We start from the raw sequence: 57,671 nt of genomic DNA, 5'->3' as shown, positions 1-57,671 counted from the left end.
GGATTGGGAGTTGAGAATGGCGCGTTTCTTTGGTGTTTATTCCAAAGAGAAACACCGTTTTGTTCTTTACCATTTAGGATTTCCAGAGATCAATTACGCGGCAACATTAGCAGCAGAAGATCCTTCCAAATATATCTTTGGTGGGACTAAATTCGCTTATTTTCAATTGAAACTGCGCTCCCTGCTGGACGACCTGAACTCAGGAGCGATAAAACCTGCTGCCAACGATCCGTTTACCTATCCCTTAAAAGATGAAAACGGCATAACTATCATTTTCCCATAACCTCATTAACTGAAAAAAATGAAACGATTATTTAACCTCATGTTATTCATTTCCCTGGCAGGTCTATTGTTTGCTTCCTGTTATAAAGATAAGGGGAACTATGACCTTAGGCCAGTAGATGCCGTTACGCTATCGGGACCGGCTTATAAAATTGATAATTATACCCTGGCTCAACTAGACAGCCTGAAAATTAAGCCGGAAGTCAAGTACACTGGTGACAGTAGCAAATTAACCTACAGCTGGAAGCTGATTCCGGCAAAAGCAAAAACAGGAGATACGAGTATCAAAACGGTTTCTACCGAAAGGGATTTAAAGTACGCAGTCAGGGTTCCGATTGGGGAGTATAATGTTCATTTGGAAGTAACAGATCCAGTTACTTCATTGGTGAGGAGTAAAACTTATGGACTAATCGTACGCGCTAAAGCTTCCCAGGGTTTTCTGGTTTTAAATGATAAAGCTGATGGTTTTCAGGACATAGATGTGATTCTGGACAATACAAAGCCGGAGATTTTCTATGGTGCTTTCTCTGCTAATAATACGATCCGCCTGAAAGACGGAACGGGCTTGTCTATGGTACAATCACTAGCCAATGGTAATGGTCTATTGTATGTGTTCCTGAAAAATGGTGGTTATACCTTATTGCCTAGTTTTGGTTTTTTACAAAATCCCCGGGCATGGTTTTTTGATTCACCAGATGCTTATGCGCCAACAGTAATTTATCAGGACCTTTTCGGGATGAATAACTACCTGATCAATAACGGAAGCTTTCATTCTACAACGGGTAGTGGTACCCCACTTATTTTTAGTTACCGGGCTTCCGGAAATTATAAAGCCACTAAGTCTTTGTTGATGAGTGCTTATGCCTTTGTTTATGATGACATCAACCACCGCTTCCTGAAATTCAATAAAGCGGCTGGGAAGATGATGCCTATCACCAAAAATGTGGAAGACAAATTTAATGTAGAAGATATTGGCAATAAAACCTGTTTGCTTTTTGACCATACCATGCAGCCAGGCACCAGTCCTTCAGCAACAAATTTTGCCAGCTTAAAACCAATTGCTTATGGTAAAGACAACGTGACCGGCCAGACCTTCGTTTATAAATTTGGCTTTTTTAAATCACTGGTTACTTACTGTGAAAGCGTAAAAGAAGTGACCGCGCCGGGTTTCTCTACGGCTACGGCATATGTGAATGCTTCCAACAATCCGCTGACTTACTATGCTGCGGATAATAAAATCTATGCCTATGATTTTAATAATGATATCGCCAGGGTAGTTTATACTTTCGGTGTATCGGATATCTCTATTGACCAACTGATGACCAATGGTTCACAGTTGCTGGCAGTAGTGAACAGCAAGAGCGGTAAAACCGGGTCTGTTTATTTTTTCAAAGTTGATCCTACGGGCTCTTTTATCGGCAGTACTTATTTTTCTAGTTATGAGTCCTTCGGTAAAATCAGAGACATTGAATACAAATATAATTCCCTTAACTCAACAGGCATTGCCTGGAAATAATTACGCTCTCTAATCAGCCTGGAGGAGTTCCCCCTTCTTCGGGTTGATTATTTTAAAACAATCGAGCATTATGAAATCATCAGCCATTGCTGATCAATAAAATATTATTCATGAAAAAACTACTAGTACTGATCATCAGCATGATCACAGGAACAGCCTATGGCCAGGGAATAAACTTTGAAAACCTTCCGGGTTGGAAGGAAGTCCTGCAAAAGGCTAAAAATGAAAAGAAAGCCATTTTTGTTGATGCATTTACCACCTGGTGTGGTCCATGTAAGCAAATGGATAAAGAGGTATTTCCTCAAAAGGAGGTAGGTGATTTTTTCAATGCTAATTTTATCAGTTTTAAACTGCAAATGGATCAAACAGCAAAGGATGACGCGGTTACCAAAGGCCGATATGACGATGCAAAACTTTTTGAGCAAACTCATAAAATCGCTTCCTACCCATGCTATTTATTCTTTGATACTGAAGGTAAGCTGATCCATAAAGCAGGTGGCGGTGGTTTAAAACCAGCGGATTTTATTGAGATCGGAAAAGAGGCGCTTGATCCAGGGAAGCAATTGCTTTCCTACAAAAGAAAATACCTGGAAGGCTATCGTGAACCGGAATTCTTGAAAACTTACGTTTATAAGCTGGCTGCAGCAGCTGATCCGCAATTGGCCACTGTGGCTGATGAATTTCTGTTGTTGCAAAAAGACCTGTTCTCTTTAGAAAGTGTGCAGATGCGCATGTTTATGACTACTGGTAGCAATAGTAAGTACTTTAGGGTGCTTCAAAAAAATGAAGGGAAACTGGCTGCCGTTTTAGGCGCAGAGAAAGCCAGCCGTTATTTGAAGAAAGTGATTGATGCGGAACTGATGTCGAGAGCTTTGAAAGTGGTGGTAGGTCCAGATCAAAAGAAAGGATATGAGGTGGATGAGGAGGGCTTGGTCACTTACCTCGGACAATTTTACACACCGGATACCGCTGCATTTCTTGCGGCATATCATGCGGTCACGGTATGGAAACTGGTAGATCAGAAACAGGCTTATGAACGTGCAAAGGAATTTGTAGCCAGTTATGGGAAACATTTAAACCCTGCTCAGGCTGCACAGATGGCCTTAATTATTGCTGGAAAGGGAACAAATAAAGCAGATAATGAACAAGCTTTAAAATTGTTAATTGTACATGGAAATACCAGAGAATACCTGGTACAGCAAACCTTATGCAAGCTTTATGCCTATGATGGGCAAGAGGAAAAAGCTTTGCATCATGCCGGAATTGCATTAACAGAAGTCCGTAAAACCAGACCTAATTACCCAGATATCAGTTCGGAAGAGTTCTTAAAGAGAACGTTAACCGCTAGTCCTACACCTCAAATTATCAGTAACTAATGGCCATTTCAACAAGTTCTTTATGGAAGTACTGCAGTGTTTTTATGCTCTGCTTTTGCGGAATGATTTCAAAATCTTTCGCGATTCATGATTATATCAATTCTTTTCGGAAGGCGCATCCTATGGAGTCAGGAGTACGTGCTACACAGGTTTTACCTGAAGAGATCCGGTCCCCATTTAAATTTATTGGCGGACTGATGTTCGTGACCGTCCAAATTAATGGCGTTACTGGTTTGTTATTGGTGGATACCGGTAGCAATGGTTTTATCCTATTGAATTCAGATCATTTTAAAACGGAAAAGACCAACCAACGGTTAAAGGGAATGACTTCGGAAGTAGCCATAGAGCGCGTTGAAGTAAATAGTTTAACCTGGCAAAATCTACAACTGGAAAAACAATACCTGCCAGCTGTAAAGCTCAGCCAATTGAATCAAGGAAGTTCAGAAAAGGTGCTGGGCCTTTTGGGAAGCGCATTTTTCAAATCATATCAACTGAACCTTAATTTTGCCAGTCGTGAAATGGTATTGAGTAAACAAGGGATCTTAGATCCTAAATTGAAAGGGATTCCTGCCACGATCAGTATGCCATTTACTCTATTGAATAATTTCCCGGTAGTGGAAGTCAAGATTGCGGATCAGCCCTACCGTTTTATTATGGATACCGGGGCTACAGATAATGTGATGGATCTAAGTCTGGAATCCAGAATAGGCAAAGAATGGCAACAAACCCAGGAAGTGAAAATGGTAGAAGGTTCGGGTATAGGCGCAACTGTGCGACGTGGTAAGCTCCAAAGTCTCTGGGTTGGTGGTTTAAATATGCAGGGAATAGGAATGGGTTTACATGCGATGCCGGATTTTGATCAAAAGATGGGCGTATCCGGGATTCTCGGCTTTCAGTTTCTGAAATACTTTTACGTCCAGATCAATTACCTTGAAAATACCATGAAATTCTATGACATGGCCACAGTGCTAAAGTAATTCCTTGTTATAGAATAGCTAACTTAAATGGGGCTGCAACTATGATTTTAGGTCGTTGCAGCTTCCAGATAAGGGATCTCTATTTCCTTAACCAGAGAATACTCTTTATCCTCATAATTCCACTCCATACTGAGTTTCCATTTTCCTTCCGAGATTCCATCTAAAGAAATCTCTAAAACGCCATCCGCATCGCTGCGCAGGTATTTGATGATGGACTCTTTTTTAATCTTGTCTTTATTCAGGAAGAATATTTTTACTGCCACCTGATGATCAAAACACATGTTTATCTTTGCCATGGTGTTCGCTATTTTACTTAAATGGGTTTTTATAGTAAAGCATAATTAAGAACGTTTTTTATTGAAAAATGTTTTGCGGTTTTTTAGTGAAGTGCAGTGATTGCCTTGATAATTAGTGTTTTATGTCATTTTTCTTACTTGCTTTCGAATGAAAAGGAAATCACAGGGAATATAGAGGCGATGCCTTTTTATCTGCTTTTAAATATTCTATAAAATTTTCCCGAAATCCTATAAAATTCTTCCTGTTTGATTGGGGTATCTTTGTAATGGAAAAAGAAGATCCTTAATGAAAGAAAATATAGAAACCCTTACCCTTCCAGTTTTAGGAATGACCTGTGCTTCCTGCGCAAGCAGTGTCGAATCTTTGGTTGTCGCACAGGAGGGAGTAGAACATGCAGAAGTGAACTATGCTACCCAATCGGTAAAAGTAACCTACCATCAAGATAAAATTCAGCCTGCAGACTTACAAAAAGCACTACAATCAGTTGGATACGATTTGATTCTGGAGCAGGAAGGTGCTAAAGAGCAACAGGAAGCAGCACAAAAAAACAACTATGAGCAATTAAAAAAGAGGATGATTGCCTCTTCGATCCTGGCTTTGCCTGTGGTGATCATCGGTATGTTTTTTATGCACATGCCCAATGGCAATTATTACATGATGGCTTTAACAGCACCAATTCTTTTCATATTTGGGAAGAGCTTTTTTGTGAACGCATGGAAACAAGCGCAACATGGCCGGGCTAATATGGATACACTGGTTGCTTTAAGCACAGGAATCGCTTTCATTTTTAGTGTTTTCAATACTTTCTGGCCAGAATTCTGGTATTCCAGAGGACTGGAACCGCATGTTTATTTTGAAGCAGCGGCAGTAGTGATTGTGTTCATAATGCTTGGGAAACTACTGGAAGAAAAAGCGAAATCAAATACCTCCTCAGCCATTAAGAAACTAATGGGCCTGCAACCGAAAACAGTTTTATTGGTAGATGAGCAGGGTGAAAGAGAAATTCCAATTGCAGAAGTACGTATTGGCGATCAGCTGATGGTGCGTTCAGGAGAGAAAATTCCGGTAGATGGTATCGTGTATCAGGGCAGTTCTTTTGTGGATGAAAGCATGATTACCGGAGAACCGGTAGCTGTAGCAAAGACTGAAGGTGATCAGGTGTTTGCCGGAACCATCAATCAAAAAGGAACTTTCCGTTTTAAAGCGGAAAAAGTAGGTGGTGCCACCATGCTTGCGCAAATCATCAAATTGGTGCAGGATGCGCAAGGTTCCAAAGCACCGGTGCAAAAACTGGTAGACAAGATTGCCGGAATTTTTGTACCAGTGGTGATGTTGATTGCCGTCTTGACGCTGGGAGCATGGTTGCTCTTTGGTGGAGAACATGCTTTTACACATGGCTTACTGGCAATGGTGACGGTATTGGTGATCGCTTGTCCTTGTGCCTTAGGTTTGGCTACACCAACCGCCATTATGGTAGGGATTGGGAAAGGTGCCGAAACAGGTGTCCTCATTAAGAATGCTGAAGCTTTAGAGCTTGGCTATAAAGTAAATGCAGTGATTTTAGATAAAACAGGTACAATTACCGAAGGAAAACCTGAGGTGACTACCCTGGAATGGGCAAAAGACCTCCCTCAGCCTAAAGAAGAGCTGGAAAAAGTATTGATGGCTTTGGAATATGCATCGGAGCATCCTTTGGCAGAAGCGATTGTTCGCCACCTGAAAGATTCTGGTGTAGGTACGTTGGAGCTGAGTCATTTTGAAAGTCTGACTGGAAAAGGGGTAGAAGGCGTAGTTGATGGCCGGAAATATTGGGCTGGAAGTCATAAGATCCTTAAAGACCAAAACATTCCCGTATCTGCTTCGATTGCGAGCAAAGTACTGAGCTTGCAGGAAAAGGCACAAACAGTGATTTATCTGGCAGATGCCACACAAGTATTGGCGATTGTAGCAATTGCCGATCAGGTGAAATCAGGTTCAGCAAAGGCGGTTGCTGCATTAAAAGCGCAAGGTATTGAGGTGTATATGCTGACCGGTGATAATAAACATACTGCTGCTTCTGTAGCATTACAAGCAGGTATTGACCATTTTAAAGCCGATGTATTGCCTTCTGATAAGGCCGATTTTGTGAAGGAATTACAAGCGCAAGGAAAGGTAGTGGCCATGGTAGGTGATGGGATCAACGACAGTCAGGCTTTAGCGCAGGCAGATGTATCTATTGCGATGGGTAAAGGTTCTGATATTGCCATCGATGTGGCGAGTATCACGCTGGTTTCCTCTGATTTACAACAGGTGCCGAAAGCGCTGAAACTGTCTAAACAAACGGTGCGTACCATTCGTCAGAACTTGTTCTGGGCCTTTATTTACAACTTGATTGGTATTCCAATTGCCGCTGGACTATTATACCCAATCAATGGTTTCTTATTGAATCCGATGATTGCAGGAGCAGCCATGGCATTGAGTTCTGTATCGGTAGTGAGCAATAGCTTAAGGCTAAAACTCTCCAAACTAAGCTAGTCAATAGTAATTTAATCAATTTTTATATCAATCATTTTTAACTATAACATCAAATGGAAACTCTAAAATTTAAAACGAATATCAAATGTGGCGGTTGTGTTGCAACAGTGACACCACACCTGAACGGACTTACAGAACTTTCTAAATGGGAAGTAGATACGAACAATCCGGATAAAATCCTGACGGTTGAAACGGCATCAGTTTCGGATGCCGGATTGATTAAAGAGACCTTGAAAAAGGCCGGCTTCCAGGCAGAGGAAGTTTAGTTTTTTCAATTCATAGCGTAAAACGTATATTTGCAGGCGGAAATCAACAAAAGGTTTCCGCCTTTGTATATCCTATGAAAAAAATTGGAGCTTTAAGTTTTGCCGCATTCTACCTGATGTTAACCACAGGCTTATTTGTGTGCCTGCTCCATTGCTCTCTGTCTTCCACTTTTACATGGGGGGATCAGGAGGTTCATGTGGATAGCAAGGCGAATGACTTTGCTGAAAACCTGATTTTAGATAAAGACTGTGATTGTTGTCAACATCACGGAGAATATACCGTTAAAGAGAACATTAAAACTTCTGCTACGGCAGGTCTGAAAGCCAGATATATGCTTTCCGCCAGCAGTCAAACTGTTTTTTCATACCTAACCAAGGTAGAAAGTGCAGAGGATATTGGGAAATGGAGGCACCATACCAGCACTCCGGCCTTTAAAAAAACACCCATTTACCTTTCTAACCGGGTACTCATCATTTGATCAAGCAGAGGATGTCCTATCCTCAATTTTTTTATTTATCGCGCAGCAGAAATATCCGTTGCGGTTTTAACTTCATTAAGCTTGAATACTCATGTTATTATACATCAAAAATATGGTTTGCGAACGATGCATTACCGCCGTTCGTCATCAAATGGAAAACCTGAATTTCCTGGTTGCTGATATTACCTTAGGCAGCGTACAAATACATCCTGAACCCGAAGACCGACAATTACAAAATATTGCTTCCTCCCTGAAAATCCTTGGATTTGAACTCATGGATAAGGAAAAAGATCAATTGGTAGAGAGAATTAAAACAGTGATCATTGAGATCGTTCATTATTCTGATCTGGCCAATTTAAACCAAAGTCTGATCAGCATCATCGCCATGCGCGTAAACCGTGATTATACTTTTTTAAGTCGCTTGTTTTCCGATTCGGAAGGCTTGACAATTGAAAAGTTTATCATTCATCAGAAAATTGAAAAGGTGAAAGAGCTGATTGAATATGGAGAGCTAAATCTGAATGAGATTTCGATGAAAATGGGCTACAGCAGTAATGCACACCTATCTTCACAATTTAAATCGATTACAGGAATTGCACCCAGTAAATATAAAGCAGTGGGTAGATCCTTAAGGAATCCAATAGATAAAATCAAGAATTAAACGGCTTTAAGCAAGTCTGAACAGTGTTTAAGGCCTCACCGGCTTAATTTTATAAAATAATTCCAGAATTATATAAAATTAAGCCGGATAATTTTATGAAATTTGAATCTGATGAAGAAAGTACTCTTAACCATAATTGCAATGTTCTACCTGGGGGTTTCCAGTGGATCAACGCTGCACTTCCATTATTGCATGGGAGAGTTGGTGAGTTGGGGTATGGAAAAACAGAGTACGGAACTTTGTGAGCTTTGTGGCATGCCGAAAGGTAGTGCTAAAGACAAATCTTGCTGCAAAGATCAGAAACAGGAAACCAAAGTAGACCAGAGCCAAACGGCCAGTCAGACGGTATACCAGTTTAATCCGCCATTCCAGGCCATTCTTCCTGTCGCATTATTTCTAGATTATGCGGTAGAAATCCCTGTTAAAGTTACCAGAGAAGCGCTAAGCAATGCACCACCTGATGGGCAGAAAGTTCCTGTCTTCCTGAAAAACTGTACCTACAGAATATAATACCCTTCTTTTATCATTTCTGACACGTCCGTGTCCTGGTTCTGGCTTTGCCTTAACCCATCTTTATTAAACCATTTTTTACAATTATAATTATTATGAAATCATTGAGATTATCTATGGTGGTCGGTTTGACCTTCCTTGGTTCTGCGGTATTCGCACAATCAAAAACGGAAAGTATCAAAGTATTGGGCAACTGTTCTATGTGCAAAAAAACGATTGAGACCTCTTTAAAGGTTCCAGGAGTGAGTTCTGCAAATTGGGATACAGAAACAAAAATGCTGAAAGTTAGCTACGACAGTAAAAAAATCAGCAATGATGAAGTACAGAAAAAAGTAGCAGCAGTAGGGTACGATACCCCTAAATACAAAGCTAAGGATGAAGTTTATGATGCATTACATGGCTGTTGCCAGTATGATCGTGAAGCAGGCGACAAATTGCCAAAAGCACCTAAGAAACACTAATTATTAATCAGGAAAATCTGTAAAAGCGAAGTCTGAGGGGGCAATTGCTTTTACAGATGCCCTTCCTGATGACAGTAATTTCAAGGTTCAACATCTTCATAATTTATAATATAAAATGGTACATAAAATTATAGAATGGTCCATGCGCAACCGGTTTATTGTGCTGGTACTCTCTTTGGGGCTATTCGTTTGGGGCATTTATGCCGTCAAGAAAAACCCGATAGATGCGATACCGGATCTATCCGAAAACCAGGTGATTGTTTTTACAGAATGGATGGGGCGCTCTCCGCAACTGATCGAAGATCAGGTTACCTATCCGCTGGTCACCAATTTGCAGGGAATCCCTAAGATTAAATACGTTCGTGGATCTTCCATGTTCGGGATGAGCTTTATCTATGTCATCTTTGAAGATGATGTGGATGTGTACTGGGCGAGAGAGCGTGTGCTGGAACGCATCAGTACGATTTCTAAAACTTTGCCCGAAGGCGTAGCGCCACAACTGGGTCCTGATGGAACAGGGGTAGGCCATGTGTTATGGTATACCCTGGATGCGCCTGATATGGACCTGGGCGAGCAGCGCGCCATTCAGGACTGGTATGTAAAGTTTGCCCTGCAAACCGTACCGGGCGTGAGTGAGATCGCTTCTTTTGGTGGTTTTCAGAAACAATATCAGATCTCCATTGATCCCAATAAATTACTTTATTACAAATTGACTGCCCCGGAGGTGATTGCGGCGGTGCGTAGCAACAATAACGAGTCCGGTGGCAGGAAGTTTGAAATGAGTGATATGGGTTATATCATTAAAACCTCAGGATACCTGAAATCTATTAAAGAGATCGCAGATATCCCGGTTAAAAATCAAAATGGGACACCTATCCGGGTTTCAGACCTGGCCACAGTACAGATGACCGGAGAAACCCGCCTGGGGATTTTTGACCAGGATGGGGAAGGTGAACGTGCCGGAGGAATCGTGGTGATGCGCTATGGTGAGAACGCTGCGGAGGTGATCGACAATGTAAAGGCCAAGATGAAAGAAGTTTCTAAAGGCTTGCCTAAAGGGGTGAAATTCGACATTGTGTACGATCGTGGGGAGTTGATTAAGGAGTCCGTAGATTCTATTACCCATACCTTAATCGAAGAGATGATTGTAGTTTCAATTATTGTCATCATTTTCCTTTTCCATTGGCGAAGTGCAGTGAGTATCATCATTCAGATTCCAATCACGATTGCCGCCAGTTTTATTCTATTGAATGCTTTTGATATTTCCTCCAACATCATGTCGCTAACCGGGATTGCCCTCGCCATCGGTGTGATTGTAGACAATGGAATTATCATGAGTGAGAATGCTTACAAACACCTTTCAGAACGCTATCTGATTTGGGAGGAAGAACAACAAAAAACAACGAATCATGATTAAGTGGTTAAAAAATAGATTCCGTAAATCCCCGGATTGGATTACGGAAGAGGAGCGCCTGGCGATCATCACTAAATCCAGTAAACAGGTTTCAAGGGGTGTTTTCTTCGCCACAGTGATCATTATCACTTCCTTCCTGCCAGTATTTATGCTGACAGGTCAGGAGGGTAAATTGTTCCACCCACTGGCTTTTACAAAGACGTTCATCATGATTGTCGATGCTTTGCTGGTAATCACATTGGCACCGGTGCTGATCTCTTTCTTTATGAAAGGAAAATTCAGACCTGATAGTGCCAACCCGGTAAATAGGGTTCTGGAGAAGTTCTATGAACCAGTGATCAGAACAGTGTTGAACTGGAGAAAAACAACTCTAGCAATCAATATCATTGCTTTATTGATCACCATTCCTTTGTTGAAAAATCTGGGAACGGAGTTTATTCCGCCATTGGATGAACAAAGCATTCTGTTTATGCCGGTAACGCTACCGGATGTGTCCAATGCAGAAGCGAAAAGGATTCTGCAAGTGCAGGATAAGATCATCAAATCTGTACCGGAAGTAGACAAGGTATTGGGGAAAGCAGGTAGAGCCAATACGGCAACGGATAATTCTCCGATCAGTATGATTGAAACCATCATCACCCTGAAACCTAAAAGTGAATGGAGGGAAGGGATCACCAAGAAAGACATCATCACCGAACTGGATGCAAAACTGCAGATTCCAGGGGTAGTGAACGGATGGACTCAGCCAATTATCAACAGGATCAATATGTTGGCTACGGGAATTCGTACCGATGTAGGGATTAAGGTTTTTGGACAAAATCTGGACACGATTGCTTCTGTTTCGGAACGCGTAAAAGCGGCACTGGAAGGTACGGATGGCGTAAGCGACCTTTTCGTTGAGCCGATCACAGGCGGTAAATATCTTTCTATTGATGTGAAAAGAGAAGAACTGGCGCGCTATGGTTTAAACGTAGATGATGTGAATCAGATAGTAGAGACGGCATTGGGTGGTGCAACCATCGGGAATACCATTGAAGGGCGTCAGCGCTTTTCAATCAGTGTGCGCCTGGCTCAGGAATATAGAAATAGTGTAGAGCAGATTAAGCGAATTCCGGTACAGTCCAAAGGATTTGGCGAGGTGCCTTTATCGGCAGTTGCCGACATTAAGTTTGAAGATGGTCCGCCGATGATCAGTTCCGACAACGCGATCCTTCGTGGCGCAGTAATGTTTAACGTGAGGGACAGAGATTTAGGGAGTACCGTTCAGGAGGCAATGGAGAAGTTGAATAAAGAGAAAGGGATGCTTCCTGAGGGCTATTTCCTGGAATGGAGTGGACAATATGAAAACCTGATCCGTGGTAAACAGACGCTGATGTGGATTGCCCCAGTAGTACTGTTGATCATTTTCTTCTCATTATATTTTGCTTTTAAATCGATCAGAGAAGCTTTCCTGAGTTTGATTACGGTGCCTTTCGCTTTAATCGGAGGAGCATATATGATCTATTTCTGGGATGTAAACCTCTCGGTAGGAGTAGCTGTAGGCTTTATAGCCTTGTTCGGGATTGCCGTGGAAACGGGGATTGTGATGGTGATTTACCTGAATGATGCAATGGCACAGCTGATCAAATTGAAAGGTAATTCGAGTGAAACGATCACAAAAGAAGATCTAAGAGAGTATGTGATTTTTGGTGCAGCGAGAAGATTGAGGCCAAAACTGATGACGGTTTGTGTATCGCTGTTTGGACTGGTGCCGGTATTATGGGCTACAGGAGTTGGAGTAGATGTAATGCAGCCAATTGTATTGCCAATGATTGGTGGTGTACTGACTTCTTCTACGCACATTTTATTGGTGACACCACTGATCTTTTTAATGTCAAAAGAATACGAATTGAGAAAATATGGAAAACTGGAGGTTCACGATGTACAGCATTAAAAGAATAGCAGCATTGGTATGCATGTTACCTTTTGCGGCCTTAGCACAAGAAAAACCAGCGGTTTCGAAGCCGAAATCAGTGGTTTCGCAAGAAAAAACAGGGACTTCAATGGAAAAGCCAGTGCTTTCCCTGGATACTATTTTGCAAAGAATTGATAGAAATAACCTGCTGTTGCAGTCTTATGGGCTGAGGGCAGAAAGCTTTAAACATACCGCCAATGCGGCTACGGCCTGGATGGCACCAATGATTGGAGTAGGAACATTTATGACCCCTTATCCTGGTCAGAAGATTATGGATGAGGGTGATAAAGGCTCGATTATGGTACAGCTGGAACAGGATATTCCTAATCCTGCAAAAATCAAAGCCAATAAAAAGTTCATTGAGTCTAAAGGAAAAGTCGAGAATGCAACCCGAGGGGTGACACTCAATGAATATAAAGCACAAGCAAAGCGACTGTATTTTGGCTGGCTGGTTTCGATGCAAAGAATTGCCGTATTGAAAGAAAATGAAAAGATCATGGAAACCATGAAAAAGGTCGAAGAGATCAGGTATCCTTTCAATCAATCGAAATTGAGCAGCGTGTATCGCGCTACCGCTAAAATCGAGGAAAATAGAAATATGATCCGCATGATGGAAGGGGATATGGCCAAATCTAAAGCCTGGTTAAACAGTTTAATGAACAACCCTGGCAATATGGATTTTGCGATAGATGAGACTTATCAGCCAGCTTATGTGCCTGCTTCGGCAATTGATACCGGAAGTTTAGCCCTGGTAAGGAAGGATATTGAAAAGATGGACTACAGCATTCAGTCTATGAAACTGAATATTGAAGCCATGCAGAAACAGGCAAAACCAGATTTTAAACTGCGTTTTGACCATATGTCGCCCTTAACGAAAATGATGCCTAAAGCTTATAGCATCATGGGAATGGTGAGTATCCCAATTGCCCCATGGTCTTCGAAAATGTATAAATCCGAAGCGAAAGGGATGGGGTATGAAGTGCTGGCGATGGAAAAAGAAAAAGCAGCTATGCTTCAGGAAACTCAAGGAATGTTGTACGGGATGCAATTCGAAATCCAGTCGATGCAAAAACGTATTGATGCAATGGAAAAGACGATTATCCCCACTTTAAAAAAGACCATGGATGTGAGTATGCTCAATTACCGGGAAAACAAAATGGAATTACCGGAAGTGATTGGCACCTGGGAAGCGCTGACCATGATGCAAGCCAATGTATTGGATGAGAAATTGAAACTTTATTTAATGATCGTAGATTATGAGAAAGAATTATATCGTTAAGTCCGGCACGCCGAAACGCGTTTTTGTGGGACTGGCGGCGATCAGTATGCTTTGGTTGAGCGCCTGTAAAGAGAAAAAGAAGTTTGATGCACATCATGATCCTGCAACAGTAAATGTAGACAGCAATCTTGCTCATTTGTTGAAGCCTTCAAATGAGCAGGTGGTTTCCTCTCTTCCGGTAATTAAAGCGGAGTATGGCACGAAAATCTTCACAGAAGAAGTGCAAGGGATCATCAATTATGATACGAGAAATCAGCACAATATATCGAGTAAAATCGGAGGTAGAATAGAACGACTTTTGATCAAGTACAATTACCAACCGGTAAAGAAGGGGCAGCTGATTATGGAGATCTACTCCCCTGATCTGGCCGCGGCTCAGCAGGAATTGTTGTTCATTTACCGCACAGGTAATGATCCGGTAATGTTGGAGAAAGGAAAGCAACGTTTGCTATTATTGGGTATGACATCCTCTGGTATCAATGCGCTATTAAAGCATGGTACCCCGAGTTACCGCATTCCAGTGTATAGTAATGTTTCCGGATTTATCCTGGAGAAATCAGCCGCCGCTGCGGTGGCAAGTCCGGCAGCAGCTTCAACAGCTTCTGCTGGCGGTGATGGCATGAGCAGTATGGCTGGGGATGCGGGAGCTGCGGCTACACCTGCCAGTCCTGCGGCTCCGGTTAATTCGCCGGTTTTATTAAGAGAAGGACAATATGTAACCGCAGGAGCTTCACTCTTTACGGTTTACAGTTCTGATCAATTGGTAGCAGAATTTTCTCTGAAAGCAGCTCTGGCCGCTCATTTAAGAGTGGGTAGCAAATTTGTCTTTTACAAAACTTCGGATAAAACAGAAAGCCAGACGGCGAGGATTGGTTTGATTCAACCGACTTTCAAGAACGGCGAGAACTTCACGATTGCCAGAGCTTACCTGAATAACCCGAAGATCAAGGTGGGACAACTTGTAACAGCAAGAATTCCGGTGATATTATCAGCATCCTGGTGGTTGCCTGAGGAAGCAGTGGTATCCGTTGGAAATAAGCGGGTAGTTTTCAAAAAAGAAGGAAATGTCTTTGTCCCTAAAGTGGTGGATGCAGGCATTAGCATTGCTGGAAAAGTACAGATTAAAGAGGACATCAGTAGCTGGAATATCAGTAAGAATGCTGCTTATCTGGTAGACAGCGAAAGTTTTATTAAAATGACAGCAAATAAGGAGCTTTAAGATATGGAACGTAAAATATTTATAAAACAGTTTGCCTTGCTGGCACTGGTTCCATCGGTATTCATTGCCGCTTGCAAAAGTGAGGTAAAGGAAACGAGTAAAGATGGCGTAATAGCTAAAAAACAGACTTATACTTGTCCGATGCACCCCCAGGTGATCAAGGAAGAAATGAGTACCTGTCCGATTTGCGGTATGGACTTAGTGCCTTTTGAGAAGAATAGCAATGAGAAAGCCCTGAAAGTAGATGAGAAAAGGCAGATTCTAGCTAACATTACTACGGTAATGATCGGTGCAAACAGCCTATCGGGAAGTAAACAACTAAACGGTAGGTTAACAGTCGACCCTCAACAAAGTAGCTATATCTCTAGCCGTATTGCCGGCAGAATTGAGCAATTGTACATTAGAGAAACAGGTGTTCGCGTTAAAAAAGGACAACCTTTATATCAGATTTATTCAGAACAGCTTTCTGCTTTGCAACAGGAATATCTGATGGCCGTTGCCCAACAAAAGCAATTTCCAGGAGATAAAATTGAGCAGCAATTGGTAGAATCTGCAAAGCAGAAACTCTTGCTTTATGGCCAGTCTGCCGGACAAATTAAACAGCTTTTGGCAACGCAAAAGAAAAATCCTTATGTGACTTTCTTTGCGCCTGAGGGTGGGGTTGTGGCAGAAATTTCTGTAACACCCGGTCAATATGTATCGGAAGGTGGGCCTATTATGAGGTTGGAAGGTTACGGTGATTTATGGGTAGAAGCAGACGTTTATCCGAATGAAGCAGGTAGTATCAAAGAAGGACAAAAAGTGAAAGTCGTGATCCCAGGCTGGGAAGATCAGCCACAGGAGATGACCATCAGCTTTATTACCCCTTCTCTGCTTTCAGGAACCCAGCTTACTCAAATCAGGGGAAGTATTCCTAACCCGAATCAACAATGGCAGCCCGGTGCGCAAGCCAATGTGTTTGTGCCTACTGGAAATCAAAAGAATAGTGCCCTGACTTTACCTGTAGATGCGGTAATCCGTGATGGTAAAGGGATGCACGTTTGGATAAAAAAAGGAAAAGATAGCTTTGAGCCAAAACGGGTAACCACCGGACAGGAGAACGATAATCAGGTAGAGATTACCGCAGGTTTATCGGAAGGAGAACAAGTGGTCGTTACCGGTGCTTATCTCTTATATAGTGAATACATTTTGAAAAAAGGAAAGAACCCTATAGAGGGTTTAAAATTGAAATAATTAAATAAAAATAACATGAAAACAATCACAAGTTTAGCCATTACAATTGCCGCAGCCACTTTATTATCGGCTTGTGGAAATACGCAGAAACCTGCAGAAGAATCTCATGAAGGTCATGACCATGCTAAAGAAGTAAAAACGGAAGTAGTTGCGGAAACTGGTCATGTGAGCTTAAAAGACGATAAATTGAATGCGGTATATCCTCATTATATTCATTTGACAACCGCCTTAACAAATGGGGATGTGGCCGAAGCAAAAGTTGCCGCTCAGGCAATTGAGCTGGGTGCCAAAGAATTGTCAAATCCAGCAGGATTATTAGCTTTGACTGCTAAAATCGGCGATGCTACCGATATTGAAGTGCAAAGAGTCGCTTTTGCAGCATTGAGTGATGATTTCATTCAAAGAGCCAAAGCTTCAGGCGTTACCGGTGGCGAAATTTATGTAGAATATTGCCCAATGGCGATGAACGATAAAGGCGCTTCCTGGTTGAGTAATCAGAAAGACATCAAAAATCCATACTATGGAGAATCGATGCTGACTTGCGGAGAAATTAAAGAAACAATTAAATAATATCCTGATTTTAAGGGCATAAGTGATCTTGCTTTACAAGCATATCACTTATGCTTATTTCCCCACGCTTCCAAATTCCTGATGACAGCTTCCAGACTCCTTCCCCTTGGAGATAAGCGATAAATAGGAAGTTTTTGCCTAGCATCAGTCTGGATTTTGATAAGCAATTGATCCTGTTCCAGTTTTTTCAATTGCAAGGCCAGTACCCGTTCCGTAATTTCAGGAATCATCAGTTTTAAGGCCCCAAATCTTAAATCTTCTGCCATTAATTTCACTAGAATACTGAGCTTCCAACGGCCGGATAATACCGATAGCGTAAAAGCAGCATCGCAAAATCCCTGGAGTAACTGTTCGTTTTCGTAATTCGTAGAAGTCGTTTTTCTCATGTGCTTACAACTTTGTAAGTGTCGTGTTTTACAATTTGTCCGCTGTAAATTTGGATAAAAATTAAGGAAAATATGACAGAGCGTAGTAAAATTAAAGGCTTGCATCACCTGGGCATTCGTGCAAAAGATTTCGAAAAAACGATACATTTTTATACAACTGCGCTGGATTTTTCGATCAGTCATACCTGGACATTGCCGGAATTTAACATCAAACAGGCTGCCATGCTGAAATCATGGGATGGCCATACTTTTATCGAGGTTTTTGATGCTGCTGCGGCTGTGGCAATGGAAGGGCAACCTGCTTTGGCTGAGGAGGAGGTGAAAACGGGAGCCTTATTGCATCTGGCCATGAGTGTAGACAGTGCCAGCGAAGCTTATGAGCGTTGTTTGTTGGCAGGAGCCAGCTCATGTATAGCCCCGATGGGTCTTTCTTTAGGGGAAAATCCCGCTGTAAATGTTCGCAATGCTTTGGTGTATAGTCCGAATGGTGAGGTGATCGAGTTTTTAGAAGGGAAGCCCTTCTAGTTCAAAGTATGAAGATTTCTTCATATTGTTCTTTTAGATAAGCCGTATATTTAGATTAAGACCCGCTGGGGATGATCTAAATGAAATAATGAAGCGACTCAAATTCTTTGTGCCCTTTTTGAGGGAGAACGGAAAAATTATATCCAGTTATGTGTTCAGTCTGTTTTTTATTGGGCTGGCCATATGGTTTATAAAGCAACAACGTGGAGAAATCAGGCAGGTTCAACATTTGCTGACGACTGCCAAATGGCTTTGGGTAAGTATTGGGCTCGCTTTGAGTGTGGCCTATGTATTTGTACACGGCATGATGTATCGCTCTTCCTTTGCCGCGGTTTCGAGTAAGATTTCTATCGCAGACGGGACTTTATTGTTTCTGAAACGTAATTTTATTAGTGTCTTTTTACCTGCTGGTGGAGTTTCTTCTCTTGCTTTTTTCAGCACCCCGATTGAACAGAAGGGAGTCAGTAAATCCCAGATTAATTTTGCCTCCTCTATTTATGGTTTTGTAGGGATCTTATCCGTACTGGTGATCGCTATACCGGTGTTTATTTATGCCATTCTGGAAGGAAGTATTGGTGCTGGTGAATGGTTTGGTCTCATTGCCGCCATTTTATTGATGACTGGGATTTACTATTTATATCGCTCTGTAATCAAAAGAGGAAGTATTTACCGCTTCATTATTAAATATATTCCTGTGATAGAAGTGTATGCTGCAGAATTCAGGAACAACCAGATTGAACGTAAACACTTTATTGCCACTTTTCTATATAGCAGTCTAATTGAGCTGCTGGGGATTATTCATATTTACCTTGCGATGCTGGCTTTAGACCTCTCAGCTTCCTGGATAGTGGCCTTGATCAGCTATATCGTTGCGGTGGTATTCCTGATCATTTCTCCATTTTTAAGGGGGCTGGGAGCCGTAGAAGCCTCTATGACTTTCATTTTGATTCGCCTGGGCTACACTGCTCCGGAGGCAGTATCGATTACTTTTCTTTATCGATTCATGGAATTCTGGATTCCGATGTTAATTGGTGCGATGAGTTTTCTTTTTCGCATCAATAAGCTCTTGATGCGCGTAGTTCCGGCCTTGTTTCTCCTCTTGTTAGGAGTGATCAATATTGTATCAGTATTGACACCTGCAATTCATTCCAGGTTGACCTTTGTGAAGGATTTTATCCCCATAGCCGCCATTACGGCCTCTAATTATTTTGTGCTGATGGCTGGGCTGTTTTTATTGGTTACCGCAGCTTTCATGTTGAAGGGCCTCCGCATGGCATGGTATTTTGCAATGGCTTTATGTTTACTCTCGCTGGTAGGTAACTTAACAAAAGCGATTGATTATGAAGAGGCCAGTTTTGCGGTATTGGTAATGCTGATCCTGATCGCTTCCAGGAAAGAGTACTATGTTAAAAACAATGCCAAACTTCGGTCTTTTGGGATTCAGACTACTTTATTGAGTATTTTAGGCATACTGATCTATGGAGTTTTAGGCTTTTATTTTCTTGATAAAAAGCACTTTAATATTGATTTTAATTGGTGGCAATCGATTCGTTATACGCTTGAAAATTTTATTCTGATTGGTAATGATGACCTGCAACCCATGGATCATTTTGCCAAAGGCTTCCTGTATTCCATCAATATCAGTGGCTTTTTATCGATTGCTTTCCTGATTTATACCTTGATCAGACCTTATATCTCCAGCGATGAAACAGAGGAATTGGAATTTGAAAAGGCCAATCAGTTCCTGGAAAAGTATGGCAATTCTGGGATTGATTATTTTAAAACCTATAAAGACAAGCTGATTTATTTTTCCGAATCGCTGGAAGGCTTTGTCGCTTACCGTATAGCTGGGAATTTCGCTGTGGTTTTGGAATGTCCGGTTACTGCTGCTGAGCATAGGACGGCCTTTATCAAGGATTTTGACAAATATTGCTTTGAGAATGGAATGAAAAGTCTGTACTACAGGGTGCCAGAAGAAAGTCTCGGAGAGTTTTTGGCCTTAGGCAAGAAAAGTTTGTTTTTAGGGCAAGAGGGAATTCTAGACTTAACCAGTTTTTCTTTAGAAGGAGGGACTAAGAAATCTATACGAAATGCTTTGAAAAAAGTATCAGATCAGGGTTATCATACGAAAGTATATCCGCCACCGATTAAAGATGGTTTGTTACAGAAGTTGAAAATGGTGTCTGATGGCTGGTTGGAGGATATGGACCGGGAAGAGTTGGTTTTTTCTCAGGGAATGTTTAGCTGGGAGGAATTAAAGGGGCATACCCTGATCACAGTGGAAAGTATGGAGGAGAAGATTGTGGCATTTATCAATATTATCCCCGATTACGCTCCTGGAGAAGGGACTTTCGACCTGATCAGGAAAACCAGCGATGCCCCAAATGGGGTGATCGACTTTATGATGGTAGCCCTTTTTGAACAGCTAAAAGCAGCAGGCTATACCAAAGTAAACCTCGGCTTTGCACCAATGTCCGGACTGGTTGATCCACATAATTTTCCAGAGCGCTCCATGAAGTTCGCCTATGAAAAGATCCGGTCTTTTTCTCATTATAAAGGCCTGCGCGCAGCAAAAGAAAAGTTTGCCCCGGAATGGCAAAACAGGTACCTGATCTATGACCATGATTATGATTTACTGCAAGTACCGACGGTGTTAACCAAGGTCATTAAACCCTAAGCTTATGAAATCTATATGTGTCTTTTTATTGCTGTTATTGTTAGGTAGTAAACTCGCTATTGCTGCAGAGATAGAACATGTTTCCTATGGTAAATTTGGTAATATTACTATTTATCACCCAATACGAAGTCCTGAGGCTGTAGTTTTGTTTGTTTCCGGGGATGGCGGCTGGAAAGATGTAGTCATAAATATGGCGGAAAATATGGCCGATGATGGCGCCATGGTCTTAGGAATTGATGCCAGACATTATGAATATTACCTGTCTAAACAAAAGACTGCCTGTTTATACCCGGCTGCAGATTTTGAAGAATTGAGCTTATCTATTCAAAAGAAATATAAACTTCCAAATTACTTAAAACCAGTATTAATGGGCTATTCTTATGGAGCAACACTCGTTTATGCGATGTTGGCACAAGCCCCTGCAAATACCTTTAAAGGAGCAATTGGGCTTGGTTTTTCTCCTGATATCAATATCAACAAAGTGTTATGTAAAGGGAATGGCCTGAGTTTATACCCTTTAAAAAAGGAGATGTCTTATATGCTGGAAAGTACACAAAGCCTTAGCGCACCATTTTTAGTAATCAATGGAAGAAAAGATTTGGCCTGTCCATTTGCTGTAACAGAACGTTTTTTGAAAGGGATGCCGATGACTGAGCTGATTGCTTTGCCCAATGCCGGACATGGTTTTATGAATACTGGCGATTGGGAAAGCGCACTAAGCAGCGCTTATAAAAAAATATTGAAGGATCCGGGATTCACAGAACGAAGGTCTGTGGAAAATAGTTATTTGAGAAATCAACCTATTCCTCCTTATAGGGGTGATTTGCCACTCACAGTGATTCCTGCAGCTCAACAGAATAAATTGCCCATTGTCTTTATGATTTCTGGTGATGGTGGCTGGACCAGTTTCGACCAGAGTTTAGCAGAAGAGTTGGCTTCCAAAGGTCTTTCCGTATTGGGTTTAGATGCGCAGAAATACTTTTGGAATGCAAAGAGTCCCGATCAGACCAGTAAGGATGTGAGTCAGGCATTGACGCATTACCTAAACATAATGGGAAAGGAGAACTTGATTTTGGCTGGATATTCTTTTGGCGCTTCAATTGCCCCATTTATTGCCAATAGATTGCCTACGGATTTAAAACCAAGGCTTAAAGCAGTTATTTCACTTTCTCCTGATGTAACCGCCGATTTTGAGATTCATCTGGTAGACCTGTTCAATCTCGGCAGTAATAAAGAGAAATATAATGTCATCGCGGAAATTAAAAGAGTCAGCCCGCTAACTCCTGTTGCTATTTTTGGACTAGAGGAAGGAAGTAAAATCAAAAACCAATTTGTGAAAAATGGGTTGAAGGTACTCAGCATTGCAGGAGATCATCATTTTGATAAAGATTATGGGAAAATTGCTACTGTATTTTTAAAGCAAATTCCGGAATGATAAAATGTGCTATTTGGTATTATTTTATTTTTTTTTGAGGATTATTTTCTGCGTTTTTGGTGTCTGAGCGCAGATTGTATGATAAAATTGTATTTTTTTTTGTGCTAGCTCTTGTTTTTTTTTAGCTAACTACTTAATTTAGAGTTATGAATGATTTATTTCAATAATTTTATTTAAAGAAATCATTCAGCCAATCGCCCGGTTGGTTACCTAAATTGTATCGACTTCATGACTATTTTGATTTTTATTCCATTGGATGATGGGATAAGGTGAAATACGGTACTTTTTCAAACAGAAAAAAGTGTTTTTTTTAACTGTAAATCTAAAATTAATTTATGATTAATGAATGTTTTATTAATGGGGTGGATCATCAGGGGTATGAATCCACAAGTTTACTTAAAATCAGTCTGTGTACTTTAAAACGCTATTATGGACAAGTATAAGATAAACGAATGTATGGAGAAGCTGACCTACAATCAGCACAAATTGATCAAACGATTGATGCCAAAAATCATTAACGCATCCATCAATACATTCCACAATTACAGAAAGCTTCAAATGGGAGATGATAAAGACATTCCATGCGAGACTGTCCGTATTTTGGAAAGGTTGTTTGGGTTAGAAGTTGGTGGATTGGCCAATTATGAGGTTCGGGCAAAAAGCTGTAAAGAGCTGTTTGATGAACATCATGTTGCTTCACCACAGCTTGTGGAGTACTAAAAACGAAATCATTTACACTGTAACAGGGATGGGGGGTGTTGAAACCACCCTGTTATAGTGTTTATATCGGTTAAGACAATTAGTCCAGTGCAGGCATTCCCATGCTTTCCCATTCTTCTTTAGATGGGCCATAGATTCCGGGAACCGTTAAACCGAGCATCCTCATGATGACGGTCATCTGACTTCTATGATGGCCTTCGTGTGCAATTAGAATAGAAAGGATTTTGCCTTTTTTCCATTGTTCACCGTACATATTTACCAGGTCATCCAGATTGGAATCTGTCCATTTTAACCTTACGGTACGCATCAGCAAAGTGTTGTAATTTACATAGGTCTCGATCAGTTCCGGCAAAGTTGCAGGGATCGGAAGTTCGTGTAAAAGATCAGTTTCAAATAAGCCGGCATTTTTACCCATCTCAGTAAGGGTCTGGGTGATGTGCCAGGCCAGGCGCTCCAGTGAACGTACGTTTTCATGAATTTTTACTGATTTTGTTTCCTCCGTTAAGTTGGAAAATAGTTTGACGGTATTTGACTCTTCTTCTTTACGCTCAGTCAGGAAATCTTCAATACTACGGTACATAATGCTCTGGTTTTTGTGTTACGAAGGTGCAAACATTTCCGCAATTGCTGAAATAAGAATTGAATTCTTCTCATAATTTTGAAATTGCTTTCAAGGAATTGCAGATTATACCGAAGCTATTCTGGGGGCATTTGAAGGCATGTTTTCTGCTACTTGTTTAGCAGCAAGCATTCTACAAGATTTAGATGAGGTTGTACTTCAGTAAGGGAAAAATCTCCTCTACTGCCATAAGTGATGATGCGTAGGTACTCTCCGAGAATCAGACTTTGCCCATACTTGGTTTTAAACCAATGTTCTGGACTGATCGGAAACTCTTTCCGGTCTGATGGCAGTGAAAAAGGAATGCAATGAATCTTTGTGTTTGGGAAAAACTTCTTTAAGGATAATGCAGCTCTTTTAGTCGCATAAGCATGGCAAATGAAGGTGATTGATCTGATCTTTTCAAAATCAATCAGTTTTTGTGCCTCCACAATGTTCTCCAGCATTGTTTTTGATCGGGTCTCCAGCAGGATGTCCTGGTATTGATGCACTTCGGTTAGGAAAGCATAAATGGCCTCAGATTCGGGCCTGTTTTGTTGATAGGAATTCCCGAAATTTGCAATTCCTCCCGTAATAATGACTTGCTTCACTCTATTTTGCTCGATCTGTTCGGAGATGAGTGCCGCGATTTCCTTATGTTTTACATTAGATCCAAATACAAACAAGAGGTCTGAGTATACTTGTTCTTCCTCTTGAAAGCATAAATCGCTGAGTACATTGACCAATTCCTGATCCATTATAGGACAGCTCGGGTTGGGTAATAGGTCAGTTTGTAAAGGTCTTTGTTCCATATGCCAATGCTGATGGGATTACAAAATTTAATATCTTTTATTCTAGCTACAATTTATGTTTACTCCTGTACTTAAAGATGATTGCCTGGGCTAATTTTATATGGATTTTGAATGTCTTTTAAAAGCTAGTGTTTTCTAAAACAAATCATTCCATATTTTGGTTTTCTTTAAGCATCAATATCTGAAGATTCAGTGAACACTGGGCTGTTTTTTTTGTTCATTCTTTATTCATTTCTTATCACAGGTCAAGAAGGGGGTAGCAATTTAAGGAATATCTTTAGCTGATATAAAAGTTTATCAAAAGGGAGGAATTAAAAATGATGAAATGGATGATTGCAATTTGGATTTCAAGACACTTTAAGAAAATGTAGTCAGTTATAAAATGACAATATGGTAAAACATTTACTTTGCGCTGCGCTCCTGTTTTCTGTTTTTTACAGCAATGCTCAGGACTCTATAAAGGTGAACATCTATCCGAAATATGATCAGGTAGGAAAATTTCATAGACTTCTATTTGGGGAGAACTATCGAAAGGAATATGCAGCCATCACCACCGTTCCTGTAATTCGTTTGTCTCAGATTAAAGGAGGATTGACCCCAATCAAAAGAGGAGGTGGAAATCAAACGCACTCCTTAAGAATGGAAGACAAGCAAGGGAAGGAATGGGTGTTGCGATCTGTAGAGAAATATCCCGAAGTATTATTGCCTTTAGAGTTACAGGCTACTTTTGCTAAAGATATTGTAAAAGACAATATGTCCGCACAACACCCTTTTTCTGCACTCGTTGTTCCAGTTTTTGCAGCGGCAGCAGGGATTCCTCATAGTAATCCAATGATTGGATGGGTACTTCCTGATGAGGCCTTAGGGGAGTTTGCCGAAGTTTTCGAAAATAGTCTTTGTTTATTGGAAGAAAGAGAACCGGAAGGGGATACTGATAATACCGATAAAATGTTGAGAAAGCTAAATGACAATAATGACAATGCGGTGGATGCAGCCTTGTTACTGAAGGCAAAATCTTTAGATTATTTGTTAGGGGACTGGGATCGACATGAGGATCAATGGCGTTGGATTCCAGAGAAAACAGCTCAGAGAATTCGTTATGTAGTGGTTCCCCGGGACCGCGATATGGTCTATTACCTTTCACAGGGTTTAATCCCCAGATTTGCCCAGGTTTCCTGGTTGCTGCCCATGATCCAGGGCTATGAGCGAAATGTACAAAACATCAACTGGTTTTTCTGGGAGGGTAGAAGTACTTATGGCAGGATACTCGGAACAATTGGAGAAGAGGAATGGAACCGGATTGTACAGGAGTTTACTGTATCCATGACGGATGAGGTGTTTGAGCATGCCTTGAAGCGTTTGCCAGAGCCAAGCTATTCTCTTCGTCACGATCAATTGTTGGCACAGCTCAAAGAAAGAAGAAAAACCTTAGGGGAAATGATGAAGACTTATTATCATTTCATGAACCGCATTGTGGATGTGCAGGGAAGCAATAAGAATGAGCTCCTGCAGATTAGTGATCATGGCGCTGGCGGCTTGAACGTTAGTATGAAAAAGTTGGATAAGGATGGTCAGCCGGGAGCGGAGATCTTCAATCGAAATTATGATCCGCTAGTCACTAAAGAGATCCGTCTTTATGTAAGGGATGGGAATGATAGTATAATACTCAATAATAAAAATTCTAATATTCGCCTTCGCATGGTCAATGCAGAAGGAAAAAAGCATTATGATATTGTGAATGCCAAACGGAAGGTGCCTTTTTATGGGATGGAGGAAGGTATTACCTATTCCGGTGCTTCGGCCAGGTTAAACAAGCATATTTCCAATGATACCAATAATACGCATTACGTACCTACAGATTTGTATTCAAGGAATATGACCTTACTCAACGCTGGTTTTAATGCTGACGATGGACTTTCTATGGGCTTGTCTTATAAAATAATGAGTCCAGGTTTTCGGAAATTGCCTTTTGGAAATATTCATTCCTTTTCATTCCTGCATTCTTTTAGAACCAATGCCTTTAGCTTTAACTATTCCAGTGAATGGTTTCAGGCCTTAGGAAAGGCGGATATTGTTTTGCAGGCGACTGCATTTGCACCAGAGAATTCGCAGAATTTCTTTGGTCTGGGGAATGAAACGTCTTATCAGAAAGAGGGCGACTATATATTATACTATAGGGCGAGGTTTAGTTTGTATGATTTTGATCCTTCTTTAAGGTGGAGAAGTCAGAAAAATACCTGGAGCGTTGGACCAACCTTTCAATATTATCGTTTCAACAGGGATGATAATAACGATCGCTTCATTAGCAATACCGATCAGCTGCATTCGCCAGACAGTGCAACGGTTAGTCAGGATAAATGGTACGCCGGTGTAAAGGTTGGATTTAACCGTAATACCAGAAATAATGAAGTATTGGCTTCTTCCGGAAGTTTTCTGGATACGAAGTTGAGGTTTTATGCAGGCTTAAATTCTGCGGCAGCCTCTTCTCTACAGCTGTCGGCCAGCTATACATTTTACCATAGGATCGGAAATTCTAAGCGATTTGTGCTGGCAAATAGAACTGGTGGAGGGCTTACTTTCGGAAATCAGGCCTTTTATCAGTCTAATTATATCGGTGGACAAGGAAATTTATTAGGTTTCCGTTCTTTTCGTTTTGGAGGGCAGCATAGTTTATATAATAACCTCGAGCTTCGTACAAAAATTGCCAATGTTGGCGGCTACGTTTTACCCGGACAATTTGGAATAACCGCCTTCTTTGATACTGGAAGGGTGTGGACGAAGGACGATCAGTCGGATGTATGGCATTATAGCTATGGCGGCGGACTCTATTACGCCCCAGCCATTTTAACGGTTGTACAGGCCCAATTGGCCCACTCTAAAGAGGGCTATTACCCCTATATCACCATGAAATTCAGGTATTAATAAAATTATATTTCATGAAATAACTGAATTGCAATTATTTATACTTACATTTGTCCTATTAATTATAATAAAAAATACAATGCAAGAAGGAGTAGTAAAATTTTTTAATGAAACTAAAGGTTTCGGATTCATCGTTCCAAACTCGGGCGAAAGTGAAATCTTTGTTCATTCAACTGGCTTATTAGCCGACATCCGTGAGAACGATAAAGTTTCTTATGATGTTGAAGAAGGTCGTAAAGGTCTTAATGCAGTAAATGTTAAGGTGATTTAAATTTCCTCAATATAAATTGTGAAAACTGCCCCTCAAGGGCAGTTTTTTTTTGCCCTGTTTTTTCTAAGCCTGACAAAGATTCTTATCGGATCATATAGCCCCAGCATCATGCAAGGGCCATAACCAGGATATTTTCATTTGTTAAAGGTTATTTAGTGGCAAGGAATAGCTGCTCTGCCATTTTCTGATCATGACCATAAATGTCATCTCTGAAATTCAATCTGCCATTCTGATCCACCCATGCCGTGAAATAGGTAATGAAAACCGGAACAGGTTTCTTTAAGGCAACCCAAATCTCTTTTGTACTTTTCATGGCTTTTGCAATCCTCTCAGGTGTCCAGGAGGGCTGATCAGCCAATAGGTAGGTCGCTAATTTAACAGGTTGTGCCAATCGGATACAACCATGGCTAAATGCTCGTTTCTCCTCCGAAAACAATGACTTTGCCGGAGTATCATGGAAATAAATGTCGTAGCTGTTGGGGAAAAGGAACTTTACCCGACCCAAAGAGTTGTTGTCACCAGGCTTTTGACGAACCATCGGAAGACCATTACTGGTTCCGGTTTGCTCCATATTTTTGCTCCTGAGGTAATTGCTGTTGCGTTTCATTGCCGGTAGGATTTCTGCACGAACAATGCTGGCCGGGATATTCCAATAAGGGCTGAACACGATGTTTCTAAGCTTGTTGCTAAAGATGACTGTTTTATTGGCAGCCTTACCCACTACAATCCCCATATTGAATACTTGCTTATGTTCTTCAATAATGTGGAGCTGGTATTCCGGGATATTAACCAGAATGGATTTTCCAGCAGGCATTACAGGCATCCAGCGCATCCGTTCCAGATTAATGAGCATTTGCTCAATACGTTGTTGGATCGGGACATTCAATTCTTTTAATAAAGCCGCATCAATTGTGCCTGTACTGCGCAATCCGTATTGCTGTTGGGTGTTTTTAACCGCTGTTTTCAGATCCTGGTCAAATTCAGTTACCGTATCCTTGATGGAGGTATCTCCAAATGCTTTTAAACGTTGTTTAACCAGGCTTACCGTTAGGCCGGTATCCCCAACTTGATATTTTTTCTGATTGCCTATTGGAATTGTTGGCCAATTCTCCTCATTTTGGAGCGTATAATAATGTTGAAGTTCTTTCTTGAGCTGTCTATATTGCTGATTTACCGGCTCCCATTCGTCCGCTTTCAGGTTTTTATTGGCCATTAAGGAATCCAGTAACACTACAGCACTCAGCTTCTTCCTTGGGATATGCCATTGAATTACCTCAGGATTTACTTTTCCCTCGTAAGCGGTAGCCACATAGTTAAAGAAATGGCTGGTTAATTTCAGCTCCAGATTGGTCAGACTGCTGTCGGATTTTTTGAAAGTAGTATCTTCTTTCAGCAGCAGCTCCATGTGCTTATCTAAATCAACATCCAGTAAAGAGCTATCGCGGAAACTATCTACATAGTCTTTGTTCAATTGATAAAATACCCTCGCCTGCTCGGTTAATCCTTTCTCCGCCAGCCAGGCATACTGAAAATTCCGGCTGTTGTAAAAGTTTCTTAAATACTGGGCAGCACTATCTGTGAGTTGTTGTTTCTGGATATATTGCTCCATTTGCAGGCTGTCTACTGCCAGCCTGGTGACGGAGTTTTTCGGTGTAATACTAATGTCTCTCTCTATCTTAACTATTTTGTTCCGGTTGCAAGCTATAAATACAAGGGGAAGAAGGAATAATATCAAGAGCCATTTTCTCATACTACAGTAGTTTTTCTAATTGTTTTTCTGTTTGCTTATCCAGTGTGAGCAAAAACTCTTCAATCCTGATTTTTAACAATCGGGTCATTGTCGTATTTGGCATCCTTTTCAGGACCATTTTTGCTTTATCACTGCTGTTTAATAAAGTACCCTCTTCCTCATTAAAAGAAAAAGTTCCTTGTTTAAAAACACGTTCTTGTACTAAAGGTTCATCCTTCATCGAAATAAATTGTAAAGGATAAATTCTATGGGTCTTTTTTTCGTAAAGAATCCAGAAGAACACCTTAGAAGGATCACTTTCTGAATCAAAATTGCGTCGCTTAATCTCGACTAAAGAATTGAAAGGGGTGTTGAAGAAATATAGTATTTCAAATGCTTCGGACATATTTCAGGGAAATAGCTTTAATGTAAATTTTTGTATGCGAATATAGCTTTAAATATTGTTAACCCTTAAGTCATAAGGACAGGTTATGACTTAAAATCAGTTATCTCCTCTTTTTATTTGTAATAATTTTCATTCCTTTACAATTTCAAACAAAACAGTAATAAAATCAAAGATGAGCGAAGAATTTTATCTTCATATTTTCAATAAGCAGAACCATGTAGAAGCCGTGCCTTCGAATGCGGTCATTGCCGCATGGGCCACCAATCTAATGAGTATGGTGTATCCGGAGCGCTCTACATTTCCGAAATATACACTGAGAGAAATCCAGCATCATTTTGCAGCATTAGAACTAGAGCTAACGTCACTCTTAAATTCGACGAAAGCATGTAAAGACTGTAATAATGAATTGATTTCTAAAAGCTTCTTTAAAGAACTGCCGGAGTTATACCGTAAGATGAATACCGATATCTCGGCAATCTTAACCGGTGACCCCGCAGCAAAAAGCGAGTTCGAGATTATTCGGAGCTATCCAGGTTTTATGGCAATTTCTATGTATCGCGTTGCACATGCCTTATTCATTGCCGACGTCCCTTTAATCCCAAGAATATTGACAGAATATGCCCATTCTCAAACCGGAATCGACATCCATCCGGGCGCTAAAATCGGGGAATATTTATACATTGATCACGGAACGGGTATTGTAATTGGGGAAACCACAGTAATCGGTAACCATGTAAAACTATACCAGGGAGTGACCCTGGGCGCATTGAGCGTAGAAAAATATATGGCCAATACCAAGCGTCATCCAACAATCGAAGATCAGGTGATCATCTATTCAGGAGCAACGATTTTAGGGGGAGAAACAGTGATCGGGGAAGGCTCCATCATCGGAGGAAACGTATGGTTAACGAAATCAGTGCCTTCACATTCTACCGTTTACCACCAATCATCCATTAAAGTAATTGAGACCAAACAAAAAGACTAATACCATGGGAAATATCATAGAATTTGTAGGAAATACACCTTTAGTAGAGATTCAGAAATTGCATACCAATCCAAAAGTGAAGATTTTCGCGAAATTGGAAGGTAATAATCCTGGAGGAAGCGTGAAAGATAGAGCTGCTTTGAACATGATTCGCTCAGCAATAGAACGCGGCGACATCAAAAAAGGAACAAAGCTGATTGAAGCAACCAGTGGCAACACCGGAATTGCATTGGCGATGATTGCAAGTATTTATGAGATAGAAATTGAATTAGTGATGCCTCTGAATTCTACCAGAGAACGTACGCTGACGATGGAAGCTTATGGTGCAAAGGTGACTTTATTGGAATCTATAGAGATCTGCAGGGATTATGCAGAAGAAAAAGGCGCGCAAGAGGGCTACTTCCTGCTGAACCAGTTTGCTAACCCAGACAATTACCTGGCACATTATAAAACTACCGGTCCGGAAATCTGGAGAGATACGAACCAGCAGATTACCCATTTTGTAAGTTCAATGGGTACTACAGGGAGCATCATGGGGAACTCTATGTTTTTAAAAGAGCAAAACCCGGAGATCCAGATTGTGGGTTGTCAGCCAACAGAAGAATCTTCAATTCCAGGTATTCGCAGATGGCCGGCCGCCTATTTGCCAGCAATATTTGACGCCAGCAGAGTAGACCGTGTGATGGATGTTTCTCAGGTTGAAGCCACAGAAATGACCAGGAAACTGGCTAAAGTGGAAGGGATTTTTGCAGGAATGAGTAGCGGAGGTGCCCTGGCTTGCTCCCTCAGACTAGCGGAAGAGTTGAGTTCAGGGGTCATTGTGTTTATTGCCTGCGATAGGGGCGACCGATATTTAAGCTCAGAACTTTTTGGTTAATTCCCCAAGTTTCCAGAAAGAAATTAAACGAAAAACATGAGCCCTGATTTATTGAATATACTAAAGTCGGTACTGCACTATGGTATGCATTTTCTAATGCCGGGCTTAATTGCATATGCATTTTTTAGAAAGGAATGGAAGAAAGCATGGCTGATCATGATCGCTACAATGCTGGTGGATGCGGATCATTTACTGGCTACACCAATTTTTGATCCGGGAAGGTGCAGTGTAGGTTATCATCCACTGCATTCTTATAATGCAATCGCTGTTTATTTTGTCCTATTGTTCTTCCCTAAAACGCGAATCATTGCGGTTGGCTTGATCTTTCACATGTTTACCGACTGGCAGGATTGTCAGTGGTTGCATTGGTTTAGGTAATACATTTCTAAAAGAAAGCCAAATTTTTCTTCTATTTTAGGCGATATGAAGCGTATTACCCTTTTCTTTTTCCTGATGCTGGCTACCAATCAGCTATTAAAAGCACAAACTGCACTCAAAATCATTTCTTATAACGTATACAATTATTTCGAAGCTGAGGCCGATCGTAAAGCACGTTTTGTTTCCTGGGCAAAAACCCAGCAGGCAGATGTAATCGCTTATCAGGAATTGGTAAACATCACCGCGCAGGAGTTGCAGGGATTAGGAGCAGCTATTGATCATCCTTATACAGTATTGGCCAAGGAAAAAGGATATGCCGTAGGTATTTCCTCAAAATATCCAATTACGGATGTCAAAAAAGTAATCGCGGGGATGCACCATGGTTTCATAGCGGCTAAGATTAAAAACATGAATTTCGTAGTGGTACATTTATCACCTTTTTCCCATGAGAAAAGGAGGGAAGAAGTAAGCACAATTACGGATAGCCTGGAACGCTGGTCGATCTCTAAAAAGATTCTGATCATGGGTGATTTGAATAGCCTTGCAGCAACGGATAGCATGGCTTATAACCGACATGACCGCTTAACACCGATGTTACGCAGTGATAGCAGCAGTAAGATCAGCAATGCGAATAACGGTCTATTGGATTATGGAATCCCTGCGTACCTGATTCAGAAAGGCTTTTTAGACACCTGGTCTATGAAAGTTAAAGGCTTTAATTTTAGTTATCCTACCTTGGTCTTTGGCCCGGTTCCGGATAGTTCAAAAGAAAGAATCGACTATATTTTTGTTTCCCCCGACTTACAAAAAAACGCAACCAAACCTATTATTGTGAAAGATGCGGTCACAGATCAGCTCTCTGATCATTACCCTTTGAGTATTTTACTTAGCATTCCTGCGAACTAAAGTCCTGGGACTTGTTTTATTGCTAAATAGATATAGCTTTGTATTATAGCTCGTTTTTTTTTGAAGATCTGGCATTGGATAAGTTTGCCTGATCACAAATATTTGTAACTTCGGGTCTATATTCACTTACTATATACTAAGAAATAATGAAGCGTAAATACCTTTTGTTTCTGGGCATCCTGCTTTCTGTAGGGCAGGTTTTTGCTCAAAACGGACTTACCAAATACGTAGATCCACATATTGGCTCTGCGGCTCATGGCCACGTGTTTGTTGGCGCTAACGTCCCTTTCGGTGCTGTTCAACTAGGCCCGACAAACGTTTTTGGAGGTTGGGACTGGTGTAGCGGTTACAATTATGCCAGTAACACCATTATTGGATTTTCTCATACCCATTTGAGTGGTACCGGAATCGGCGACCTGAATGATATTCTGGTGATGCCGGCAACAGGGCCCTCACAACAAAATTATGTATCTACTTTCTCTCATGACCGTGAGGTTTCGAAAGCCGGATATTACAGCGTAATGCTGGATAAATACAAAATCAAAGCAGAATTGACCAGTTCTGAAAGAGTCGGTTTCCACCAATATACCTTTGAAAAAGGTCAGGATCAACCACATGTGATGATTGACTTGAAAGCAGGTGTAGGATGGGATACTCCGGTAGAAACTTATGTCAAACAAATTGATGCCACCACGCTGGTAGGTTACCGTCTTTCTAAAGGATGGGCCAATGACCAACGTCTGTACTTTGCTGTTAAAATTTCTCAACCATTGAGCCGTTTAGCCTTGTCTGATAGCAGTAGCATGATGAAAAATGATCATGAATTGAAAGCTAAAGGCGTAAAGGCCGTACTACATTTCGATGCCATCAATCAGGAGGTACTGAAACTTAAAGTAGGACTTTCTCCGGTGAGCTATGAAAATGCTTTAGCCAATATCGATGCTGAAATTCCAGGTTGGGACTTCAATAAAGTGCATCAGCAAGCCGATACCAAATGGGAAAAGGAATTGTCAAAATTGAAAATCACTGCGGATGAAGACACTAAAAAGACCTTCTATACCGCCTTATACCATACCATGATCGCACCATCGATATTTGATGATGTGAATGGAGATTACAGAGGTACCGATAAAAAGGTGTACCACAAACCTGGATTCACCAACTATACCACTTTCTCACTGTGGGATACTTACCGTGCTTACCATCCTTTGTTTACGATTTTACACCAGGATAAAGTATCAGATGTAGTCAACTCTTTCCTGGCGATTTACCAGCAACAAGGCAAACTTCCGGTATGGCACCTGATGGGAAATGAAACGAATACGATGATCGGTTACCATGCGGTGCCAATTATTGTAGATGCTTATTTAAAAGGTTTCAGAGGCTTTGATGTGAAGCTTGCTTACGAAGCGATGAAACATTCGGCGATGCAGAAAGTAGAAGGTATTGAGTACGCGCAAAAGCTGGAATATATTCCTTCCGACAAAGTGATTGAATCTGTAGCCAAAGGTTTGGAATATGCCATCGACGACTGGTGTATCGCCCAAATGGCAAAAGCATTGGGTAAAGATGCCGATTATAAATACTTTACTGAACGTAGCAAACTGTACAGCAAATACTTCGACAAGCAGAGCAACTTTATGCGTGGAAAACTTGAAAACGGCCAATGGCGTACGCCTTTTAACCCGGTTTCTTCGAAACACCGTGAAGACGATTATACAGAAGGAAATGCATGGCAATACACCTGGTTGGTACCTCAGGATCCGGAAGGCTTGATCTCTTTATTTGGTGGCGACCGTCCATTCTCTAAAAAACTAGATACTTTGTTTAGCATGAGTTCAGAAATGGGAGAAGGAAGTTCCCCTGATATTACCGGATTAATCGGTCAGTATGCACAGGGAAATGAGCCTAACCACCATATCCCTTACTTATATGCTTTCGCTGGGCAACCATGGAAAACAGCAGATCTTGTTCGCCAGATTACCGATTCATTATACACCAATAAGCCAGATGGCCTTTGCGGTAATGAAGATTTAGGTCAGATGTCGGCCTGGTACGTGTTTTCTGCAATGGGCTTCTATCCAGTCAATCCAGCCAATGGAACTTATGTATTCGGTTCTCCTTTGGTAAATGATGCGGTAATTGAGCTGCCAGGAAACAAAAAGTTTCAATTGAAAGCGATCAACAACAGCAAAACAAACAAGTATATCCAAAGGGCCACGTTGAATGGCAAACCGTATAAAAAATCATATTTAGCACACAAAGACCTGGTTTCAGGTGGAATACTGACCCTTTTCATGGGCAGCAAACCTTCTAAAACCTGGGGTGTAAACCCGGCAGACCGTCCTAAGTCTATCACCTTAAAATAACAATATTGTCTTCCTGATGATGCCGTTTTATTGAGGATGATTTCAAAAAAAAACAGCCTTTAGCATATGTAAATGCTAAAGGCTGTTTTTTTATATTGAAAATCTATTTGATTTTAGTCGCTGTCTTCTTCTGTTTCTTCCAGTTTTGCATCCTTGTTTCTTTTGAGTGCAACCTTAGGTTTATCCTGGGTTCCGGTAATGCTCAAAGGAATACCAATCAATCCGAAAGGAGGTAAGCCTAATCTGCCGCTTAAGTTTAAGCGCCCATCAAAACTCACCTGACCTTCAAAACGAGGTCTGAATCCTGCAACACGCATCTTAAACCTTTCAATCGTAATGATGTTGTTGTTGATGGTGGTTTTAATCTTGATCTCAGAAAGGTCTGGATTGCTTAAGCTATCACGTCTGGTGGCTTTACCAACTGCGTTCATCAGCTTAAATCCGCTCATGCTGATTTTCTTTACGGAAAGTACCCCTCCACCTTTCAAAGAAGGGAATACAGGGAACATATCTTTGTTTAGTTTACCGGAAAGCTGGTAATCTAAACCGATTATACCTTTCATCTTGCCAGCAGAAGTAGCCAGTTCACGGAACAACTTAATCTCTTTATAAGCTTTGGCAATGTCGAATTCTTTGGCAGTCAAATGATAGTCGAAGCTGGCCGACTTAGGACTTAAACTCTTGTAAGTTGCATCCATCATTACTGGTGCATCAATCATGTTGAAACTTGCCTGCTGTAAAGTCATGACACCATTGTTGAGTGCCAGTGTACCTTTTGCATCTTTAATTTTCAGGTCATTGTAATACACTGTACCTGCATTTGCGTTCAACTCCACATTCAGATTGCTCGGAATAATGATCACGCCATTACTCGAGATCGGTTTACCCGATGCTTCAACAGGAACGCCATTGTAAGCCATAAACTCATCCGCATACAATGCTTTGGTGTTCATCGTAAATTTACCAGTTAACTTTGCTTTATCAGATAAGGCATAGTTGATGATATTGCCCAGGTGACCTTTCATGCTGATGTTAGATTTACCATAACTGGCCTGGAAGTTTTCAAACTTCATCTTGTCTTGCGCAAAAGAGAATACACCATCCTTGATCAGGAAAGTTTTTGGAAACATATCTGATTCCAGGTTTAATGATTTTACCACCACGCGACCACGGTTATTCAATTTGCTATAACGTCCGTTCATGGCATCACTCTGTAATCCTTTAAAAGAAACATTCGTGAAAACAGAACCTTTTACCTGATAGCCTTTAACCGCAAACAGCTGGTACATTTTCCCGATGTCGATCGTTCCTTTTGAGCTGATGTTATAGGCTACATTTTCGAAATTCTTTACGTCGGCTTTCAGCATAAAAGGCTGTCCGGCCATTAGGAAAGAGATCGGTTTGATGTTCAACTGTGTACCTCTTAACTTACCATCTTTATTGACCAGGGCAGCATCAATCACAATCTGCTCTAGAGGCTGATCGAAATGTGCTGTTTTGATTCTGCCATTCCCCAGTTGAATTGAAGCTGTAGTGACTGGGAACAGCTTTTTAAGCTTGTTGTAGTTACCTTTACTCTGCAGGTCTACATGAAGCTCACCATTCAGTTCCAGGTCTTTTAAAGGATAGAAATTCTTGATCTCTGCAAAGTTGACCATAGATTTCAATTGAAGATCAACCGGCATGTTTTCCGCAGTTTGCAATTTTGCGGCACCCCGGATATAACTGCTTAAAGCCTGGATGTTGAGGTCGCTGATTTCCAGTTTGGTGTTTTTATAATTGCCATCAGGATTGTTTCCATTGATACTGAAATTGATCTTATCAATGGCTGCGGGTAAAGAAGCAAATTTGAAATATCCATTGCTCACTTTAGAAGTCAATTTGAATTTAGGGATGGTAGCAATCACAGTGTCTACTCTTCTAATGCCACTTCTTACAACCTTTTTGCTGTATTTACCATCCGCATGCAGGTCGATCTCATAATGACCCCTGATCAGGTCTACACTGAAAATTTTACCCCATTTTTCCAGGTCAATAGAAGCATGGGTTTTGATGTATATTTCAGGACTAACCAAACCATTTAATTTAACCACAGAACTCAATCGGTCTTTACCCATATTGAAATATAAGCTGTCCATATTGATCACCAGACTGTCCATGTTTAAGCTTGGTAGCCTGGTTTGTAAGTTCAGGTATAGTTTACTAATGGATTCCGGAGCTTTAGGATTCGAAATCTCACCATCACGGATTTTCATATTGAAAGTCGCAGTAGGCATGGTGTTGCTCTTCGCCAGGTATTTACCAATTAAAGAAGCTTCGATTTCTGCATAACCTTTGATATTCGTTTTTTCTACTCTGCTGGCAATTGCAGCAGGTAAAGCCGAGAAGATATTATGAAGATCGGTTTCTTTAGCCTTGGTCTTAAAGTTGATGTCGTAACCATCTTTAATAAAAGAGAAACGGCCTACAAAATGAATAGGTAAAGAGTTGATTTGTAAATCATTTTCATCAAACATCAGGTCTAATGAGTTGGTGTTGATTTTGGTAAGTAATTTGGCATTGATCTTTTTACCCAATAGGTAAGGAGAACCGGCATAAACCACATCCAGACTGTCAATATTCGCCTGACTTTTCAAATCAAAGATCGCCTGACTAAAATCGCCTTGTCCCGAGTAATTCAACCCTTTCGCGCTGATCAGCATGGGTACTGATTTATCATTATAACTCAGGTTACTCTTTTTAATAAAGATCCCCTCGATTTTGATGGCAGTATTGCTGCTTTCAGTTACTTGTTTGGTAGTATCAGGTTTGCTTTCATACACATTGTAATTCGCATTCCCTTTTTCATCTACCTGCACATTGATATTGGCCTCATCAATGAAAACCTGATCAATCTTAATCTGATCTGAAAAGATGGTACTCAGGTCTACACGGAAAGAGAGTTCTTTGGTAGATAAAAGCGTGTCCTGCTGGAAAGGTGCGGAACCTTTTAACGTGAAATTATGCAGACTTAAAGTTAAGGATGGAAAATGTCTGATGAAAGATAAACTGCTGTCATCAAAACTAACTTCTCCTTTGATATTTTTGTTGACCCATTTTTCCACTGCTTCAGAAATGGTTTTGGGCATCAGATATGGGGTAATAAATAAGAGCAATACGATAGCGGCGATCGTTATCCCCGTAATTTTAAGAACTTTTTTCAAACTTGTGTGTATGTTAATGTATTCAGCCTGCAAATGTAATTCTTTATAGCTGAAAAACATACGGCTAAGTCCGTGTGATTTAAGAATATCTCCTCGAAATTAGCAGGAGAAAATGTGAAGAGGGATGGTATTCCCCGAAAAAAAAGCCGAATATTGTATTTGTAACAGACATTCTGTAATGTCAGAAAATTTAAAGATAAGATTATGAGTGAAGAAGAAGTAAAGGGTGCAGCACCTGAGCTTTCTACCGCGGTAGCGGACGAAATCCTAAAGCTTTCAGAAAGTGGAAACGATTATTTTGATGAAGATGATTTTGATAGTGCTATCGGTGCATGGGAAGAAGCTTTAGCTTTAATCCCGGAGCCTCAAAATCAATACATCCAAAGCGTTTGGTTAAATGCTTCTATTGGAGATGCCTATTTCCTTCAGGATGATTTTAAAACAGCTTTAACTTATTTTGAAACTGCTAAAAGCAATACAGAAGAAGATGTAGAAGCCAATCCTTTTGTGATGTTGCGTTTAGGTCAGTGTTACCTGCAAAAAGGAGATAAAGAAAAAGCTAAAGAATATCTGTTGAAAGCTTATCAATTAGAACCAGAAGGTATCTTTTATGGTGAAGAAGAGAAATATTTTGACTTCTTAAAAGCTAATGCAGATTTAAAAGCCTAAAGCTAAAATCGCAGCAAAGCGAATACAATGTTAAATGGCTCAAATTTCCTCGCCTCAGCTTTATGCCGGCAAGGAGCTTTGAGCCATTTCTGGTTGGTGCTTCCACCTTTTATGACTCCATAGCCAATATGGAGGAGCCTCATTTAGCGTTTTCGCTAATTTATCAGCGTAACTTTTTGTGATTTCTAAGCTCTCCGTTTGCTCTGGACTCAAAGAAATAGGCGAAAATTCAATCTCATAATAACCTTTTCCAACGGCCTTCATTTCTGCATAAAAAACCGGACGCTTTGTGCGTTGTGCAATCTTTTCAACGCCCAGGTGAAAGGAGGTAGGCTGGTTCAGGAAATCTACCCAGTGGTGGGATTCATCTTTGGGCGGCGCCTGGTCATTGGCAAAGCAAAAGATAGAGGTTTCATTTTCGCTGTTTTTGATTGCCCTCAGGGTATTCCTCATTGGAATCATGGTGTTCCCGTACCGGTTCCGGGTCTGGTAAAACCATTTGTCGAACAAGGGATTACTCAAAGGTTTGTAAATGGTGTAAATATGTGCCTTCACATGTAAAGCCATCGCCAATACCGACCATTCCCAGTTTCCATAGTGGGGGGAGCAGAGCAGAATGCTTTGTCCCTGATCCAAATATCGGGTCACCAGATCCAGGTTTTTAAACTTTACACGCGCTTTCATTTCTTTTTCAGACATCGTGCGCATTTTGAAAATTTCTACCATAATCCTGGACAGGTGTTTATAGTAGTCTTTTTCTATAGCTTTCAGTTCCTGCGGACTTTTATCAGGATAGGCATTTCGCAGGTTTTTCTGAACTACAGTTTTCCGGTAACCGACTAGCCTGTAGATGATAAAATAAAGAAAGTCTGAGAAGACGTAGAGCAGGGAAAACGGAAGCCTGGATAATGTATTCAGGAGAAAGATGCCGAATTTTGAACTGAGTCTGGCAGCAATGCTGATGGAGTCTTTGGCCCCATATTGTGATTTACCTTGTTGTTGAATCATAAGCTGAATCTTTTGGCCAAGACACCATAATGGATAAGCAATGCAAAAATAAAAAGAGCGGAATGTTTTTGCAAATGTGTGGATCACGAAATCGTCATTTTCAGGAATGCCCCGGTTATGGTGATGCGATCCTCTATAAGCGATTGGTGGCCTGAATTTTGTGTCCTGTCAATCAAATCTCACCTTAAAAAGAAAAACATTATGAATCAAAAAGAAGTAAATGACGAGTATGTAAATGCAGTAAATAAAATTGAAACTATTTTAAAGTTCGACAGGTCTGTTTATCCTAATGCTACAGCCTTTATTCACCAATTGTTAACGCTGGCAAAAGACAATCATTTTGAAGTACTGACCAAGGAGGGCTCGAGTCTGGCTCAGGCCATCGAGGGATAAGAAATAGAGGAATGAGATACAGCCTGCTGTATCAAAATGAAATCAACCTGGCATATTTTGCCGGGTTTTTTATTGCCCGGAAAATAAATTCTTCATTTCTGTTATAACTAAATGAATATTCATTTATATTTGTTGCTCAATCAAAAGCAATGAGAATCAGAGATGTAAATAAAATAGAGTTGGTTAAAGAGAAGGCCGTAGAACTCCTGGTGGAAGTCGGATTTGAAGGCTTTACCATGGCTAAACTGGCAAAATCCTGTAGCATATCTGTGGCCACATTATACATCTATTACAAGGATAAGGACGATCTGATTCTTCAAATTGGTATGGAAGAAACCCAAAGATTGAGCGCATTGATGCTGGAAGGCTTTGATCCGGAATTTTCTTTCGCAGAAGGATTGAGACACCAATGGGAGCATCGTGCCAAATGTATGCTGGAAAATCCCCTGACTTGTCAAATGATTGAACAACTGAGAACCTCGACGTATCAGGAGAAGATTTTCGAATCCATGACCGAGACCTTTAAACAAACCCTGGGTGTTTTTATGGAAAAGGCAGTAGCCAATGGAGAGGTAGAAGCGATGCCAATGGAAACGTATTGGTCGGTCGCTTTTGGCCCATTGTATGCCCTGGTTCGTTTTCATAACGAGGGGCGAAGTATTGGAGGCAGACCTTTCATCCTGACCGATGAAATCCTATGGGCCTCTTTTGATTTAGTATTGAAAGCTTTTAAAAAATAAACCACCAACATGGAAATTAATGGATTAAGCGTGTTGTTATTTAAAACGAATATCCACACCGCAACCGACAAAGAGTTTATGACTCAGCTGATGGCACAACATCAAATTAACCAATGGACCGTAGACCAGGAAGATGTGGACTGCGTACTGAGGATAGTTTCAAATGAAATCCAGCTCAATGAAGTCATTTCACTGGTAAGCCAACATGGCTACCAATGCGAAGAATTAACCTAACCTTCAATTAATAATTCCCTCCAAAAATAAATGGATCAAAATATACCCAGCCAGATTGCGCCACCGTTTTCTGCTTATCAAAAACTAGTCATTGTTTTACTGGCTTTATTACAATTTACGATCGTACTGGATTTCATGGTGCTTGCCCCATTGGGTGATTTCCTGATGAAGTCTTTATCGATTACGCCTAAAGGTTTTGGCCTTGTGGTTTCCTCTTATGCCTTTAGTGCCGGCGCATCCGGAATTCTGGCCGCAGGTTTTGCGGACAAGTTTGACCGTAAAAAGTTGTTGCTGTTTTTCTATACGGGCTTTATTGTCGGCACTTTGTGCTGCGCGATGTCTACCACTTACGAAATGTTATTGGGCGCAAGGATTATAACCGGTCTCTTTGGTGGTGTAATTGGCGCGATTTCTATGACGATCGTTACCGATCTTTTTGCGGTTCATCAGCGTGGAAGAGTGATGGGCTTTGTGCAAATGGCTTTTGCTGCCAGTCAGATTTTGGGCATTCCTATCGGCCTTTATTTAGCCAATATCTGGGGATGGCATGCCGCTTTTTACATGATCGTGATCCTGGCAATTGCCATCACAGTTACCGTAGTTTTCAAAGTAAAGCCAATCGATAAACACCTGGCCATTCAATCGGATAAAAATGCCTTCCTTCACCTTTGGCATGCAGTAACTAACCCATCTTATCAAACGGGTTTTTTAGCCACTGCCTTTTTAAGTGTCGGAGGTTTTATGCTGATGCCATTTGGAAGTGCCTACCTGATCAACAACATCAATATCACGCAGGAAGAATTGCCAATGGTGTTTATGTTTACAGGCATGGGCTCTATCGTGGTGATGCCTTTGATTGGTAAGCTCAGTGATAGAATGGATAAGTTTATGATCTTTTGTGGAGGCTCTTTACTTGCCGTAGTGATGATCCTGATTTATACCAATATGGCCCCGATTCCTTTATGGCAGGTGGTGGTCTTAAATATGATTCTTTTTATGGGGATCATGAGCAGAATGATTCCTGCAACGACTTTAACGATGAGTATCCCTGATCAAAAGGACAGGGGAGCGTTCATGAGTGTCAATGCCTCCCTGCAACAGGTAGCAGGTGGTATCGCTGCACTTTGCGCCGGCTTAATCGTTACGCAGGAAACAAAGAGCAGTCCGCTGCAACACTATGATACTTTAGGAATAGTGGTTTCTGTATTGGTTCTCATTTGTGCTTTCTTTGTGTACCGCGTAAATGTGATGGTGAAAAAGAAAGGACAGGCATAGCATAACAACTTTTAAAAAAGCTGCATGGTGATGGCATTTTGAGAGGCCCCGGCTGCACTTGCTTTCTTTTTCAATACTTCCTGAATCTTTTTCATCAGCTCATGTTGATTTTCCCAATTCGCGGCTTTGCTGGCGATCTCCGTTGCAGCCCGTATTTTGAAAATCTTATGGTCTGCCACCAAACGGTGTTGTGTAAACAAGGCCACTAGTTTCTGGTCTGATTTGTTTTTCGGCTTGGTACGGATATGTTTGTTCAAAAGATTGATCACTTGCAAAGTCAGTTCTTTTGCAAAGTAATTGTAAGCGGCATCCATTCGGGTATGAATGGCCGTAGGATCTGTAAGGCCGCTCTCTTTCTGCAACTGCCTAAGTTGGGATTGGAATCTTAAAGAAACACCTTGAAGCGCTTCAATTGATCTGCTCAGGTTACCAATCATGGAACGGAATTCCGGATCAGTAGACTTCATGATTTCATGGTCTGCCGTTAGCTTTTCAAAAGATTCTGTCAGCTCATTAAAAGAGAAAGCATTGCTAAATAAATGAATGATGTATCTTTCCTGAGCAGCAGCAAGGAAATCTGTTAAAGAATCCACATTGCCGATTTTCATATAATTCAGTACTTCGAGATTCGACCGCAGACTTTCTTTGTTGATCTTAGAGCGAAGAATCAAACCATTTAAAGTTCTTACTCTACTTAAAGCCACATAGACCTGACCAGATACAAAAGAGTTTCCGGCATCAATAATGGCACTATCAAAGGTTAACCCCTGACTTTTATGTATTGTTACTGCCCAGGCTAATTTGATCGGGAATTGAAAAAACTCACCTACCTGTTGCTGAACGATGGCATTATTTTCATTGGCTTTGTATTCAAATGATTGCCATGATGACCTTTCCAATAATAAATCTTCTTCCTCATCTGGAAAAGAGATGTAGATTTCTTCTCCTTTGATTGATTTTACTTTTCCAATTTTACCATTGTAGAATTTCCTGTCGTCGCCAGTATCATTTTTAATGAACATGACCTGCGCACCTATTTTAAGCCTTAAAGATTGTTCAACCGGTAATACCTGCGGACTAAATGTCCCTTCCACCTGACCTTCAAAAACAAAGTCTTCGCCTTCCAGCTCATCAGCTTTTTCATTGTTGATGGTATTCGCTTCTGCATTATGAGAAGTAATGATAATGTGGTTAGAGCCTTCCGCTTGTTTAAAGGAAGGGTCAAAGCGTTGGTTTAAGATCGCCAACCTCTCATCACCAATCTGGTTGTTCCTGATGTCATTCAGGATGTCCACAAATTCCGGTTCCGTTTGACGGAAAACCTGTTTCAGCTCTACCTGTAATAAAGGGTTTTGTTTTACCACAGTGGCTTCAAAGAAATAAGGGGAAGGATAGATTTTACTCAACAACTCCCAATCTTCTCTTTTCGTTACCGGAGGCAATTGAAAAAGATCTCCGATCAATAAGAGCTGTACGCCACCGAAGGGCGCATCATTTTTTCTGACCATCCTAAGTATCGCATCCACTGCATCGATCACGTCACAGCGCACCATAGACACCTCGTCAATGATCATGAGCTCCAGCTCCATCAGTAATGTTTTTCTTTCTTTCGAATAGTTCAGTTCAGTAAGGAGGCTTTTTATAGAAACCACACCAGCTCTTAAACTGGCTAAGTTGACATCCCCAGGAAAGAAAGATCCCGGAGGCAGTTGAAAGAGTGAGTTGATGGTGACTCCTTTGGCATTCATGGCCGCTACACCTGTTGGTGCAACAATCACCGTCTTTTTCCCTGTAGTCTCTTTTATTCTTCTGAGTAAGGTGGTTTTTCCGGTCCCCGCCTTTCCCGTCAGGAAAATGCTCTGATTGGTATATTCTATAAAGGAGATGACATTGTCAAAAATTTCATTGGCGGAATCCACAGTACTCATGGGGGCAAATTTAACCTAAATTTCGTAAATCATACCGATTAAAGGGGGATCATTTGACTAGTGGAGGTAATTTCAGGAGTACTTGCTGACAATCAAATGAGTAGGATGGAGCGGAGGGGGAACTCATTTTTATAAATCTTGATATCAGTATATCTCGATATCAATACTTCTAATCCATGCTGCTTGTTCTCGCTACCTGTTTAAGGCAGCTTGTTCATCGCTCCGGATACAATCGTTTCCAAGGCAGCGGCTTCATAACTATGACTACCGGGCAGCAGGATCAATTGAAAGTTTTTAAGGGAGATGTCTTTTAATGCTTTAGGGTTTTCGTCTTCCCCATAATAACAGAGGATAGGGATGCTGATCTTTTTCAGTTCCGGAATCACCTTGTAAGGTTTGTCATCAGCAGCAATATTGAGCAGGTCTAAGGTACGTACTTTAAAGTCGCTGCTTGCAAAAGGGGAGCAGAGCTGAATCCCTTTGATCCTGTTTTTTGCAAGGTAGGGAAGACGGTTATAGGCAAAGGGAATAATGTCTGCCCCAAACGAATAACCACAGAGGTAAATCTCATTGGCATGGTACATCCTGCGGTAGGTTCTCAACAGTAATAACAAGTGTTGGGAAAGTTCTTCCGGCGTTCTCTGTACCCAGAAGTAGTTCCTGGTGTTGAAACCTACGGTCTGAAAGCCCTTTTTTGAAAACTGCTGTGCCAGCTGATCTTCAAAATCCAGCCAGCCCCCATCTCCGGAAAGAACGAATATCAGCTTTCGGGAAGCCGGTACCTCAGAGGGGTAAAGTATCACCGGTAGGTCATAATCGTACTTCTCGATGCCTGCATGCGCGGTTTTTCGGTTGCGCAGAAATAATCCACAGCCCGAAAGGAGAAGTAAGGTAACGATCAGCAGACCTCTTTTTAAATGATCCATTATTCTTTTTATTCTTTATGATTTTGATATGGTGGATCTCATATTTATAATGTAATTTAGAGCAAAATTCCTCCAAACGCTCAAATGTGGAAATCTTTATTTGTGGATATCTCGTAGTTATCCACAACCAAATTTAGTTATCCCCTCCGTATTAATTTACTAATGAGCGAGTTAGGAAAAAGGTGAAATTTTCCGCCTCAATGTTAGTAAAATTTATGATCTTCGCACTCCCAAAACAGCGGATCCATTCGAAGTTTTGAAGTATAAAACCGTAAAATTAAAGAGAACCTATGCAAAACACTTGTACCCAAGTATGGAATAACTGTCTCCAAATCATAAAGGATAATATCCCGGCCCAGAGCTTCAAGACCTGGTTCGAACCGATATCAGCCCTTAAGCTAGAAGGCAGCGTTTTAACTGTACAAGTACCTAGTTTGTTCTTCTACGAGTGGCTGGAAGAGCATTACGTGGCATTATTACGTAAAACGGTTAAACAACAACTTGGCGCGGAAGGACGTTTAGAGTATAATATAGTGGTAGACAAGTCTACAAATGGAGCACTACCTTATACGACTAATATGCCATCAAACGGAAGCATGTCTTCTACCAACAGGAAACAATCTATGCCGGTTCCTGTAAATGTGAACAGAGACATTAAGAATCCATTTGTGATTCCTGGATTGAAAAAAATGAATGTAGATCCACAACTGAACTCAAACTATACGTTTGATACTTTTGTGGAAGGGGATTGTAACCGCCTTGCCCGTTCGGCAGGACATGCGGTAGCAGCAAAACCTGGTGCAACTTCATTCAACCCATTAATGATCTATGGTGCTTCAGGATTGGGAAAAACCCACTTGGCACAGGCGATTGGAAATGAAATCAGACAAAACCTTCCTGATAAGTTAGTGATCTACTTATCATGTGAAAAGTTCTGTCAGCAGTTCGTAGAATCATTGAAAAACAATACGATCAATGATTTCGTAAACTTCTATCAGGCAATGGATGTGATCATCATGGATGATATTCACAACTTCGCCGGAAAAGAAAAAACTCAGGATATCTTCTTCCATATCTTCAACCATTTACATCAATCAGGTAAGCAGATCATCATCACTTCAGATAAGTCTCCAAAAGACCTTACAGGTTTAGAGGAACGCTTATTGAGTCGTTTCAAATGGGGCCTTTCAGCAGATCTTCAGATCCCTGAACTGGAAACCAGAATCGCGATCTTAAGAAAGAAAATGTATGCGGATGGAATTGACCTTCCTGATGAAGTAGTAGAATACGTAGCTAATAACATCGACAACAACGTTCGTGAGCTGGAAGGTGCAATGGTTTCGCTATTGGCACAATCTACAATGAACAAGAAAGAAATTGATTTGCAATTGGCTAAATCAATGTTGAAGAACTTTATCAAGAACACCTCAAAAGAAGTTTCAATGGATTACATCCAGAAACTGGTTTGCGACTACTTTGAAGTTCCGGTACATTTATTAAAAGCGCCGACCCGTAAAAGGGAAATCGTTCAGGCCCGTCAGATCTCTATGTATTTATCAAAAGGAATGACTAAGTCTTCTTTGAAAACAATCGGTGCCTTCTTTGGTGGTAGAGATCACTCCACAGTGATTTATGCTTGTCAGACGGTAGAAGATTTGATTCAAACAGACAAGACTTTCAGAGCTTATGTGAATGACATTGAGAAAAAGCTGAAAATGAGCTAAGCTGCAAAGCATTTCAAAATATATATAAAGCCGGGAATAGAAATCGTAAGAGATTTTCATTCCCGGTTTTCTTTTGGGCAAAATCTTTATTGATAAGTACCTGTGTGCTTTTAGCGAATTTTAAGGGTTTTATTGCTGTAGCTAGAGATCTCTGCCAGCATTTTGATATTGGTAATGGTGATTTTACGGCCTTCAGAAACCAGGACACCCAGGTTCTTGAATTCTTTCAGAATTCTAACCAGATTCTCTTTTGCAATACCTGCCATATTTGATAAGTCGCTGCGGGAGATGTTGATCGCATCCTCATTAGCCTCTTCGTTCTTGTACTTTTCTCTCAGCACAATCAGGGTAATTGCAACTCTTTCCCTTGCTGTACGTTGCGTAAAAACAGAAATATTATTGGTCAGTACCGCGTACTCATGACTCATATTCTTCAATAAACGCTGTGATAATATCACCGAACTGTGCAGCACTTCCAGGAAATCTTCTTTAGGAATAAAAGCAATGATACAGTCCTCAATGGCAGAAGCCGAGTCTGGATAACGCTCCTCAGAAAGGATGGCATGGTAGCCGATCAGCTCCCCGGTACCCGCTACATACATGATCTGTTCCCGGCCATCCCGATCAACTTTATACTTCTTCACAATCCCTTTCTGGATGAAAAATATCCCCGAAGGAACTGCTCCTTCTTTAAAAATCACATCACCTTTATTGTAAGTTTCTACCGTCATGTTCGCACATAATCGGTCGTGGTCTTCTTCAGGAATGCTCTTCAGGATAGATTGGGATTTGAAATTCCATTGATCAATTGGGAAAATACCGGCTAGGCTCATAAATGCTCGTTCTCTATTCTTTAACTATTGAATCCTTTTTGATACCACAAAGTTACTTCTAATTTTTTGGCAATCGGGTTATATTAAAGGTCATGTTGCGGTAATAACTTCAAAATAAATTGATAATTATCAGTTTTTCGATTGACAAGTTTGCGTGTTTTTTCTCATCCATGAGCTTAAATTTGTAGCCGTAAACTTAACAAGAGTGATGGCGAAATTTCAGATTATAAGAGACCTTGATAGCAAGTTCCATTTTAACCTAAAGCTAAAATCAGGCGATATCGTATTGCATAGTGCAGATAAAACTGCCGCAATGATTTCCTGCGAAAAGCAAATAGAATTGGTAAGAGCCAATTCAAAATTTGCACAGCGTTTCAGTAGACAAACGGACGAGCAGGGTTCTTTTTTTATATTAAAGGACGCAGACAATCAAGTGCTTGCCCGTAGTGGTTATTACGAGTATTGGTTGGATATGGAGCGTAGTATCGCAGCCGTACGCAGCCATACACATGATGCAGAAGTGGATGATCTAAGTGGAAAAACACAAGGTGCAACCAAATCAGCAGCTTTAGAAGTAGCTGGATAGCTCCTTTCTAAGCGCGTTAAATTCCCTATTAAGCAACACTTCGGCGGAGAGCAGGAGGGTTGCTTTTTTTTTACAAGTATATGGAGCCTCCCCGGTTTCAGGCCTTAGCCGCTAGTTCTAATCCGGATATTTTAGGCTGGAAATAAATAATCAGCAAATCCTCAGGTGAATTAAATTTTAATATAGATGTTCGTGTAATTAAAAGGAAAATATGGAAGCTGTAAACGAAAGATTGGCTAGGTTAGAAGAAAAGGTGTCACGGATTCTAGATCATGGGGATGCTACACGTGCAATGCTGGATGGAATTGCAATGAAGGCAGATGAGAATTTTATCAAAATTGATGAAAGATTCAATAAGATAGAAAGCAAACTCAATGTCTTAACTAATGAAACATCAACGAACTTTACTGAAGTTGGTGATGAACTGGGTGGTATTAAAGCGGAAATCATAAAAATAGGCGCAGCTACCCGATATGAACAATACCATAAAGACCAAAAGAGGTTTAATATCGACAATTAAGTACTGGTTCTTTTAGACTGGCTAAGCTCCATAAGGAGCTTTTTTTTATTGGAAAGGAATTTTCACAAAAGATACGACCCTATTCTTTTTTATAGTATTATTGGTATTATGAAAACGCTGAACCTTTATTTCTCTTCTTTCCTCTGTTTCCTGTCAACCGGAATTTCCGCACAAACCGTTCATCCGGATAGTACTGAACAGGCCTTTCAACAGTTGTCAGCAGCAAAGTACTTACTGATGAAGAAATCTGCCACTGTTGGTGTTGGGCCAGAAATGTTAGCCAGAAGGTTGAGTCTTGGTGCCTGGGAGGAAGTAGCAGCGACAATCAACGCTAAGAAAAATCCTGATATACCTTATCAATTGATTTACGTCGATTACCTGATCTTAAAGAATGAGTTTAAGCAAGCTGAAGCTCTGGTAGATCAATTGAGAAAAGAAGCGCCAAAGAATAAAAAAGCAATACTGTTAAAAGCTACGCTGGAGATCCAGGCCTGGAGATTACCAGAGGCAGCAGCACTTTGTGAAGAGGGCTTAAAAGATGAGCCTTTGGAAAAACAAAGGCGTTCAGAAAAGAAACCAGTTTCTGAGAAAGAGGAATCATTTGAAAAACTCTGGCTGCTATTGGGCAGGACAAGATTGCTTCAGAAAAACTATACTGAGGCACTGGCTATTGCTAAAAGTGTCATGACGCAAAATCCAAATAGCGCAGGAGCTTACCTCCTGGAAGCAGATGTTTATTTCTGGAATCAACAGCCAGAGCTAGCCGAAGCACCGCTCAAAAAATCATTAACCCTAGACCCCTTTAATGCCGATGCCAGGTTTAGCTACGGTTATGCCATCTGGAGAAGAGTAGATGCCCGCCAGCTTAATGCCATGGCGGCACAATGGGAACTGGCGCTTGCCATCAATCCCCTTCACTTTCAAACCAACTGGCACTGGGGTAATGGACATACCAACCTGACTTATGCAGATTACGCAGAGAAAGATGATGAGCTCATTAGAAAGGATTTGAAAAAAGCAGATGAAGAAGTGGCTGAGGGGAAGGTGGCTAAAGCTATTGAAACGACAAGAGCCATAGAAAAGCAATACCCGGCATCTATACTTCCAGGAATGCATCGGGCATCTATTTATTATATCGCTTTTGATATGGATCGTAAATTGAGACTCGACTCCGCAGAAAACATCTTTAGAAAAATTCTGCTCAGGAAAAAACATTACGGACCAGCCCATAACGGCCTTTCTGCGGTGATTAAATCTAAAAGAATCCCTTATCTGGCAGCCTACGATTCCATATCCAATACTTTGAATAATACGAAGATCAGCGATATGGCTAATTTTCAAAAGGTTTTTCCAGATGTCAATTATTACCCTGGTGAAACGGTAAAAGCAATGGCCTGGAACCAGTTGTTTACTGCAGTGGTCTATTTCCCTTTTCTTTCTAAACAAGGAGAGTCTTTCCGGATCCCCCCGCTACATAAAGATTTGGCGGTGACGATGAACGCACCCTATTTCCGTTACATGACTACTTTCGACAATCGGCAGTGGATGGATATTCGTGGGGTAGGGAGTGGGGCTGCAGCTATAGAATACGTAGAGCGGGGTGCCTTTCTGGAAAGAAATGTGATCCTTCATGAATATGTCCACCTTTTCCATGGACGGGTGCTAACCGATGCAGAAAACCGTAAAATCAGGGCCTTGTATTATCAGGCGATGAAAGAGAAAAGAACATTGGATTATTACTCTCAGAACAATGAAAGTGAATATTTCGCGCAGACTTACCCTGCTTATTTTGAACCGATAAAAGTACATCCCCTGGATTTTAAATCGATGAATACAACTTCGGATTTGAAAGGAAAGGACCCGGATATGTATGCCTTTCTGGATCAGCTGGTAAAAAAAGAACGTGCCTACCTTGCCGGAGACCATCAGTTGATGGCCAGCAACTGGTCGCAAGTGTACTTGAACAAGAGCAAAGACAGTAGAAGGAACAATATGCGCCTCAGTATAAATTACCTGGATACCGCCCTAGTTTATGACCCATTGTACCTGCCGGCCTATCTGTATTATGCGCAATTGAAAACTGAAAAGAAAGATTTTAAAGGAGCATTGGAATGGATTAAAAAGGCAGAAGGATTTAATCCTAAATATGCACCGGTATATTCTGCTTACGCAGATCTGTATGCCGCAAGATTTGCTGCCGGAGAAATCGACCAGCGGGCAGGAGTTCAACAGCAAGCTTTTTACCTGAAAAAAGCCTTCCTGCTGGAGGATGACTATCAGGAGCTGGCAGCCATTAATCTATCACTAGCAGAGATGTATAAGAAAAATGGCATGATTGCAGAAGCGATTGCAACGGCTACAGAATATGGTAGAACAGCTGCAACAGTGTCTACTTACCTGAGAGACCGCAGGGATGATGCCATCGCTTATGCTGCGGTGCTGAAATCTGGGCTTGGTTATACGGAGGAACCAATCACGATCCTTAAGGCGTTGGTCGCACAGAAGCCCCAGAATTTTGAATACAGAAACAAATACGCAGATGCATTGGCAATGAACCAGCAATACGACGAAGCCATTTTTACCTTAAAAGAAGCACAACTGATTCTATCTGCCTCTGGTAATGCGAGAACGGATTATAACCTTAGAATTGCAGATTACTATACGGCAAAAGGGGAACGGGAGAAAGCGGAGGAATACCTTCAGCCATTTCTAAAAGGAGATCAGGCTGTAAGAAATACGGATCAACTCAGATATAGTCTGTTATTGATTAAAATGGGGTATTTGGAGCAAGCAGAAAAAGCATTTAAAACGGCATTCCCGAAAGGAAACCCATTTTATATGGCAGATTACTACTATACCCAGGGAAAGCTTTTGACTGCTTCCGGAAAGGACAAAACAGTTGTGACCCCACTGTATGAAAAAGCAATAGCCGCTAATCCTTACCTCTTTCCTGCTTATTCCGAATTGATTGGTAATTATCAGTCTGCCGGACAAAAAGAAAGGGTTGCGGTTATTCAAACCATACTGAATAAGTTAAAAATCACACCAGGCCCAGGTTTTAAGCAAAAACTGAGCACTGATGTTGCACCTTAATACCATTTCGAGAAACCAAAACAGTTTGTTCAGGATTTAAGCGATTTTCTGAAAAGGCTAAAACCTTCTCGGTAATTAATTGTAATTTGGGATACATCCTTTTCAGCAATCTGAATGAAAAACAAGTATTTCCGTCTCTTAATGACTTTTTACTCCAGCTTTTTTCCGGCTACATTGCTGATTTCTATTGCTTGTGCTTCGTTATTTGCCTACCTGGGAAATTCATCATTGACCATGTTGTTCTGGTTTAAAGTGTTTACGCTCGGAATTGTCATGTATTACATCAGTAATTATAAGTCTAAAGAGTTTCTGTATTACCAGAATCTAGGTATTTCTAAAAGCTTTTTATGGACTGTCACCATGATCCTTGAATTCCTGATGTTCGCATTTCTTTTCGTTTTATCCGCAAAGTATACTGGCATCAGTATAGATTTCTATAACCTTTTTATCTAAGATCGTATGGTTCATCAATTAGAAGTAGACAGTGTACGCTTACAATTTGGAGAAAGAGAGATTTTATCGGATGTATACCTGAAATGTGAAACTGGAAAAATTACTGGCTTACTAGGTAGAAACGGCACTGGAAAGTCCAGCTTGATGAATATCATATTCGGGAGTCTGGTACCAGCCAATAAATCGGTTCGTTTTGATGGGAAGTCTGTTCCTAAAGCTTACCAGCACCATGAGCTGTTGTCTTATCTTCCTCAATATAATTTCATTCCCACTCATTTGACTTTAAATAGGGTGTTTTCAGATTTTAATCTGGAATTCGCACCATTTGAAAAGTACTTCCCGGAATTTAGTCAGCAGCACCGGAGTAAAATGATTCAGCTCTCCGGCGGACAAAGACGTTTGGTAGAAACCTATGTACTGATCAAATCTAAATCTGAGTTTGTGATGCTGGATGAACCCTTTTCTCATTTGAGTCCATTGATGATTGTATCGGTAAAAGAACTGATTAAGGAAGAACAACCCAATAAAGGTTTTTTAATCACCGATCATATGTATCATGATGTGGTAGAATTGTCTAACGATTTATATGTTTTAGCTGAGGAACAAGTATATCTAATCAAAGAAATTGAAGACCTGAAGCGCTTAGGATACACAAAATAAAATTATTGAAAGATCTCCTCTCGTATTTTTAATAAAGATCAAATGATAGAAAGCTGTTTGTGGACCTCAGTTTTTAAAGTTTCCAGGTTTCGAATCGCGTCTCCGGCAGTATTGTTGAAATAAACATAGACGGTTTTTCCTTCATTGATCCAATCCTGAATATAGGTTGCATATTCTGCTAAGAAATCATCTTCATATCCGCCTTTATAATCTCCTTTCGGACCATGGAAACGAAGGTATATAAAATCTGTTTCCTGTGTAACCATCGGACTTACCGAACCGGGTTTGTCATGTAAAACCAGGCCGGCCTGATACGTTAGCATCAAATCATATGTCATTTCCTGATACCAGGAAGCATGGCGAAATTCTAAGGCTAATTTCCAACTGGATTGAGGATCTGCTTCCCTAATTGTTTGTAGCAATTGACTGAGCTGAGGCAGGAAGGTCGCTCCAATACTCGGAGGGAATTGAACCAATAAACAACCTTTTTTGGAATCTCCAACCTCATCAATGATTTTTAAAAAATGCCTTACTGCCTCCGGATCAAAAGATAAACCCTTTTGATGGGTAATCTCCCGCCAGAGTTTAAAGGTGAATTTGAAATCTTCAGGCACACTTTCTGCCCAATTTTTTACAGTCTTTGCCAAGGGGACCTTATAGAAAGAGCTGTTGATCTCTATGCTGTTAAATAAGGAGCCATAATAAGTTAACCTGCTTTTGTCGCGGAACTCGATAGGGTAATATTGCTTATTGGGAACCGGGAGTAGCAAACCGCTGGTGCCAGAATAGAAAGCTTTTTCCATATGTTGAATAACAAGGCAACATCATCCTGGTTTTAATTTATGGATTGATCTCTATCCAATATCTTTTCCTCCTCAATAAATGCTGTGAATTATAAATAAAATCGGATTTTTGATGAATGATCATAAGAAAGAATGACCATTGGTTTAAAATGCTTTTCATCTGGAAAGGATCTGTTTTACCACAGCTGCTTCCCCGATTACTGCTGCTGTTTTTATTTTCTGTTTGTGTGGTCTACCTGAAGGGGAAACTTTTCGATTTTAAAATCCCTTTAAGTCCGGCGCCATTTACTTTATTCGGGATAGCATTGGCATTGTTTTTGGGTTTTCGCAACAATGCCAGTTATGATCGTTTCTGGGAAGCCAGAAAGATCTGGGGAGCGCTATTGAACGATACGCGATCATTGGCCAGACAGGCCTTAACCATGAGTGGTTATCCTCCGGAGAGCAAGGAAGTGGATGCTTTTATTCATTACCTGATTGCCTTTACCTATGCTTTAAAACACCAGTTGCGCGGTACCGACTCCAGCGAAGATCTCGATAAAAGATTAAGTCCTGAATTGACTAAACAGTTAAAACCTGCGATTTACAAGCCGATTTTGCTGATGAAAGAAATGGGCTTATGGGTACAAAAGGCTAAGCAGGAAGGGAAAATCGATACCATCATTCAAGCTTCATTTGATCAGAATCTGGATAAACTGTCTGATATTGTTGGTGCTTGTGAAAGAATCGCCTCTACACCAATTCCTTATACTTACCGCATCTTATTACACCGCACTGTGTATATCTATTGTTTCTTGTTGCCTTTTGGTTTTGTGGATAGCCTCAGTTGGCTTACGCCATTTATCGTCATTTTTATTGCTTATACTTTTGTAGCGTTGGAAGCCATTGCAGATGAGATAGAAGAGCCTTTTGGAATGGAGCCGAATGATCTGGCTTTAAATGCGATGAGCAGTATGATTGAAACCACGCTGTTGGAAATGGCTGGAAAACCAGTTCCTGTAGCTACTCAAAAATCAGAAGGGATTCTGAATTAAGCATGCCCCATGCTTTAGGCCCGTCGTTTATTTTAATCTTCTGAAGGCTGAATGATAATGAATTTGATAAACTTAAGTTCCTCTTTGATCGCCACTTTGATGCGGTTTATGGCATCGGTAATGTCTTCCGTGTCGATATCCGGTTGAAAGACTACAATGATCATCAATAACACCTCTTCTGGACTTTGGTAAGTGGAAATGATGTTCGAAATTCTAATCACAGATGGATCTTTTTCTACCAGTAATTTGATCTTTTCCTTAGTTTCAGGCGCAATACCTTCGCCCATGAGCAGACTCCGACTTTCTCTGGCCAAAATAGCTGACACAAAAACGAGTAGCAAACCTACCAATACAGAGGCCAGGCCATCCATATAATCCAGTCCGAAGTTATGGCCAATCAACATGAAAATGAACACAATTAGCAAACCGAGTACTGCTGCACCATCTTCAAAAAGCACGAGGAAACTGGAAGGGTCTTTGCTTTTAACAATGGCATTCCACCAGCTCAGGCCATTTCTCTGCTGATTAAATTCTTTGATCGCAATGCGCAGAGACCAGCCTTCAAACATTAAACACAAAATCAGGACCCCATAATTGATCAGTGGATCTGATACCGGTTCAGGTTCGATGATGTGTTGGATACCCTGGTAAATCGAGATGCCGCCCCCAAGCCCGAAGATTAATATGGCCACAATAAAAGACCAGAAATAAAGTTCTTTTCCATAGCCAAAAGGACGCTGCTGATCTGGTGCTTTCTTGCTTTTCTTCAATCCGTATAGCAGTAAAACCTGATTGATGCTATCCACCATAGAGTGAATTCCTTCCGAGATCATGGAAGAGCTATTGGTGAAAGCACCGGCAATAAATTTGGTGGTGGCAATGAGCAGGTTAGCGGCCAAAGCACTGTAAATGGATTTATTGTCTTTAATCATAGCGGCTTTATAGCTGAGTAACAAAAAAACTTTTTAATAGTTTAACTTTAAAGCGTTTTAATGGTGTAGCTTTTATGCTTTTAGGTTATGAAATGAAATAGTGATATGAAGAATTGGAAGAAATACTTATTGTTGATTTTGATGGTGATTCCTGTCCTGGGTTTTAGTCAGGAGCGTTTCAAAGGAGGGTCAAAAGAGAAGTTTGACGCATCAAAAGAAAAGATCTCGGCCAATCTTGATGCTGCTGAAAAAGAGAAGCTGGAGATTGCTTTAAGGGTGCTGGCAATGGCTGCGATATATGATAAATCGCAACAGCCTGCTTTAAAGAAAGATAGTTTTGATGAGCTGGTAAGAAAGCGATTGAATGGTAAGGATTTACTGGAAAGCTATGCACTTGCAAATGAGTTTGTGAAAGCGGATCATCAACGAAAAATAGATAAGCTGGAAAAGGAAATGTCGGTCTTGGATGCTAAAAAGCGCAAATCAGATGCACTAAAGGCAAAGCTAAGCGTGTTAAAAGCGAAGCCATTGCGGGTAGATTCTATAAATGGGGCTTTTGTGATCTCTTGTGCTTTTACGAACGAAAGCGATCAGATATTGAATACTTATGAAATGGTGATTGGCTATGGCTCTACACAAGACCTCAATGATGGCTGGAGTTGCCTGAAAAGAGCGGATTCTGCGGTTGTTTTCGCGCCTAAAGAGACCAAGATCCTGACTTGCAGCTTTTCATTTGCGACAGTCAAAGAGAATGCTAATGTGATCAAATGGAAGGAGATGAAATTTCCGCTGACAGATTTCAGCAAGTATAACCTGGCCATGGATTGCTATACTAGTATGCTGGTTTTAAACGGTATAAAGTACGAATTGAAAAATGAAGAGCGTCTTTCTGAGCAGGAGGAGCAGGAATTGGCGAAGTATAGGGCCAGTTTAGAGGAATTGAAATCCAACATTCCTGTATTGGATGATTTGATTGTGAAAAAGCCCTGATCGCTTTAGGAAAAGCTTTTCAATACAAAAGACCAGTATCAAAAGATCCTAAGTGGATAAATTAATACTGGTCTTTCCAGACCCGAAGGTCAAATATCATGGATAAAGAGTTATGCTTCGATAACTGCTTTTCTAGCTGTCATTTTCAAGTTCTTGAATTGGTATTCAGAAGTGATGTGTTTCTTTTCACTAACCTGAGTAAATTCGAATTGGTTTTCTTCGATTACTGCAAGGTAAGCTTCTTTAGCTTTTAGGAATGAACATCTGTATAGTTCGCCTCCGTTTTGTAGTTTACCACTTTTTTCACTTTGGTAAGCTGCTTTGTATTCTGCAAGTTTATCAGTGATTAAACGTTCTACTCTTCCTAGAGTTGGAGTTTTTGCGCTGAAAAGAAGTTCCCAGTCGTCATAACCGCCATCTCTTGCAGTAGTTAAATTTAAGGTAAGTGTCTTACTTTTTCCTTCGTTTGTTGAACCGATTTTAATTAATCCTCCTCTTTTGGACCCTGAGAAGTAAATGTAACCTGGTTTAAGTTCCCTTAAAGCAGCAGCAATTTTAGTCGTATCGCATTGTGGACAAAAACCTCCAATTGTTCTTAACGTATGGGTGTCGTTCTCCGTGCATGGCGCGGTGTTGCAAGCAATCACCTTGTCAGCTTCAGTC

General features: G+C 40.8%; 54 protein-coding genes (2 of these 54 only partly in view). 40 read left to right on the top strand and 14 right to left on the bottom strand.

Translation table 11 applies throughout. The features are described 5' to 3' along the window. The 4 genes from R2S10_RS19300 to R2S10_RS19285 all read left to right on the top strand — a co-directional run. Window positions 1–283: the 3' end of a DUF4843 domain-containing protein gene (locus R2S10_RS19300; RefSeq protein ID WP_316842051.1), read on the top strand. It extends 488 nt beyond the left edge of the window; the window shows 283 of its 771 coding nt (coding positions 489–771); the start codon falls outside the window, past its left edge; its stop codon occupies window positions 281–283. Between the two features lie 18 nt (window positions 284–301). Next, window positions 302–1,798, top strand: coding sequence for a PKD-like family lipoprotein (locus R2S10_RS19295; protein WP_316842050.1), 1,497 nt, complete (start codon window positions 302–304; stop codon window positions 1,796–1,798). A gap of 110 nt (window positions 1,799–1,908) precedes the next feature. After that, window positions 1,909–3,174 (top strand): thioredoxin family protein, encoded by a 1,266-nt coding sequence (locus tag R2S10_RS19290; protein WP_316842049.1) that lies wholly within the window; start codon window positions 1,909–1,911, stop codon window positions 3,172–3,174. Then, the gene (locus tag R2S10_RS19285; RefSeq protein WP_316842048.1) at window positions 3,174–4,151 is read left to right on the top strand and encodes a pepsin/retropepsin-like aspartic protease family protein; all 978 of its coding nucleotides are present in this window, start codon (window positions 3,174–3,176) and stop codon (window positions 4,149–4,151) included. Before R2S10_RS19290 ends, R2S10_RS19285 begins: the two co-directional genes overlap by 1 nt. A 47-nt stretch (window positions 4,152–4,198) precedes the next feature. Here R2S10_RS19285 and R2S10_RS19280 read toward each other — a convergent pair whose 3' ends face one another. Continuing rightward, window positions 4,199–4,447 carry a hypothetical protein gene (locus R2S10_RS19280; protein WP_316842047.1) on the bottom strand — a complete coding sequence of 83 codons (249 nt, stop codon included), beginning with the start codon at window positions 4,445–4,447 and terminating at the stop codon, window positions 4,199–4,201. A gap of 286 nt (window positions 4,448–4,733) precedes the next feature. Here R2S10_RS19280 and R2S10_RS19275 point away from each other — a divergent pair, with 286 nt between their 5' ends. The 12 genes from R2S10_RS19275 to R2S10_RS19220 all read left to right on the top strand — a co-directional run bounded on the left by R2S10_RS19275 (window position 4,734) and on the right by R2S10_RS19220 (window position 17,008). After that, a complete protein-coding gene (locus tag R2S10_RS19275; protein WP_316842046.1) occupies window positions 4,734–6,962 on the top strand; it encodes a heavy metal translocating P-type ATPase in 2,229 nt (742 codons plus the stop codon). A gap of 53 nt (window positions 6,963–7,015) precedes the next feature. Then, a complete protein-coding gene (locus tag R2S10_RS19270; RefSeq protein WP_316842045.1) occupies window positions 7,016–7,228 on the top strand; it encodes a heavy-metal-associated domain-containing protein in 213 nt (70 codons plus the stop codon). Window positions 7,229–7,302: 74 nt separating this feature from the next. Further along, window positions 7,303–7,707 (top strand): hypothetical protein, encoded by a 405-nt coding sequence (locus R2S10_RS19265; RefSeq protein WP_316842044.1) that lies wholly within the window; start codon window positions 7,303–7,305, stop codon window positions 7,705–7,707. Between the two features lie 91 nt (window positions 7,708–7,798). Beyond that, on the top strand, window positions 7,799–8,368 hold the full coding sequence (locus R2S10_RS19260) for a helix-turn-helix transcriptional regulator (RefSeq protein ID WP_316842043.1): 570 nt from the start codon (window positions 7,799–7,801) through the stop codon (window positions 8,366–8,368). A gap of 111 nt (window positions 8,369–8,479) precedes the next feature. Beyond that, entirely contained in the window at window positions 8,480–8,878 is a 399-nt protein-coding gene (locus R2S10_RS19255; RefSeq protein ID WP_316842042.1) for an HYC_CC_PP family protein, read from the top strand. A 95-nt stretch (window positions 8,879–8,973) separates the two neighbouring features. Then, window positions 8,974–9,339: a heavy-metal-associated domain-containing protein gene (locus tag R2S10_RS19250; RefSeq protein WP_316842041.1), complete on the top strand. Its 366-nt coding sequence runs from the start codon at window positions 8,974–8,976 to the stop codon at window positions 9,337–9,339. 115 nt (window positions 9,340–9,454) lie between these two features. Continuing rightward, window positions 9,455–10,756, top strand: a complete 1,302-nt coding sequence (locus R2S10_RS19245; protein ID WP_316842040.1) for an efflux RND transporter permease subunit — start codon at window positions 9,455–9,457, stop codon at window positions 10,754–10,756. Then, window positions 10,749–12,686: an efflux RND transporter permease subunit gene (locus R2S10_RS19240; protein WP_316842039.1), complete on the top strand. Its 1,938-nt coding sequence runs from the start codon at window positions 10,749–10,751 to the stop codon at window positions 12,684–12,686. Before R2S10_RS19245 ends, R2S10_RS19240 begins: the two co-directional genes overlap by 8 nt. Beyond that, window positions 12,652–13,986, top strand: a complete 1,335-nt coding sequence (locus R2S10_RS19235) for a TolC family protein (RefSeq protein WP_316842038.1) — start codon at window positions 12,652–12,654, stop codon at window positions 13,984–13,986. Before R2S10_RS19240 ends, R2S10_RS19235 begins: the two co-directional genes overlap by 35 nt. Beyond that, window positions 13,964–15,205: an efflux RND transporter periplasmic adaptor subunit gene (locus R2S10_RS19230; protein WP_316842037.1), complete on the top strand. Its 1,242-nt coding sequence runs from the start codon at window positions 13,964–13,966 to the stop codon at window positions 15,203–15,205. Before R2S10_RS19235 ends, R2S10_RS19230 begins: the two co-directional genes overlap by 23 nt. A 3-nt stretch (window positions 15,206–15,208) precedes the next feature. Next, a complete protein-coding gene (locus R2S10_RS19225) occupies window positions 15,209–16,438 on the top strand; it encodes an efflux RND transporter periplasmic adaptor subunit (protein WP_316842036.1) in 1,230 nt (409 codons plus the stop codon). A 15-nt stretch (window positions 16,439–16,453) separates the two neighbouring features. Continuing rightward, window positions 16,454–17,008 carry a DUF3347 domain-containing protein gene (locus R2S10_RS19220; protein ID WP_316842035.1) on the top strand — a complete coding sequence of 185 codons (555 nt, stop codon included), beginning with the start codon at window positions 16,454–16,456 and terminating at the stop codon, window positions 17,006–17,008. A gap of 44 nt (window positions 17,009–17,052) precedes the next feature. Here R2S10_RS19220 and R2S10_RS19215 read toward each other — a convergent pair whose 3' ends face one another. Next, a complete protein-coding gene (locus R2S10_RS19215) occupies window positions 17,053–17,394 on the bottom strand; it encodes a helix-turn-helix domain-containing protein (RefSeq protein WP_316842034.1) in 342 nt (113 codons plus the stop codon). A 72-nt stretch (window positions 17,395–17,466) separates the two neighbouring features. Between R2S10_RS19215 and R2S10_RS19210 the strand changes: the two genes are divergently transcribed. From R2S10_RS19210 to R2S10_RS19195, 4 genes are all read left to right on the top strand, one after another. Beyond that, window positions 17,467–17,919 (top strand): VOC family protein, encoded by a 453-nt coding sequence (locus tag R2S10_RS19210; protein WP_316842033.1) that lies wholly within the window; start codon window positions 17,467–17,469, stop codon window positions 17,917–17,919. 88 nt (window positions 17,920–18,007) lie between these two features. Then, window positions 18,008–20,596 (top strand): phosphatidylglycerol lysyltransferase domain-containing protein, encoded by a 2,589-nt coding sequence (locus R2S10_RS19205; protein WP_316842032.1) that lies wholly within the window; start codon window positions 18,008–18,010, stop codon window positions 20,594–20,596. Between the two features lie 4 nt (window positions 20,597–20,600). Beyond that, window positions 20,601–22,031, top strand: coding sequence for an AcvB/VirJ family lysyl-phosphatidylglycerol hydrolase (locus R2S10_RS19200; protein WP_316842031.1), 1,431 nt, complete (start codon window positions 20,601–20,603; stop codon window positions 22,029–22,031). 429 nt (window positions 22,032–22,460) lie between these two features. Next, window positions 22,461–22,751: a hypothetical protein gene (locus R2S10_RS19195; RefSeq protein ID WP_316842030.1), complete on the top strand. Its 291-nt coding sequence runs from the start codon at window positions 22,461–22,463 to the stop codon at window positions 22,749–22,751. 79 nt (window positions 22,752–22,830) lie between these two features. On the opposite strand, the gene R2S10_RS19190 is transcribed toward R2S10_RS19195, so the two are convergent. Beyond that, window positions 22,831–23,331: a DinB family protein gene (locus tag R2S10_RS19190; RefSeq protein WP_316842029.1), complete on the bottom strand. Its 501-nt coding sequence runs from the start codon at window positions 23,329–23,331 to the stop codon at window positions 22,831–22,833. Between the two features lie 149 nt (window positions 23,332–23,480). Then, complete coding sequence (locus R2S10_RS19185) at window positions 23,481–24,161, bottom strand: YdcF family protein (RefSeq protein ID WP_316842028.1); 681 nt, start codon at window positions 24,159–24,161, stop codon at window positions 23,481–23,483. 390 nt (window positions 24,162–24,551) lie between these two features. Here R2S10_RS19185 and R2S10_RS19180 point away from each other — a divergent pair, with 390 nt between their 5' ends. Both R2S10_RS19180 and R2S10_RS19175 read left to right on the top strand, forming a co-directional pair. Next, window positions 24,552–27,083 (top strand): BamA/TamA family outer membrane protein, encoded by a 2,532-nt coding sequence (locus R2S10_RS19180; protein ID WP_316842027.1) that lies wholly within the window; start codon window positions 24,552–24,554, stop codon window positions 27,081–27,083. Between the two features lie 79 nt (window positions 27,084–27,162). Next, a complete protein-coding gene (locus R2S10_RS19175) occupies window positions 27,163–27,354 on the top strand; it encodes a cold-shock protein (protein ID WP_062549601.1) in 192 nt (63 codons plus the stop codon). A gap of 148 nt (window positions 27,355–27,502) precedes the next feature. Here the strand turns inward: R2S10_RS19175 and R2S10_RS19170 are convergent, their stop codons facing one another. Next, window positions 27,503–29,104 (bottom strand): murein L,D-transpeptidase, encoded by a 1,602-nt coding sequence (locus tag R2S10_RS19170; protein ID WP_316842026.1) that lies wholly within the window; start codon window positions 29,102–29,104, stop codon window positions 27,503–27,505. Between the two features lies 1 nt (window position 29,105). Then, window positions 29,106–29,489 carry a hypothetical protein gene (locus tag R2S10_RS19165; RefSeq protein WP_316842025.1) on the bottom strand — a complete coding sequence of 128 codons (384 nt, stop codon included), beginning with the start codon at window positions 29,487–29,489 and terminating at the stop codon, window positions 29,106–29,108. 172 nt (window positions 29,490–29,661) lie between these two features. On the opposite strand from R2S10_RS19165, the gene epsC reads away from it, so the two are divergent. The 5 genes from epsC (at window position 29,662) to R2S10_RS19140 (ending at window position 35,004) form a co-directional block, all read left to right on the top strand. Continuing rightward, entirely contained in the window at window positions 29,662–30,474 is an 813-nt protein-coding gene (gene epsC, locus R2S10_RS19160) for a serine O-acetyltransferase EpsC (protein ID WP_316842024.1), read from the top strand. A 4-nt stretch (window positions 30,475–30,478) separates the two neighbouring features. Continuing rightward, the gene (gene cysM / locus R2S10_RS19155) at window positions 30,479–31,351 is read left to right on the top strand and encodes a cysteine synthase CysM (protein ID WP_316842023.1); all 873 of its coding nucleotides are present in this window, start codon (window positions 30,479–30,481) and stop codon (window positions 31,349–31,351) included. Window positions 31,352–31,387: 36 nt separating this feature from the next. Beyond that, window positions 31,388–31,729 (top strand): DUF6122 family protein, encoded by a 342-nt coding sequence (locus tag R2S10_RS19150; RefSeq protein WP_316842022.1) that lies wholly within the window; start codon window positions 31,388–31,390, stop codon window positions 31,727–31,729. 45 nt (window positions 31,730–31,774) lie between these two features. Continuing rightward, window positions 31,775–32,635 carry an endonuclease/exonuclease/phosphatase family protein gene (locus tag R2S10_RS19145; protein WP_316842021.1) on the top strand — a complete coding sequence of 287 codons (861 nt, stop codon included), beginning with the start codon at window positions 31,775–31,777 and terminating at the stop codon, window positions 32,633–32,635. Window positions 32,636–32,781: 146 nt separating this feature from the next. Then, complete coding sequence (locus R2S10_RS19140) at window positions 32,782–35,004, top strand: GH92 family glycosyl hydrolase (RefSeq protein WP_316842020.1); 2,223 nt, start codon at window positions 32,782–32,784, stop codon at window positions 35,002–35,004. Window positions 35,005–35,117: 113 nt separating this feature from the next. On the opposite strand, the gene R2S10_RS19135 is transcribed toward R2S10_RS19140, so the two are convergent. Beyond that, on the bottom strand, window positions 35,118–38,207 hold the full coding sequence (locus tag R2S10_RS19135; RefSeq protein ID WP_316842019.1) for an AsmA family protein: 3,090 nt from the start codon (window positions 38,205–38,207) through the stop codon (window positions 35,118–35,120). Between the two features lie 204 nt (window positions 38,208–38,411). Between R2S10_RS19135 and R2S10_RS19130 the strand changes: the two genes are divergently transcribed. Further along, window positions 38,412–38,876, top strand: a complete 465-nt coding sequence (locus tag R2S10_RS19130) for a tetratricopeptide repeat protein (protein ID WP_316842018.1) — start codon at window positions 38,412–38,414, stop codon at window positions 38,874–38,876. Window positions 38,877–38,936: 60 nt separating this feature from the next. Here the strand turns inward: R2S10_RS19130 and R2S10_RS19125 are convergent, their stop codons facing one another. After that, window positions 38,937–39,884 carry a lysophospholipid acyltransferase family protein gene (locus R2S10_RS19125; protein ID WP_316842017.1) on the bottom strand — a complete coding sequence of 316 codons (948 nt, stop codon included), beginning with the start codon at window positions 39,882–39,884 and terminating at the stop codon, window positions 38,937–38,939. A 201-nt stretch (window positions 39,885–40,085) separates the two neighbouring features. Here R2S10_RS19125 and R2S10_RS19120 point away from each other — a divergent pair, with 201 nt between their 5' ends. The 4 genes from R2S10_RS19120 to R2S10_RS19105 all read left to right on the top strand — a co-directional run bounded on the left by R2S10_RS19120 (window position 40,086) and on the right by R2S10_RS19105 (window position 42,526). After that, window positions 40,086–40,277, top strand: coding sequence for a hypothetical protein (locus R2S10_RS19120; protein ID WP_316842016.1), 192 nt, complete (start codon window positions 40,086–40,088; stop codon window positions 40,275–40,277). 149 nt (window positions 40,278–40,426) lie between these two features. Continuing rightward, entirely contained in the window at window positions 40,427–41,017 is a 591-nt protein-coding gene (locus tag R2S10_RS19115; protein WP_316842015.1) for a TetR/AcrR family transcriptional regulator, read from the top strand. Window positions 41,018–41,026: 9 nt separating this feature from the next. Beyond that, the gene (locus tag R2S10_RS19110) at window positions 41,027–41,251 is read left to right on the top strand and encodes a hypothetical protein (protein ID WP_316842014.1); all 225 of its coding nucleotides are present in this window, start codon (window positions 41,027–41,029) and stop codon (window positions 41,249–41,251) included. A gap of 30 nt (window positions 41,252–41,281) precedes the next feature. Continuing rightward, on the top strand, window positions 41,282–42,526 hold the full coding sequence (locus R2S10_RS19105) for an MFS transporter (RefSeq protein ID WP_316842013.1): 1,245 nt from the start codon (window positions 41,282–41,284) through the stop codon (window positions 42,524–42,526). An 11-nt stretch (window positions 42,527–42,537) separates the two neighbouring features. On the opposite strand, the gene R2S10_RS19100 is transcribed toward R2S10_RS19105, so the two are convergent. Beyond that, window positions 42,538–44,454: an ATP-dependent RecD-like DNA helicase gene (locus tag R2S10_RS19100; RefSeq protein ID WP_316842012.1), complete on the bottom strand. Its 1,917-nt coding sequence runs from the start codon at window positions 44,452–44,454 to the stop codon at window positions 42,538–42,540. 200 nt (window positions 44,455–44,654) lie between these two features. Further along, window positions 44,655–45,380 carry an AcvB/VirJ family lysyl-phosphatidylglycerol hydrolase gene (locus R2S10_RS19095; protein WP_316842011.1) on the bottom strand — a complete coding sequence of 242 codons (726 nt, stop codon included), beginning with the start codon at window positions 45,378–45,380 and terminating at the stop codon, window positions 44,655–44,657. A gap of 290 nt (window positions 45,381–45,670) precedes the next feature. On the opposite strand from R2S10_RS19095, the gene dnaA reads away from it, so the two are divergent. Beyond that, window positions 45,671–47,104, top strand: a complete 1,434-nt coding sequence (gene dnaA, locus R2S10_RS19090; RefSeq protein WP_316842010.1) for a chromosomal replication initiator protein DnaA — start codon at window positions 45,671–45,673, stop codon at window positions 47,102–47,104. 110 nt (window positions 47,105–47,214) lie between these two features. On the opposite strand, the gene R2S10_RS19085 is transcribed toward dnaA, so the two are convergent. Continuing rightward, the gene (locus R2S10_RS19085) at window positions 47,215–47,937 is read right to left on the bottom strand and encodes a Crp/Fnr family transcriptional regulator (protein WP_316842009.1); all 723 of its coding nucleotides are present in this window, start codon (window positions 47,935–47,937) and stop codon (window positions 47,215–47,217) included. Between the two features lie 208 nt (window positions 47,938–48,145). On the opposite strand from R2S10_RS19085, the gene R2S10_RS19080 reads away from it, so the two are divergent. From R2S10_RS19080 to R2S10_RS19060, 5 genes are all read left to right on the top strand, one after another. Continuing rightward, the gene (locus R2S10_RS19080) at window positions 48,146–48,523 is read left to right on the top strand and encodes a DUF1508 domain-containing protein (protein WP_316842008.1); all 378 of its coding nucleotides are present in this window, start codon (window positions 48,146–48,148) and stop codon (window positions 48,521–48,523) included. Between the two features lie 211 nt (window positions 48,524–48,734). After that, window positions 48,735–49,043: a hypothetical protein gene (locus R2S10_RS19075; RefSeq protein WP_316842007.1), complete on the top strand. Its 309-nt coding sequence runs from the start codon at window positions 48,735–48,737 to the stop codon at window positions 49,041–49,043. Window positions 49,044–49,151: 108 nt separating this feature from the next. Further along, window positions 49,152–52,136: a tetratricopeptide repeat protein gene (locus tag R2S10_RS19070; protein ID WP_316842006.1), complete on the top strand. Its 2,985-nt coding sequence runs from the start codon at window positions 49,152–49,154 to the stop codon at window positions 52,134–52,136. Window positions 52,137–52,250: 114 nt separating this feature from the next. Next, complete coding sequence (locus R2S10_RS19065; protein WP_316842005.1) at window positions 52,251–52,589, top strand: hypothetical protein; 339 nt, start codon at window positions 52,251–52,253, stop codon at window positions 52,587–52,589. 6 nt (window positions 52,590–52,595) lie between these two features. Further along, window positions 52,596–53,249: an ATP-binding cassette domain-containing protein gene (locus R2S10_RS19060; RefSeq protein WP_316842004.1), complete on the top strand. Its 654-nt coding sequence runs from the start codon at window positions 52,596–52,598 to the stop codon at window positions 53,247–53,249. A 38-nt stretch (window positions 53,250–53,287) separates the two neighbouring features. Here R2S10_RS19060 and R2S10_RS19055 read toward each other — a convergent pair whose 3' ends face one another. Continuing rightward, window positions 53,288–54,052: a DUF72 domain-containing protein gene (locus tag R2S10_RS19055; protein WP_316842003.1), complete on the bottom strand. Its 765-nt coding sequence runs from the start codon at window positions 54,050–54,052 to the stop codon at window positions 53,288–53,290. A 116-nt stretch (window positions 54,053–54,168) separates the two neighbouring features. Here R2S10_RS19055 and R2S10_RS19050 point away from each other — a divergent pair, with 116 nt between their 5' ends. Next, window positions 54,169–55,086 carry a bestrophin family protein gene (locus R2S10_RS19050; protein ID WP_316842002.1) on the top strand — a complete coding sequence of 306 codons (918 nt, stop codon included), beginning with the start codon at window positions 54,169–54,171 and terminating at the stop codon, window positions 55,084–55,086. Between the two features lie 32 nt (window positions 55,087–55,118). Here R2S10_RS19050 and R2S10_RS19045 read toward each other — a convergent pair whose 3' ends face one another. Next, window positions 55,119–56,018, bottom strand: coding sequence for a cation diffusion facilitator family transporter (locus R2S10_RS19045; RefSeq protein ID WP_316842001.1), 900 nt, complete (start codon window positions 56,016–56,018; stop codon window positions 55,119–55,121). Between the two features lie 105 nt (window positions 56,019–56,123). Between R2S10_RS19045 and R2S10_RS19040 the strand changes: the two genes are divergently transcribed. Beyond that, window positions 56,124–57,008 (top strand): hypothetical protein, encoded by an 885-nt coding sequence (locus tag R2S10_RS19040; protein WP_316842000.1) that lies wholly within the window; start codon window positions 56,124–56,126, stop codon window positions 57,006–57,008. Window positions 57,009–57,118: 110 nt separating this feature from the next. Here R2S10_RS19040 and R2S10_RS19035 read toward each other — a convergent pair whose 3' ends face one another. After that, window positions 57,119–57,671, bottom strand: partial view of a GIY-YIG nuclease family protein gene (locus R2S10_RS19035; protein ID WP_316841999.1) — the 3' portion only. 2 nt of this gene lie beyond the right edge of the window; 553 of the gene's 555 nt are visible here — the last part of the coding sequence; its start codon straddles the right edge of the window (only 1 of its three bases is visible, at window position 57,671); it ends in the stop codon at window positions 57,119–57,121.

Source organism: Pedobacter gandavensis, assembly GCF_032678745.1.
GTDB classification, from domain to species: domain Bacteria; phylum Bacteroidota; class Bacteroidia; order Sphingobacteriales; family Sphingobacteriaceae; genus Pedobacter; species Pedobacter gandavensis_C.
The sequence above is the reverse complement of the archived record's forward strand: the minus strand, read 5'-3'. Positions and strand labels throughout refer to the sequence as shown.

Excerpts from the sequence above, each read along its gene's own strand:
- R2S10_RS19295 (WP_316842050.1), top strand. The coding sequence starts at position 302 with ATGAAACGATTATTTAACCTCATGTTATTCATTTCCCTGGCAGGTCTA.
- R2S10_RS19290 (WP_316842049.1), top strand. The coding sequence starts at position 1,909 with ATGAAAAAACTACTAGTACTGATCATCAGCATGATCACAGGAACAGCC.
- R2S10_RS19285 (WP_316842048.1), top strand. The coding sequence starts at position 3,174 with ATGGCCATTTCAACAAGTTCTTTATGGAAGTACTGCAGTGTTTTTATG.
- R2S10_RS19280 (WP_316842047.1), bottom strand. The coding sequence starts at position 4,447 with ATGGCAAAGATAAACATGTGTTTTGATCATCAGGTGGCAGTAAAAATA.
- R2S10_RS19275 (WP_316842046.1), top strand. The coding sequence starts at position 4,734 with ATGAAAGAAAATATAGAAACCCTTACCCTTCCAGTTTTAGGAATGACC.
- R2S10_RS19270 (WP_316842045.1), top strand. The coding sequence starts at position 7,016 with ATGGAAACTCTAAAATTTAAAACGAATATCAAATGTGGCGGTTGTGTT.
- R2S10_RS19265 (WP_316842044.1), top strand. The coding sequence starts at position 7,303 with ATGAAAAAAATTGGAGCTTTAAGTTTTGCCGCATTCTACCTGATGTTA.
- R2S10_RS19260 (WP_316842043.1), top strand. The coding sequence starts at position 7,799 with ATGTTATTATACATCAAAAATATGGTTTGCGAACGATGCATTACCGCC.
- R2S10_RS19255 (WP_316842042.1), top strand. The coding sequence starts at position 8,480 with ATGAAGAAAGTACTCTTAACCATAATTGCAATGTTCTACCTGGGGGTT.
- R2S10_RS19250 (WP_316842041.1), top strand. The coding sequence starts at position 8,974 with ATGAAATCATTGAGATTATCTATGGTGGTCGGTTTGACCTTCCTTGGT.
- R2S10_RS19245 (WP_316842040.1), top strand. The coding sequence starts at position 9,455 with ATGGTACATAAAATTATAGAATGGTCCATGCGCAACCGGTTTATTGTG.
- R2S10_RS19240 (WP_316842039.1), top strand. The coding sequence starts at position 10,749 with ATGATTAAGTGGTTAAAAAATAGATTCCGTAAATCCCCGGATTGGATT.
- R2S10_RS19235 (WP_316842038.1), top strand. The coding sequence starts at position 12,652 with ATGGAAAACTGGAGGTTCACGATGTACAGCATTAAAAGAATAGCAGCA.
- R2S10_RS19230 (WP_316842037.1), top strand. The coding sequence starts at position 13,964 with ATGAGAAAGAATTATATCGTTAAGTCCGGCACGCCGAAACGCGTTTTT.
- R2S10_RS19225 (WP_316842036.1), top strand. The coding sequence starts at position 15,209 with ATGGAACGTAAAATATTTATAAAACAGTTTGCCTTGCTGGCACTGGTT.
- R2S10_RS19220 (WP_316842035.1), top strand. The coding sequence starts at position 16,454 with ATGAAAACAATCACAAGTTTAGCCATTACAATTGCCGCAGCCACTTTA.
- R2S10_RS19215 (WP_316842034.1), bottom strand. The coding sequence starts at position 17,394 with ATGAGAAAAACGACTTCTACGAATTACGAAAACGAACAGTTACTCCAG.
- R2S10_RS19210 (WP_316842033.1), top strand. The coding sequence starts at position 17,467 with ATGACAGAGCGTAGTAAAATTAAAGGCTTGCATCACCTGGGCATTCGT.
- R2S10_RS19205 (WP_316842032.1), top strand. The coding sequence starts at position 18,008 with ATGAAGCGACTCAAATTCTTTGTGCCCTTTTTGAGGGAGAACGGAAAA.
- R2S10_RS19200 (WP_316842031.1), top strand. The coding sequence starts at position 20,601 with ATGAAATCTATATGTGTCTTTTTATTGCTGTTATTGTTAGGTAGTAAA.
- R2S10_RS19195 (WP_316842030.1), top strand. The coding sequence starts at position 22,461 with ATGGACAAGTATAAGATAAACGAATGTATGGAGAAGCTGACCTACAAT.
- R2S10_RS19190 (WP_316842029.1), bottom strand. The coding sequence starts at position 23,331 with ATGTACCGTAGTATTGAAGATTTCCTGACTGAGCGTAAAGAAGAAGAG.
- R2S10_RS19185 (WP_316842028.1), bottom strand. The coding sequence starts at position 24,161 with ATGGAACAAAGACCTTTACAAACTGACCTATTACCCAACCCGAGCTGT.
- R2S10_RS19180 (WP_316842027.1), top strand. The coding sequence starts at position 24,552 with ATGGTAAAACATTTACTTTGCGCTGCGCTCCTGTTTTCTGTTTTTTAC.
- R2S10_RS19175 (WP_062549601.1), top strand. The coding sequence starts at position 27,163 with ATGCAAGAAGGAGTAGTAAAATTTTTTAATGAAACTAAAGGTTTCGGA.
- R2S10_RS19170 (WP_316842026.1), bottom strand. The coding sequence starts at position 29,104 with ATGAGAAAATGGCTCTTGATATTATTCCTTCTTCCCCTTGTATTTATA.
- R2S10_RS19165 (WP_316842025.1), bottom strand. The coding sequence starts at position 29,489 with ATGTCCGAAGCATTTGAAATACTATATTTCTTCAACACCCCTTTCAAT.
- epsC (WP_316842024.1), top strand. The coding sequence starts at position 29,662 with ATGAGCGAAGAATTTTATCTTCATATTTTCAATAAGCAGAACCATGTA.
- cysM (WP_316842023.1), top strand. The coding sequence starts at position 30,479 with ATGGGAAATATCATAGAATTTGTAGGAAATACACCTTTAGTAGAGATT.
- R2S10_RS19150 (WP_316842022.1), top strand. The coding sequence starts at position 31,388 with ATGAGCCCTGATTTATTGAATATACTAAAGTCGGTACTGCACTATGGT.
- R2S10_RS19145 (WP_316842021.1), top strand. The coding sequence starts at position 31,775 with ATGAAGCGTATTACCCTTTTCTTTTTCCTGATGCTGGCTACCAATCAG.
- R2S10_RS19140 (WP_316842020.1), top strand. The coding sequence starts at position 32,782 with ATGAAGCGTAAATACCTTTTGTTTCTGGGCATCCTGCTTTCTGTAGGG.
- R2S10_RS19130 (WP_316842018.1), top strand. The coding sequence starts at position 38,412 with ATGAGTGAAGAAGAAGTAAAGGGTGCAGCACCTGAGCTTTCTACCGCG.
- R2S10_RS19125 (WP_316842017.1), bottom strand. The coding sequence starts at position 39,884 with ATGATTCAACAACAAGGTAAATCACAATATGGGGCCAAAGACTCCATC.
- R2S10_RS19120 (WP_316842016.1), top strand. The coding sequence starts at position 40,086 with ATGAATCAAAAAGAAGTAAATGACGAGTATGTAAATGCAGTAAATAAA.
- R2S10_RS19115 (WP_316842015.1), top strand. The coding sequence starts at position 40,427 with ATGAGAATCAGAGATGTAAATAAAATAGAGTTGGTTAAAGAGAAGGCC.
- R2S10_RS19110 (WP_316842014.1), top strand. The coding sequence starts at position 41,027 with ATGGAAATTAATGGATTAAGCGTGTTGTTATTTAAAACGAATATCCAC.
- R2S10_RS19105 (WP_316842013.1), top strand. The coding sequence starts at position 41,282 with ATGGATCAAAATATACCCAGCCAGATTGCGCCACCGTTTTCTGCTTAT.
- R2S10_RS19100 (WP_316842012.1), bottom strand. The coding sequence starts at position 44,454 with ATGAGTACTGTGGATTCCGCCAATGAAATTTTTGACAATGTCATCTCC.
- R2S10_RS19095 (WP_316842011.1), bottom strand. The coding sequence starts at position 45,380 with ATGGATCATTTAAAAAGAGGTCTGCTGATCGTTACCTTACTTCTCCTT.
- dnaA (WP_316842010.1), top strand. The coding sequence starts at position 45,671 with ATGCAAAACACTTGTACCCAAGTATGGAATAACTGTCTCCAAATCATA.
- R2S10_RS19085 (WP_316842009.1), bottom strand. The coding sequence starts at position 47,937 with ATGAGCCTAGCCGGTATTTTCCCAATTGATCAATGGAATTTCAAATCC.
- R2S10_RS19080 (WP_316842008.1), top strand. The coding sequence starts at position 48,146 with ATGGCGAAATTTCAGATTATAAGAGACCTTGATAGCAAGTTCCATTTT.
- R2S10_RS19075 (WP_316842007.1), top strand. The coding sequence starts at position 48,735 with ATGGAAGCTGTAAACGAAAGATTGGCTAGGTTAGAAGAAAAGGTGTCA.
- R2S10_RS19070 (WP_316842006.1), top strand. The coding sequence starts at position 49,152 with ATGAAAACGCTGAACCTTTATTTCTCTTCTTTCCTCTGTTTCCTGTCA.
- R2S10_RS19065 (WP_316842005.1), top strand. The coding sequence starts at position 52,251 with ATGAAAAACAAGTATTTCCGTCTCTTAATGACTTTTTACTCCAGCTTT.
- R2S10_RS19060 (WP_316842004.1), top strand. The coding sequence starts at position 52,596 with ATGGTTCATCAATTAGAAGTAGACAGTGTACGCTTACAATTTGGAGAA.
- R2S10_RS19055 (WP_316842003.1), bottom strand. The coding sequence starts at position 54,052 with ATGGAAAAAGCTTTCTATTCTGGCACCAGCGGTTTGCTACTCCCGGTT.
- R2S10_RS19050 (WP_316842002.1), top strand. The coding sequence starts at position 54,169 with ATGATCATAAGAAAGAATGACCATTGGTTTAAAATGCTTTTCATCTGG.
- R2S10_RS19045 (WP_316842001.1), bottom strand. The coding sequence starts at position 56,018 with ATGATTAAAGACAATAAATCCATTTACAGTGCTTTGGCCGCTAACCTG.
- R2S10_RS19040 (WP_316842000.1), top strand. The coding sequence starts at position 56,124 with ATGAAGAATTGGAAGAAATACTTATTGTTGATTTTGATGGTGATTCCT.